Here is a 57,301-nt window from a genome sequence, read left to right on the forward strand (position 1 = left end):
GACACCGTGACGCTGGGCAACGCGGGCACGCCGGTGACGCTGTCGAACGTGGCGGCCGGTGTTGCCGATACGGACGCAGTGAACGTGAGCCAGTTGAGGGGTTCGGGCCTGCTCGATCCGGCGACGGGTCAGCCGATCGCGGCTGTGACGTACGACCGTAACGCGGACGGCACGCCGAACTACGGTTCGGTGACGCTGGGCGACGGCAACGGCCCGGTGAAGGTGACGAACGTGGCTGACGCAACGGGCGACAGCGACGCGGTGAACCTCGGCCAATTGAAGGACACGGGCCTGGTCGGCGACGACGGTCAGGGCGGCCTGACGTCGCTGGCGGTGACGTACGACGACGCGACCAAGGCAGGCATCACGCTGGGCAATGCCGGTACGCCGGTGGCAATCCACAACGTGGCTGCAGGCGATCTGTCGGCGACGAGCACGGACGCGGTGAACGGTTCGCAGTTGTTCGCGACGAACCAGAGCATCGGCGACCTGAGCGACTCGCTGAAGAACGGCGGCGTAATCGATCCGATTACGGGTCAATCGCTGGCGGTGGTATACGACAGCGCGGCGAAGGACACCGTGACGCTGGGTGGCGCGGGCGCAGCGACGCCGGTTCAACTGAAGAACGTGGCGGCCGGTACGGACGACACCGACGCGGTGAACGTGAGCCAGTTGAAGGGCTCGGGCCTGATCGACCCGGCGACGGGTCAGCCGATCGCGGCTGTGACGTACGACCGTAACGCGGACGGCACGCCGAACTACGGTTCGGTGACGCTGGGCGACGGCAACGGCCCGGTGAAGGTGACGAACGTGGCTGACGCAACGGGCGACAGCGACGCGGTGAACCTCGGCCAATTGAAGGACACGGGCCTGGTTGGCGAAGACGGTCAGGGCAACCTGACGTCGCTGGCGGTGACGTACGACGACGCGACGAAGGCCGGCATCACGCTGGGCAACGCCGGTACGCCGGTGGCGATTCACAACGTGGCTGAAGGCGACCTGTCGGCAACGAGCACGGACGCGGTGAACGGTTCGCAGCTGTTCGCGACGAACACGCGTGTCGGTTCGCTGGAAGACTCGCTGAACAACAGCGGCCTGATCGATCCGATCACGGGTCAATCGCTGGCAGTCGTATACGACAGCACGGCGAAGGATCAAGTGACGCTGGGTGGTGTGGGTGCGGCAGCGCCGGTCCAACTGAAGAACGTGGCGGCCGGTACGGACGACACCGACGCGGTGAACCTGGCGCAGTTGAAGGACGCGGGTCTGGTCGCGCCGATCGATCCGACGAACCCGGGCACCGGCCTGGCTTCGCTGGCGGTGACGTACGGCAAGAACGCGGACGATTCGCCGAACTACGATCAGGTCACGCTGAAGGGTGGCGCGAACGGCACGACGCTGTCGAATGTGGCGGCGGGCACGCTGTCGGCGACGAGCACGGACGCGGTGAACGGTTCGCAGTTGTTTGCGACGAACCAGAACCTCGGCGACCTGAGCGACTCGCTGAAGAACGGTGGCGTGATCGACCCGACCACGGGTGAATCGCTGGCGGTGGTGTACGACGACGCGACGAAGGCTGGCGTGACGCTGGGCAACGCCGGTACGCCGGTGGCGATCCACAACGTGGCGGACGGCGTGCTGTCGGCGACGAGCAAGGACGCGGTGAACGGTTCGCAGCTGTTCGCGACGAACCAGAGCATCGGCGACCTGAGCGATTCGCTGAAGAACGGCGGCGTGATCGATCCGACCACGGGCGAATCGCTGGCGGTGGTGTACGACAACGCGGCGAAGGATCGCGTGACGCTGGGTAATACCGGCACGCCGGTGACGCTGTCGAACGTGGCCGCTGGCGTGGGTGACACCGACGCCGTGAACGTGGGCCAGTTGAAGGACACGGGCCTGGTCGGCGACGACGGTCAGGGCAACCTGACGTCGCTGGCGGTGACGTACGACGACGCGACCAAGGCCGGCATCACGCTGGGCAACGCCGGTACGCCGGTGGCGATCCACAACGTGGCTGCAGGCGATCTGTCGGCGACGAGCACGGACGCGGTCAATGGTTCGCAGCTGTTCGCGACGAACACGCGTGTCGGTTCGCTGGAAGACTCGCTGCAGAACGGTGGCGTGATCGATCCGATTACGGGCCAATCGCTGGCGGTGGTGTACGACAGCGCGGCGAAGGACACCGTGACGCTGGGTGGTGTGGGTGCGGCCGCGCCGGTTCAACTGAAGAACGTGGCGGCCGGTACGGACGACACGGACGCGGTGAACGTGGCGCAGTTGAAGGACGCGGGCCTGGTCGCGCCGATCGATCCGACGAACCCGGGTGCAGGCCTGGCTTCGCTGGCAGTGACGTACGACAAGCATGCGGACGATTCGGCGAACTTCGACCAGATCACGCTGAAGGGCGGCGCGAACGGCACGACGCTCACGAACGTGGCGGCGGGCGCGGTGAACGCGACCAGCAAGGACGCGATCAACGGCTCGCAGCTGTACGGCACCGCGCAGAGCGTGGCCGATTCGCTGGGCGGCGGTTCGACCGTCGGCGCGGACGGCAGCGTGACGAACCCGACGTACTCGCTGGCCGATCCGGCGGACGCATCGCAGAAGGCGGACTACCACAACGTGGGCGACGCGCTGGCGAACCTCGATGGCCGGGTCGTGGACAACACGACCAACATCACGGTCATCAAGAACCAGTTGGCCGATTCGGGCCTGGTGGATCCGGTGACGGGTCAGTCGATCGCTGCGGTGACGTACGACCGCAACGCGGACGGCACGCCGAACTACGGCTCGGTGTCGCTGGGTAACGGTAGCGGCCCGGTGCGCGTGTCGAACGTCGCCGACGGTGTGGCGCGTAACGATGCAGTGAACCTCGGCCAGCTTCAGGACGCGGGTCTCGTCGCACCGGTCGATCCGACCAACCCGGGTTCGGGCCTGGCGTCGCTCGCGGTGACGTACGACAAGCACGCGGACGGCTCGGCGAACTTCGACCGCATCACGCTGGCTGGCGCGAACGGCACGACGATCACGAACGTGAAGGCGGGCGCGGTGAGCGCCACCAGCACGGACGCGGTGAATGGCGCGCAGTTGCACGGCGTGGCGCAAAGCGTGGCCGACTCGCTGGGCGGCGGTTCGACCGTCGGCGCGGACGGCAGCGTGACGAGCCCGACGTACGTGGTCAACAACCAGACGTTCAACAACGTCGGCGACGCGATCACGAACATCTCGAACAGCCTGGCGGACGGCTCGATCGGTCTGGTCCAGCAGGACGGGACGACGCGCGACATCACGGTCGCGAAGGACACGGACGGCACGCTCGTGGACTTCGCGGGCACGGCGGGCGACCGCGTGCTGACCGGCGTGGCCGCGGGCGCGGTGAACGCGACGAGCAAGGACGCGGTGAACGGTTCGCAGCTGTACGGCACGGCGCAGAGCGTCGCTGACGTGATCGGCGGCGGCACGACGGTCGACGCGGACGGCAAGCTCGCGGACACGGCGATCGAGGTGAACGGTTACAAGTACAAGACCGTTGCCGAGGCCGTCCAGGCCGCGGCCGCGTACGGCGCGACCGATCCGCTCGCGGTGCGTTACGACCTGAACGCCGACGGCACGCCGAACTACGGTTCGGTGACGCTGGGCGGGACGGCGGCGGCGCCGGTGGTGCTGACCAACGTCGCGGACGGCGTGAACAAGTACGACGCGGTGAACTATGGCCAGTTGAGCGACCTGCGTGACCAGTTCAGCGGTCTCGACGATCGTGTCGGTGCCCTCGAGCAGAATCCGGGCAACGGCGGCGGCGGCGGCGGCGGTGGCGGTTCGGGCGACAACCCGTACTTCGCCGGCACCGGCGATGCGGATTCGACCGCGGCCAACGCCGGCACCGGCACGGGCAACACGGCGGCCGGTTCGGGCGCGAACGTCGGCGGCGGGGCGAACAACGGCACGGTGATCGGGTCGGGTTCGAACGTGTTGAAGGACAACGGCACGGCGATCGGCTCGGGTGCATCGAGCACCGGCGAAGGCGCGACCGCGATCGGTAGCGGTGCGAACGCGTCGGGCAACCAGTCCGTCGCGATCGGCGCCGGCTCGGTGGCGAACGAAGCCAACACGGTCTCGTTCGGCAACGGCACCGACGAAGGCAACCGCCGGATCGTCAACATCGCGGACGGTATCAACGCGAACGACGCGGCGTCGAAGGGTCAGCTCGACCGCGCGGTGGGCGGTCTGCAAGGGCAGATCAACGACGTGTCGAAGAACGCGTACTCGGGCATCGCGGCCGCCACGGCGCTGACGATGATTCCGGGTGTCGATCCGGGCAAGACGTTGTCGTTCGGTGTCGGCGGCGCGACCTACAAGGGCTATCAGGCAGTGGCGTTCGGCGGCGAAGCCCGCATCACGCAGAACCTGAAGATGAAGGCCGGCGTGGGTCTGTCGAGCGGCGGCAATACCGTCGGCGTGGGTGCGTCGTACCAGTGGTAATCGCGCAGGGCGGGGCGGTTCGCGCCGCTCCGCCCGCGTGACGCCGCTTCCCGCATTCCATTCATTCCAATTCAATCGGGCGTCCACCTTCGGGCGGACGTTTCATCATGACCATGAAAACCTTGTTGTTGCGCGCCGCGTCGATCGGCGCGATCGCGATGGCGCTCGGCGCCTGTACGACCCAATCCGGGCTGACCTACGACATTCGTGCGGTGTCGATCCCGGGCCAGCCGGACCGCGCGTTCCGCGTGAGCTGCGACGGGCTGCTCGGCAGCGCCAATTCGTGTGCTCGCGCGGCGGAAGAGTTCTGCCAGGGCAAGGGCTTCACGCCGCTCGAGATGATCGATCGCGTGTATAGCCGCGCGCCGATGAAGGATCCGCGCGAGATCACGTTCATGTGCGGCAAGCCGCAACCGGTCGCGCAGCCGGCGCCGCAGGCACAGCCGCAAGCGCAACCCGCGCCGCAGCCGCAACCGGTGCAGCAGCGCCAGGTGCTGCTGCAGGGCGACGCGAACTTCGCGACCGACAGCGCGGCGCTGACGTCGCGGGCCCGCAACGATCTCGACCGCTTCCTCGCGGTGAACCGCGGCGTGCCGTTCGCGCGTGTCGCCGTCACCGGCTTCACCGATTCGACGGGCGGCGCGGCGCACAATCGTGCGCTGTCGGAGGCACGGGCGCGCACCGTGGTGAACTACCTGCGCGCGAACGGGCTGCAGGCGCGTTCGTTCGTGGCCGAAGGCCTCGGCGCGTCGGACCCGGTCGCATCGAACGCGACGGAAGAAGGTCGCGCGCAGAACCGCCGCGTCGAGATCCGTCTCGACGTGCAGTAACGCATCGCGTGGCGCCGGTTATCCGGCACCCGTCATGCCGGCGCCGGCCATGAACCGGCGCGCGGGCGGCACGCGGCGGGATCGGCGCGTGCCGGCTTCCCTGGCAGGCTTCAGGCCGCCGGCTCCAGAAGAGCCGGCGGCCTGTTTCTTTTTGGGGCGGGGTGGCGGGTGTCGGCGGCCCGCGCCCGATCCGTGGATCACGCCCCGGTTTCATGCGAAGATAGCGCCGAATCCAGATCCGGCCACGCGCGGTCGCGCCGGCGCCGGCAACCGGGCGGCCGTACGCCGCCTCGACAGCGGTGAACCCGGACGACTATGGGAAGCTATCAGATACGCGTGGTACTGGCCGACGACCACCCGGCAATGCTCGTCGGCGTCGAGCACGGCCTGTCGTCGGTGCCGACGATTCATCTCGCGGGCAAGGCCGGCAATTCGACCGAGCTGATCCGCTTGCTCGACGACGGCGCATGCGACGTGCTCGTGTCCGATTACGCGATGCCCGCCAACGAGCACGGCGACGGCATCGCACTCTTTTCCTACCTTCAGCGCCGCTATCCGGACGTCAAGCTGGTCGTGCTGACCATGCTCGACAACGCGGCCGTCATCGGTGCGCTGGTGCGGCTCGGCGTCGGCTGCATCGTCAGCAAGTCCGATACCGTCGATCACCTGATTCCCGCGATTCATGCAGCCGCGACGGGCGGCAGCTACTATTCGCCGTCGGTCGACAAGGTCGTGCGCACGCTGTCCGCGCATTCGAGTGCACGCTTCGTCGATCAGGCGCCCACCCTGAGCACCCGCGAGATCGAGGTCGTGCGGCTGTATGCGTCGGGGCTGACGATCAACGAAATTGCAGAAAGGCTGAGCCGCAGCAAGAAAACGATCAGCACGCAGAAGTCGCGCGCGATGCAGAAGCTCAGTATCGAAAAGGACATCGACCTGCTGCGCTACGCGATCGAGCACGGCATCGTGGCCGCGTCGGGCAGCGAGGGGAAAGGCGGGGAAGAAGCGGGCGGGGAAGGGAACGACGGGAATCCGGGCGCCGGCGCCTGAGCGCCGGCGTTTGCTCGCGGCCGCGGCCGTGCGAGCAAACGCCGATAGTCAGCGGTCGGCGTAGCGGCCGGCGATCGGCGGCGGGCGGCCAGCGGACGCCGCCACGCGGTCAGGAGGTCGTGTCGACCAGCGCGGCCGCGCTGCCCGGATCGGCGACCAGGCCGCACGCAATCGCGTAGCGCACCACGTCGACGTCGCGCTCGAGGCCGAGCTTCTGCATCGCCGAGCTTTTCTGCGTGCTGATCGTTTTCTTGCTGCGGTTCAGTTTGTCCGCGATCTCGTTCACCGAGAGCCCCGACGCGAACAGCCGCACCACTTCGACCTCGCGCACCGACAGCGTGGGCGTCTTGCCGCCGACGGTGCCGAGCTGGCGCAGCGCGCGGTCCATCGACGGCGACAGATACCGGCCGTTCGTATAGGCCGCGTGGATCGCCATCGTCAGGTGATTGGTCATGTCCGACTTGCTGACGAGGCAATGGATCCCCAGATCGATGAGCGCACGCAGCGCGACGGCGTTTTCCAGCATCGTCATCACGACGATCTTCAGGTTCGGGTAGCGCTTCACGACCGCGCTGAACAGCGTGATTCCGTCGCCGTATTCGTTGCCCGGCATCGCGTAGTCCGATACGAGCACGTCGCACGGATGGGCGGCGAGCGCGTCCATCAGCGCCGTCGAATCGTGCGCGGTCGTGACGACCGCCACGGTGCTCGATGTCGATAGTTCGTACTGGGCGCCGACGACGACGGCCGGATGGTCGTCGGCAATGATCACGCGGATGGGGAAGCTTTTCATCATGTTGGTCTCGATTGTCGCGCCGCACCATGCGGGGCGCGTTTCGTCGTTCTGCATAAATGCCTGTCGAGCGCCGGCGCGAGGGTGCGGTCGCGGCCGGCCTCGCGGCCCCGCCATGACACCCTCGCACCGACGGCCGGTGGCGGCTCGCAAGGAACCGCCACCGGCCGTCGGGCGAAAAAGCGGAGGGATCGCTCCCCCCGCTTTCGCTCCGTTGCTCCGCGAATCGGGTCGAATCGCGGAGCCGGCCGGTCAGAACTCGTAGCCGACCTGGGCACGCACGCCTGCATCGCCCGTCGACGTGACGGACAGCGCGCCGTTCATCAGCCACTTGCCGTCGCGCGTCCGGTAGGTCGCGCCGGCCGCCACTGCCGAGCCGCTCTTGTAGTTCGCGGCGCCGACCGCGACGACGGTCTTGCCCGGCTGCGACGGCGTCAGGTTCGGCATCGCCATCGCCGCGGCCACGCCGGCGTACGCGTTCTTCGCGACGTCGTTGATCATGCGGTTGGTTTCGCCGAAGCGCTGGTCCACTGCGTCCATCGCACGGTCGAGCTGGCCCTTCGTCGCCGCGTCGTTCGCGTTGATACCGTCCGCGACGTTGACGAGCCGGCGATTGCCTTCCGCGGTGCCGTCACCGAACGAAACGGTGTTGGCTTCGTCCGCTTTCGAGCCCGCGCCGATCGCGACCGAACCGTTGCCGGTTGCGCTCGAACCCTGGCCGATGGCCGTGCCGTTCTCGCCGGCGACGGAACCCTGGCCGATGGCCGTACCGTTGTCGCCCGACGCAACCGAGCCCTGGCCGATGGCCGTGCCGTTGTCGCCCGTGGCAACCGAGCCCTGGCCGATGGCCGAACTGTTCTCGCCCGACGCGTTCGAGCCGCTGCCGACCACGAGCGACCCGTCGCCGCCGGCGCCCGTGCCGGGACCCATGCCGCCACCCGAACCACCGCCCGAGCCGCCGCCGGTTTCGAGATCGCCGACGCGATTCGACAGGTCGCCCAGCTGGCCGCTCAACTGGCCGTACTGCTGCGCGAAGTCCTGCTGCATCGCGTACAGCTGGCCGCCGTTCACCGCGTCCATGCTGCCCGACGCGATCAGCCCCGGCGCGACGTTGTGCAGCGCCGTGCCGTTCGTGCCGCCGAAGGTCACGCTGTCGAGGTCGATGCCGTCATAGACCACGGCCGCGATTTCCTTGCCCGTGTAGTCGATCAGGCCGGTCGCCTTCAACTGCGCGATCGTCACTGCGTCGTCGTCGTTCACGCCGTTGCCGACGCCGCTCAGCGTGCGCGGGCCGCCCGTGCCGGCAAAGCTCACCGACGTGCCGCCGGTGGCCGCGCCGACCGTGATCGCGCCGGTCGCCGGATCCTGGCGGACGAGGCCGATTTCGCCTGCCGCGAGCTGGTTGCTGATCGTCGTGATCGCGCCTTCGTTGTTCGTCACGCGGCCGTCGAGGTTCGTCACCGCGTCGCCGACGTTATGAACGACGGTCGTGCCGCCGTTGCCGTCGCCGACCGTGAAGCTCGGTGCGGTGATCGACCCGTCCGGGTTGACGGTCGAGCCGCCGCCGATCGCCGACGCGACGCTGTCCGACACGCCGTGCAGCTGCGAGCCGTTGACGGCTTCGTTGCTCGTCGCCGACACGTCGCCCGCCGCGACGCCGGCCAGCTTGCGCTCGCCTGCGGTGCCGGTGAAGTCGACGACCGCGCCGTCCGTGTCCTTCGCGACCGTGATGTTGCGCGTCGTCGCGTCCTGCTGGACGAGGCCGACGGTGCCGCTGCCGATCTGGTCCGCGAGCTTCGCGATATCGCCTTCGTTGCTCGTCACGCGGCCGTCGAGGTTCGTCACGACGTCGCCGACGTTGTGAACGATGGTCGTGCCGCCGTTGCCGTCGCCGACCGTGAAGCTCGGTGCCGTGATCGAGCCGTCCGGGTTGACGGTCGAGCCGGCGCCGATTGCCGATGCGACGCTTTCGGACACGCCGTGCAGTTGCGAGCCGTTGATGGCTTCGTTGCTCGCGGCCGACACGTCGCCTGCCGCCACGCCGGTCAGCTTGCGGTCGCCCGCGGTGCCCGTGAAGTTCACGGCCGCGCCGTCATTGCTCGCGCCGACCGTGATGTCCGCGCCAGCGCTCGCCTGCTGCACGATGCCGATCGTGCCGCTCGTCAGGTCGCCGAGCTGATTGTTGATGTTCGTGATGTCGGTCGCGTTCTTCGTGATGTCGCCCTTGGCGGTCGTCAGTTCGCCGTCGAGCGCGCCGAGCGCGTCGCCGACGGTATGCTGCGTGCCGCCGTTCACGAGCGTGTACGTCGGGCCCGTGACGGCACCCGTCGTCGGGTCGATCGACGCGCCGCCGCCGAGTGCGGTTACAACGGGTTCGAGCTGTGACACGTTCACGGCGTCGGTGGCTTGCGTGCCGGCGGCCATGTTGGTGATCTGGCGTTGCTGTGTGGCGTTGCCGACCGATACGCTGTTGTCGCGATCGGCGAGCGAGTTGACGCCGAGCGCAACCGACTCCGCACCCGATGCGACTGCACCGACGCCGAGGGCGGACGAGTGATAGCCGGTGGCCGATGCGTACGCACCGACTGCGGTGGCCGCACCTGTGGTGGTGCCGGTCCCGCCGATAGCCTCCGCGCCGAAACCGAACGCGGAACTGTTGCGGCTGTTCGCGACCGTGTTGTTGCCGACGGCCGTTGCGGCTACGCCGGTGCCTTGCGCATTCGCACCGACGGCGATCGCGCTGCCAGCCGCTTGTGCTGCGGTGGTGCCGGATGCCGTGTCGACCTTGAAGTAATCGTCGGTGACGGCCGTGGCAAGCTTGTTGTTAATGGTCGTGATGTTGCCGTCGAGTGCGCCGAGCGCGCCGCCGACGGTGGTCTGCGTGCCGCCGTTCGCAAGGGTGTACGTCGGGCCGGTGACGGCACCCGTCGTCGGATCGATCGTCGCGCCGCCGCCGAGTGCGGTCAAGACAGGCGAGAGCTGCGACACGTTCACGGCGTCGGTGTCCTGCGTGCCGGCGGCCATGTTGGTGATCTGGCGTTGCAGTGTCGCGTTGCCAATAGACAAGCTGTTGTCTCGATCGGAGACGGCACCAGCACCAAGTGCGATGCTGCTATCGGCTTGCGCGGTGGAACCGGCGCCGAGCGCGAACGATTGAACGTTGAGTGCTTTGGCTCCGTAACCGATGGCGGTTGCACTGCCCTCCGACGCGCTAGCCAGATAACCAACTGCGGTAGCGCCGTTGAGTTCCGCATGAGCATTACCACCGATCGCAACCGCACGATTCCCGGACTTTGCGCCGCTGCCTACCGCAAGGCTATTGCCGGCGGCTGTTGCATTTGCACCAATTGCCACCGCTTGATAGACCGCTCCGGTTGCATTGGCATTCGCGTTGTTGCCGATTGCGATGGCTCCGGCTGCGGTGGCTGTAGCGCCGGCAGTACCATTTACCTTGATGTACGCATCATCGAGCGCCGCAGTGGTACCGATCGAACGCGGACTCATCGTGTTGCCGATTTTGCACACGCCGGCCGCATCGAGCGCGCCGTCTTCGCCATCCGCCGTCGTACACGCATCGGCTGCGAACGCGCCGCCGATACCCGCGCCGCTCAGCGCGAGCGCAACCACGGCCTTGCGCGCGACGCGCGCCGAACCCTTCGAATGCGATTTCGCCGTTTCGGCGACAGCCGTCCACGTGCCCGTCGCGGCGTTCCAGATATTGCGGTACGTCTTGTTCATATCCCTACTCCTTTCAGTGTGTGAGGTATCTGAAAGCATGGTAAGAATTGAACGCGTTCGAATATGTCGTCCGAGGCTGAATCGCCCGGCCTTCTGCGTAGGGCCAGTCCTACACGCTGGCCAGCGCGGGGCGCGCCGTACATCAGGCGTCCGCTTGCGGGACGAATGCGAGCCGGCGCAGGCATGCGGATCGGCCCGGCACGCGCCATCGCGGCAATCCGGCGCGCATGTCGGGCGGCACCGCAGAGTTGTGGCGCGCGTATCGTGGGTCGGAAGGCGGGAAACGGAAGACATGCGGGTCGAATACGGTGACACCGGGAACCGTTGAGGGGACGGCAAAGCGGCGATTCGACGGGAGGGGACACCCATGCGTCCTGCGGACGCACTGCTGGCGCATACGCGCAGCCGGACCGTGACACGGCACATGCGGCCTGCGTGGCAACGGAAACGACGGACTGAGGGGCGGGCGCTTGGTGCTCGCATCTGGCAGCGTGTATGTATCAACACCATCACCCATCTCTGTCGTGGCCGCGCCCACCGACCACCACCAACGCCCGCGCCTCAGTCGGCTCCCTGCCGGATCGCAACGATCGTCGCCGGCATCATGTCAGGAGAGCTTACCGTCAACGCTCGCGTCATCCAATCGGACCAGGCTGAAAGTGAAGCCATGCGGGTGAGGATCAGCGTTGCGTTGCTTCGGCGCATGAACGGCGGCTTCGCTGCCATCCATTCAAAATGCGGATCGTGGAAACGGCGCGTGGCCGATGCGATATCCACGGGCGACGTGGCCATCGTGCCGGCCGGCGTCGCGTGCGGCGATCGGCCCAGTCCGACTCCGGTCGCGACGACGGGCGAGGGAAGCGGTAGTCCGGCGCGCGCCGGTCAGGTTGTCGGCGCTTGCGCCGTACGCCGCCGCAGCGCTTCGCGTGCGAGGCGTTCGGTGTCGGTGAACAACGTGGCGAGCGATGCTGTGTTGCCGGCGCGCACGGCGTCCTGCATGTCGCCCACGGCGTCCGCCACCGCATGCTCGTGAATCGTCGCGAACGCGCCGCGCAGCGCATGCAGCTCGTCGCGCAGCGCGCGGAGATCGTCATTCGCGAGCGCGGCGCGGATCGCCGCGAGCGAGCGCTCGACGCTGTCGGTCAGCAGGACCTGCACGTCCGGCGGCAACGGGCCCTCGGCCAGGTCGATCAGCGCGGAGGCACGCGGGCGCGCGGTGGCGACGTTCGCGAAGCGCCGCACCGTGCGGTCGATCGTATCCAGCAGCACGGGCTTCACGAGCACGGCGACGATACCGGCTTCGGCACAGCGCGCGCGCTCGTCGGCGCTCGCATGGGCGGTGCTCGCGACCACCGGCAGGTCGGGATACTGCGCGCGCAGCACACGCGCAAGCGTGTAGCCGTCCATGCCCGGCATGTTGAGATCGGTCAGCACGAGGTCATAGCGCGTGTCCGCGCAGCGGCGCAGCGCGGCGGCGCCGTCGTCGGCCGCGTCGGCCGCATAGCCGAGCGCGGCGAGCTGGCTCTGCTGCAGCGTGCGGTTCACCGGATGATCGTCGACCACGAGCACGCGCGCGGCGAGCGCCGGCAGTGCGGCTGTGTCGTCGGCGTCGTCATGCTGCGCGGAGGCGGCATCGGTCGCGGCGTGCAGCGGCAGCGTGACGACGAAGGTGCTGCCGAGGCCCGCTTCGCTTTTGACATCGATCGTGCCGTCCATCATCGTCGCGAGCCGCTTCGTCAGCGCGAGCCCGAGCCCCGTGCCGCCGAAGCGGCGCGAGATCGACGTGTCGGCCTGCGTGAACGGTTTGAACAGCGACGCGCGCTGCGCATCGGTCATCCCGATGCCGGTGTCGCTGACGCCGATCGCGACGGGCGACGCGGGATCGGTATCGTCGCGCAGATACACCTCGAGCGTGACCTCGCCGCGGCTCGTGAACTTGATCGCATTCGCGACGAGGTTCGCGGCGATCTGCCGGATGCGGGTCGGGTCGCCGACGTAGCGCGGCGCGAGCGCATCGTCGACGACGATGTCGTACTGCAGGCCCTTGGCCGCCGCGAGCGGCTCGAACATCGCGCCGGTCTGGCGAATCGTCTCCGCGAGGTCGAACGGGATCGCCTCGATCGTCATCTGGCCGGCCTCGATCTTCGACAGGTCGAGGATGTCGTTGATCAGGTCGAGCAGCGTCGACGACGCGCCTTCCACCGTATGCAGGCGCTCGCTTTGCGTGCCGGTCAGCGGCTCGCGGCCGATCAGCTCGAGGTTGCCGAGGATCGCGTTCAGCGGCGTGCGGATCTCGTGGCTCATCGTCGCGAGGAACGCGGATTTGGCGTCGTTGGCCGCGTCGGCGGCCCGGCGCGCGTCGTCGAGGTGGCGTTCGACGGCCTTCTGCGACGTGATGTCGGACACGTTGCAGAGCAGCACGTCCGCGTCGCGATAGCGGGTGCGCACGAGCGTCGCGAGCAGATCGACGGTATCGCCCTGCGCAGTCGGCAGCGGCACGTGCAGGTCGGGCTGCCACGCGTTCGCGCCGGGCGACCGGTCGAAGCGTGCGAACAGCCGCGCGGCGAGCGATGCGTCGCCGGCCGCGCGGGCGTCGTACGCGCGCATCGTGTCGTTCTGCAGCAGCACCGCGCCGTCGTCGAGCGACAGCAGCACGATGCCGGACGGCGCCGCTTCGACGATGGTCCGGTTCAGGTTCTCGCTCTCGACGATGCGCCGCGTGCGCGCGTCGTCGGGCTTCAGCACCTTGCGGTCGAACAGCACGAGCATCGCCCACGCGAGCCCGAGCGCGATCGTCATCAGCGCCGCGTACCAGCCGACGCGCCGGGCGAGCGCCGCCAGCATCGAGCGTGTCGAGAACGACTGGACGAGTATCCAGTCGGTGCCGGCGATGCGCTGGCTCAACGAGAAGTCGCCCGACTGATGCGCGGGATGCGGGCCGTCGGTGCGCACCGCGCGCGCGGCGGCTACCAGCCGCTCGACGATCGCCGCCGCGTCGTCGCGTGCCGCGGCACCGGCGCGCAGCACCGTGCGGCCGGCCGAGTCGGCGATGATCGCGGCGTCGCCCTCGTCGCGGCCGGCGAGCCGTTCGCGCAGCAGGTCCGTCGGCAGCGTCGACACGAACACGACGCGCGGCCGGCCGCCGTCGTACGCGGTGCCGACGAGCCGGAACACGTCGCGCCGCTGGATCGGGTCGTAGGCGGGCGCGTGCCACACGTAGCGCCCGGCCGGCGCGGGCTCGAGGCCGGGCGCGAGCTTGTCGAGCAATGCGGCGACGTCTGCGGCGCCGGTCGAGGCCAGCGGATCGGCTGGCTCGGGCCGCGGGATGATGAGCGCGAAACGCCGATTCGGGTCGTACGCGTAGCCGGCGATCGCGCGATCGGCTTCCTGCTTCGCCACGTATGCGCCGACCCGATAGCTCATGTCGCTGGCCATCGCGAGATCGCGGCCGTACGACGCGGCGGGCTGCGCGGGCGACAGGTCGGCGATGGCGAGCACCGGTGGAAACCGCGGGCTGCCCTGCAGCACGAGGCGGCCATGCCCGTCGGCGAGTTGCGCCGCCAGCGCCGGATCCGTCGCGCGCGTGTTCCAGACCGCTTCCTCGTGCGTGACCAGCGTGTCCATGCCGGTCGCGCGCAGGTTGAACTCGAACCGGACGAAGAACTGGCGCACCGCGAACTGCGTATACCGTTCCTGCACGTAGTCGCGGCCCATCGCATACAGCAGCGACCCGCTCGCGACCAGCACCGCGAGCGTCACGCCGACGCCGCCGGCATACAGCAGCGTGCGCTGGCGGCGGCCGATGGGCGTGCGAGAGGCGGGACGGCGGCGGTCTGCGGCGGCGCGATGATCCATCGTGGCACGGGGCGGGCGGGGAAGGTTTCGCCATGATAAGCGAGACCGATCGCGGTGCGGTCATCGGGGCCGCCCGTCACGTGGAACCGGCTTTGTTGCCAGTCACGGGGCAAATGCACGCGAAGCGGTGTGCCGCGCGGCAGCACGAGGCTGCGTGCGCCTATTCCGGGCCGTCCGCTTCGGGCCCGGATTCGACGAGCCGGTAGCCGAATCCATAGACGGTGAGCAGCCGCAAGCCGTGCCGGCCATCCAGCTTGAGCCGGTCGCGCAGGTTCGTGATATGCGTGTCGAGGCGGCGGCTCGCCACCGCGACGAGCGAGCCCCAGACGAGCTGGCTCAAATGCGCGCGCGACAGCGGCCGGCCGACGTTCATGAAGAGCGCCGTCGCGATCTGGAAATGTTTCTCGGTCAGTACGTGTTCGCGGCCGTCGACACGGACCGCACGATTGCCGGTATCGAACTCGAAGCCGCCGATGCGCCAGCGCCGGTGGCTGGTCATTCGGTAGTGGGCCCAGCGCAGCCACATCGCCACGCTCGACACGATCGTCTCGGGGCGAGACGTATAGGGCAGGTATTCGTTCGCACCGGCCTCGAACGCGAGTATCTGCGCCGTGGCGCCGTCGGTCTGGCTGGTCACGAGGATCGGCATCGAATCCGAGAAGCGCGCACGCAGCGTGCGGATGGCTTCGCTGGTTCGGTAGCACGGCGTTTCGCATTGCACGACGAGCAGGTCGAAGGGCCGCATGTCGCAGGCCGCCAGCAGCTCGGGCAGGTATTCGAAGCGCACGGGGCGATAGCCGGCTCGCCGCAGGATGTCGTCGATCCGCAGGCGATCGTAGCCGTGACCGGCCCGCCGTAGCCGATCGTCGAATGCATGGCGGGACGGATGGTCGATCGTCAGGAGGCCAATGATGAGCGTCGAGTCGTCGGTCATGCGCGGCGCGTACAGGGCGGATGTCGGCGGGTCATGCGCGGATCGTGTGCGTCGGGCCTGCGGGCCAGCATCCGCCGTCGGCTCGCGCCGGTTGATCCGAAGCCGGGTGCGGCGCTGTCGCGTCGTTGGTCCGGCGAGGAAGTCGCGGTTTCGATGCGCCCGCGCTGCGCGAAGGGATCAGAACTCATGAGCGGACTCGATGCGCGCATGACAGCCGAGTGTCGCGCGAAAAAGATCCCGCCGGGAAGGCGGGATGAATATCGACTATCTCCTGGATGCGCGGCATGCCCGTGTTCCCGGAGGAGAAGGACATGCCGGCGGAATGATTGTGAGGTTGCAGGTGCATCGCGGGAATCGGCCCAGTCTGAAAATGCAGCCCGGATGCGTGCGCGTCGAGCGCGGTTCGCCGGCCGTGCCCGGACACGCGCGTTCTGCCGCAAGCGCCGCGCCGTGCGCGGACCGTGCCGCATGCGCGTGCGCAATCGCGTATATCGGACCGGTCCCACCGATGCCGCGCGCAGTATCGGACCACGGGCAGCGGCATCCTGCGGACAATGCATGCTGCGCTGCGTCAGAACGACCCGCCAAGGATGATCGAGCGGACGTTCGCCCGCCTCGCTTCCTCTTCATCCAATAACACTCAGTACTCGAAAATGAACGTGACACGAACCGCGATGTTCCGGCTTGTCACCGCAACACTCTGTGCGGTGACGGCGACGATGCCGCCCGCACATGCGGCCGAAGCCTTTCCGTCGGCGAGCGCCGCGCCGGCCGACCCGGGCTTCGATTACGACCACCAGCGCGAGTGGCATCTGGAATCCGGCGATGCGCAGTCGCCGGTCGCCATCGACCCGGGCACGGTAACGCAAGCGACCCGATATGCCGACGAGAACAACGCGATCGGCATGCATATCGCCGATACGCGTGCGAAGGCGATCGACAATGGCCATACGATCCAGATCGTGCCGGCTGCCGGGAGCGCGACGATTCGCGGGCGGCATTTCAGGCTTCAGCAGATCCATTTCCATTCGCCGTCGGAGCACACGCTCGACGGTCGCACCTATCCGATCGAGGGGCATTTCGTGCTACGCGCGCAGGACGGGCGCCTGGCCGTCGTCGCGGTGCTCTATCGCAGGGGCGCCGAAAATGCGCAGTTCGCGGCCGTGATGGACGCGCTCAAGACGGGCGACACCGCTAGCCTGCCGTCGTTCCGCGCGGCGGCGCTGATGCCGGTCGATGCGAATACCTACTATCACTATCTCGGCTCGCTGACGACGCCGCCGTTGACCGAAAACGTCGAATGGTACGTACTGGCCGAGCCGGTCGAACTGTCCGCGGACGACATCACCGCGTTCCGGATGCGCTACTCGCACAATGCGCGGGCCGTGCAACCGCTGAACGGGCGACCGTTGCTGCGTTACGATGTGAAGTAGGCGGTGCGCGCGCCGCGGCCATTCGAATAGGCCCAGTCCGATTTACTCGGGGCGGCGCGCACGGCGATACTCGGGACCTTTCATTGACATCACTGGAGAACGGATCGGCGCGGCACACGCGAGACGATTCGTCGTCGACATCATGGGCATGCAGGACATCACCGGACATTTCGCGTTACCGCTCGCGCGTCCCTACACGGACGTGCCGCCGCCGTACGGGCGCTGCCGCCGGCCGTTCGTGAAGAGCAGGCGGCCGCGCCCGGGCGTGTTCGATCTGCGTGCGGTGCGCGGAGCGCCGGAGGCTACTCGCGTTGCGGCGGTTCGCGCGACCGATTTCGGCTCGGAAAACCGCCCGTGGGTGAAGCCGAAAGCGCCACGTCGCCGCTGGCGGCCGACGCTGCTGGCGCTGGTGGCGGGCCTCGCGTTCGGGTCGGTGGGTTTTGCGGCCACGCAGTTGTTCGACACGGGCAAGCGCGCGCCGTCACCGCATACCGTCTACGAGTCGGCGATAGCGGTCCAGCCGGCGGAGGTGCTCGTCACGACACCCGCTGCGGCGATCGTCGCACCGGACGTCCCGCCGCCTGTAGCGGACGACGCAGCGGCAGTCGCGGTGCAATCCGTGAGCGCGGCGCAGCCTGACGGTCGTGCGATCGATGCATTGCCGACGTCGGCTTTCGCGTCGAAGCCGGCCGTTTCGCGACGCAAGAAGGCAACGGTCGCAGTGCCCGATCGAGCGGCGGCGTTTGGCGGCATCCCTGCGCACGCGGCGGCAGCGAAGCCCGCTGCGCAGCGCCAGCAGCAGGTGTCGGCTCCGCCGGCACCGAGCGCCGCCGATGCGGTCGGCATGACGGCCGCCGAGTTCTCGCGCTGGCTCGACGCGACGCGCGAGCCGTCGCGCGCGGTTGCCGCGCCGGCGCCGTCGAATCCCGACGCATTGCGCGTCGACCTGTCGAATCAGACGCGCTTGACGGATCGTTGAGTTGTGCGTGGCGCGGCGTCGGGACCGGCCCGGAGGTGTGTCCGGGCCGCACCCCGTGCGGCGAGACATTCGCGGAGCGATGCGGCTGGCACTTGCATACGTTATGTAGTGCAGCGAACAAACTAGCGAAAGGAAATTCGCATTCCTGATGAATTGAAAGGTCGTCGCCAGAATCTGACCAAGCTGACTATCTCCGGCCGTCTTCACTTTGGCTTGATAGTAGGGCGTGCCGCGAGCCGACCCAGCTACTTTAAGCAGCTCCGATAAATCGTGCTCTTGCCTCGGTTCAAGCGCTAGCTGCGCTTTTCCCGCGCAACGGGAAGGCGGCTTGGATGCGGGCGCTCGATGCTCGCATAAGGCAGCGTTTCTCTAGAGGTACGGAACATAGCGTCGGACTACACGTGGCCGCGCCCACCGGCCACCATCGAGCGCCCGCGTTCAAGCCGTCGCCGGTAAGCGGGGCGCGGCTGGCGGAGCGGTTCGCTCCTCCCGAGCTGCAGCGTCCAGACTGCCATCGACGAACCGTTCCGGCACCGCGCATCGAAAGCATACAAGCCGGCAGGCTGCCGGCCAATCAGACTGGGCTGAAACGGCGCGGCGGCGATGGTGCCGCCGTCCTTCGATTCGTGACCGGCGGATCGAACCGTGATCGCTGGCCGGTCAGAAGCGGCCACGCAGGCCGATGAACACTTCGTTCGACCGGAGCGACGCCTTCAGTTGCTCGTCACGCGCCGACACGCGATTCACGAACGTGTTGTAGCCCGACTCGACGTTACCCATGTCGACGAAGCGATAGCCGACGTCGAGCGTGAAGCGCTTGTTGATCGCATAGCTGACACCCGCGCCCGCCGAGTACGCAAAATTGGTTTGCGTACGCGACGCGAACTGGCGTGAGTTGTTGGTCTGCCACCCGTCCGCCGACACGATCGCGACACCGACGCCGGCCGTGCCATACACGGAGAAGCCGCGACCGAGATCGAAATCGCGATAGCCGTTGAGCATCAGCCGCTGCGACGACACCTGGAACTGGTTCGCGTTGGCGTCGAACGGTGCCCAGTAGCTGACGAAATTGCCGGTCCGTTTGAACGTGTATTCGCCTTCCGCACGCCAGCCGTTGCCGAACTGATAGCCGAGACCCACCGCGCCGGTCACGCGCGACTGGCCGTCCGGGCCGCCGATGCGGCTCGTCACGCGCGGGCTGGTGAGCTCCATGTTGGCGGCGTTGTCGAACGCGCCGACGACGCGGGCCGTCGCGTAGTAGCCGGCGTCGCTGTTGGTCGAGGTGCGCGGCGTCGGGTCCGCGGCGTCGGCCAGGGCGGCACCGGAGAACAGCATCGCGAGCGACGACGGGATGACGAAGAATCGTGACATGAAAGCACTTCCTTGTAGACGATCGATGAAAACCGTCATCGTAGGAATTGCGCCACTCATCATGTACCCGCTCGCGTACGGATGGCGCCTCCGTAGCGTTACGGAGGCGCCGCGCCGAGTAGTGCCGCGTAGTCGCGCACCAGCTCGACGAGCGAGGCCGCGCCCAGCTTGTCGAACGCGATCGCGCGATAGGTTTCGACGGTGCGCGGCGACAACGCGAGCTCGCGCGCGATTTCCTTGTTGCTCAGCCCGCGCACGATGCCTTCGAGCACCTGACGTTCGCGTCCGCTCAACGCGGCGATGCGCTGCGCGCGATGCCGTTCGGCATCGGCGCGCGCGCGCCGGTCCGCATGCCGGCGGATCGTCTGTTGCACGACGTCGATCAGTTCGTCGTCGTCGGTCGGCTTGCGCAGGAAGTCGACGGCGCCGCGCTTGAATGCGCGCCGGCACGCATCGACGTTGCCGTGCCCGGTGAGCACGATGACCGGCAGCTCGCGCTGCTCGCGCAGGCGGTCGAGCGCGTCGAGTCCGCTCATGCCCGGCATGCGGATGTCGAGCAGCACGCAGCCGAGCGCGGCGTCGAGCGCGTCGTCGAGGAATGCGTGTGCGTTCGCGTAGCAGCGGGTCGGTACGCCGACGGTGCGCAGCAGCAGCGCGAGACCGTCTCGCACGGCTTCGTCGTCGTCGACGATCGCGACGACGATGGGCTCGGGTGTCGTCATGGCCGAGCCTCCGCAAGCGGCAGCGCCAAGGTGGCTTCGACGCCGCCCGACGGCCCGTTGTGAATCGCCAGCGCGCCGTTCTGGCGCTGTGCGAGCGTGTCGCAGAGCGGCAGCCCGAGACCGAGCCCCTGGCCGCGCGTGGTGAAGAACGGCTCGAAGAGGCGCGGCAGCGTGTCGGGCGGTATACCGGGGCCGTTGTCGATCACGCTGAAGCGGTATTGCCGTCCGGCCCGCTTGCCGCTCACGCGGATCGTGCCATGCGGCGTACCCGCCAGCGCGTCGCGCGCGTTCTGTATCAGGTTGTGCAGAATCTGCTCGACGGCGACCGGATCGGCAAGCGGCTGCGCGCCGGGTGTCTCGTTGTGCCAGCTGAGCGATATTTGCTCGCGGGCCAGCTCGTCGCGATACAGAAGCTGCAGCGCGGACACGATCCCGTCAGGATCGAGCGCATGGCGCTCGCCGCCGTGCGCCGACGTTGCGGTGACGCGCAACCGGTCGAGAATCGACGCGGCACGCTTGGCTTGCGCGACGCTCGTTTGCAGCGCGCGCCGCACGCTGTCGCGCTCGGCCGGGAGATCGAGCAGCCGCTCGGCGGCGCGCGTGTGCGTGACGATCGCCATCAGAGGCTGATTCAGTTCGTGCGCGATGCCGGCCGCCATTTCGCCGAGCGTATCGAGGCGGCCGAAGCGGTTGAGCCGCGCGCGGGCATGTTCGCGGCGCTGCGCGTCGCGCAGCCGCCATGCGCTGAGCGCGCCGGCAACGAGCAGAATCGCGACGGCGTTCCACAGCGCGATCGGCAGCCACGGCAGATCGTCGACGGTCAGCGTGCGTGTCGCATGCAGCTTCAGCGCCTGCGGCTGGGCCGGCAGGCGCTTGTCGAGCGTCATCGGCCAGCCGAGCGGCGTGGCTGCCAGCGGCCGGTTCAGCACCTCGAACCGGCGCGCCTGCAATTGCAGCGTGACGGATGTCAGCGACGCGGGCCAGTCGCCGGGCTGGAGCATCGTGCGCGGGTCGATGCGCACGGCCCATCCTGTCGCGGCGACGAGCCAGTAATGGCCGTCGGCTTCGAACTCGAGCGCATAGGGCTTTGCCGCCGTGTTCGGCGGTGGCGGGACACCGGGCGCGGCGCCGTTGGCCGAGTGCCATCCGTTGCCGGGTTGCCAGCGCGCGAGCCCGGTGAGTTGCGGCATGCGTTCGCGCAGGCCGTCGAGCATGTGCGGCGGCACGGCGCTCAACGGCGTGGCGCCGAGCGTGGCGAGAATCGCTTCCTGCTGGGCCGCTTTCTGGCCGAGCACACGGATCGCGATGCTGGCGTCTTGGAAAAAGCGGTCGTGCGCGTCGGACACCGAGCGCGACAGGACGAGCGCGGTGCCCGAGAGGCTCAACGCAAGCCAGCCCGCCAGCGCCACGATACGCGTTGAAATTTTCATGATGAGGCCGCGATTACCGGTTCGATGCGCGATGCGTCGCCGTGGCCATCGTATCGGCGGGTTTCGACACGCATGCGCCGCAATGCGGGCAAGTAGCGGCGGCGGTGCCGCCGGACGCCGCCTGTTCCGCCTGTTGCACGCGATTGCGCTCGAGTGCCGTCGCCACGAGTTCGGCGCCCATGATGCCGGTCGGGAACGCGATGATGCCGTAGCCGAGCAGGATCGCGCACGACGTGATCAGCCGGCCGAGCGGCGTGTGCGGCGTCAGGTCGCCGTATCCGGTCGTGCTCATCGTCACGGCGGCCCAGTACACGCCGACCGGAATGCTCGTGATGCCGTTCTCGGGACCCTCGACCAGAAAGATCACCGTGCCGAGGATCACGACGATCACGAACATGCCGCCGATGAACACGAAAATCTTGCGCCGCGCACGCGTGAGCGCGCGAATCAGCATCTGACCTTCTTCCAGGTAGATCGCCAGCCCGAAGATGCGGAACACGCGCAGCAGCCTGAGCAGACGTACGTCGATCAGCGCATGCAGGCGCGGAAAGAAGAATGCGAGATAGGTCGGCAGGATCGACACGAGATCGACGATGCCGAAGAAGCTGCGCGCGTAGGCGGCGGGCTTCGGCGCGGTGAGGAGCCGCACCGCGTATTCGACGGTGAACAGCAGCGTAAACGCCCACTCGGCTGCGTACAGCGCCTTTCCGTAAGGCGCATGCAGCTCCTGGACGCTGTCGGCCATCACGACGAAGACGCTCGCGACGATCAGCGCGAGCACCGCGATGTCGAGTCCGCGGACGAAACGGGGGCGACGGGCGGCGTCGCGGATCGCGGCGCGCACCGTCTGGCGAAGGGGGGCGGTCGAGAGGTTCACGCGACGGAGTCTACGAGCCGTATGACCTCAATCCAATCGGACCAGTCTGATTCGATCCGGCCGCCCGTGCGTAGGCGTCGGCGGTGGCGCTGACCCGTTATCTGACCGTGGGGCCGCCTCGCTTTAGGACTGGTCTGATCGATCCGAAAGCACCGAAAAAATACAGTGATTCCCAACGGATCAACCCATCTCTGGAGTCGCCATGAACAAAGCACACCGCACGCTCTTCAATACAGCCACGGGTACTTACGTCGCCGCGTCCGAGCTTGCAACGGGCCGGAAGAAGTCCGGCGGACAGCGCACGCCGGTGCGCGGTGCGATCGCGCTGGCGGCCGTCGCACTGAGCCTGGGTGCTTCGCACGTCCTTGCCGCTACGACGGGGGCAGACGCCTGTACGACGGCCGACGGCCGGAATGGCGTGCTCGGCGAAGCGGGCGTGTGCGCGGTGTCGAATACCGGATCGACCGGTTCGATCGGCACCATGGGCTCGATCGGCACCACGGCCGCACTGGACGACACCTATATCAAGGTATTGCCGGCAACGACGGGCGGAGCGGCTGCCACCGCATCGGGAACGGCCGCAGTCGCGATCGGGAATGCGGCGTTAGCCAACGGCACGTCGGTTCTGGCGTTCGGATCCGCCGCGACCGCAACCGGCACCGGTTCGATGGCATTCGGCCGTTTGGCAAAAGCGACCGGCGGCACGTCCGCGACCGCCATCGGCAACGATTCGACCGCGAGCGGCACGTCGGTGCTGGCGATCGGTTCCTCCGCGACGGCGGCGGGCACCGGTGCCGTGGCACTGGGCCGCCTTGCTGCCGCAACCAGCGACAACAGCACCGCGTTGGGCAACCAGACGTCGGTACTGGCCGCGGGCGGCGTTGCGCTGGGCACGCTCGCCGGCGTTTCGGCTGGCGCCACCAATTCCGTTGCGATCGGCAATCATGCGACCGTCGAGGCGAACGTCACGAACGCAATGGCGCTCGGTACGAACTCGAGCGCGACGCGCAACGACACCATTTCGGTCGGCTCATCGACGCAGCAGCGACAGATCGTCAACATGGCTGCCGGCACGCAGGACACCGACGCCGTGAACGTGTCTCAACTGGAACCTGTCGTGACCGCACTCGGCGGCGGCGCGGCAATCGATCCGGCAACGGGTGTCGTGACCGGCCCGACGTATGGGCTCGCGAACGGCGGCACGCAACACACCGTCGGTGACGCACTCGGCGCGCTCGATGGGGAACTGACGGTCGCCAAGGGCGATATCGCGAAGAACGCGGCCGACATCACGAACATCAACGGCAAGCTGAATGCAGTCGTGACGGACGACTACGTGAAAATCAACTCGGTCGGCGCGCCGGCGCAGGCCGTGGCGGATTCGATCGCGATTGGCGGTGAAGCCGCCGCGACACATGTCTACGCGGTCGCGGTGGGCCATCGCGCGACCGCAAGCGGCAATCATTCCACTGCGTTGGGCGTGGATGCGACGGCATCGGGCGCGTCCGCCACGGCACTGGGCCAGGGCGCCATGGCAACGGGTCACTTCTCGTCGGCCGTCGGCGTAGGCGCAACCGCGTCGGGCGACCAATCGGTCGCACTTGGCATCCGCTCGGTCGCGGATCGCGACGCGACGGTGTCCGTCGGCTCTGCAACGCTGCAGCGCCAGATCACCAACATGGCCGCCGGCACGGAAGATACCGACGCGGTCAACGTCGGCCAGTTGAAGGGCGTGGCCGATGCGATCGGCGCCGGCACGGCCGTCAACGCGGATGGCGCGATTTCGGCGCCGAGCTTCACGGTGGGCGACGGCAACGGCGGCACGCAGAAGTTCGATAACGTCGGCGACGTGGTGACGAATCTCGACGGCCGCGTGACGACCAATGAGAGCGACATCGCGAAGCTTGCAGACCAGATCGGCAGCGGTACGACGGGGCTCGTCCAGCAGGTCGGAGCCGGTGCGGACATCACGGTCGGCGCGAACACGGACGGCGCGGCGCTGAACTTCGCCGGCACGACGGGCGAACGCAAGCTGACGGGCGTCGCGAATGGCGATATCGCGGCCGGTAGCACCGATGCCGTCACGGGCGACCAGTTGTTTGGCACGAATCGCGACGTCGCAAAGAACACGTCCGATATCGCGGATCTGGGTGGCGACGTGTCGAACCTCGGCGCGCAGGTGACGAACATCGACGGTCGCGTGACGCAGAACGAGACGCATATCGCGAAGAACACGTCCGATATCGCGGATCTGGGTGGCGACGTGTCGAACCTCGGCGCGCAGGTGACGAACATCGATGGTCGTGTCACGCAGAACGCGACGCACATCGCGAAGAACACGTCGGATATCACGTTGATCAACGATCAACTGGCCGAGCTGTCGGGCGGCACGATCGGCCTGGTGCAGCAAGCGGCGGCAGGCACGGATCTGACGGTCGGCGCGAACACGGACGGCGCGGCGGTGAACTTCGCCGGCACGGCGGGCGAGCGCAAGCTGACGGGCCTCGCGAACGGCGACGTCGCGGCAGGCAGCACCGATGCCGTCACGGGCGATCAACTGCATGCGGTCGCTGTCGACGTGACCCATCTCGATCAGCGCGTGACGAACAACGAAACGTCGATCACGCAGATCCGCAGCGAGATGAACAACGGTTCGATCGGTCTGGTCAAGCAAGCAGCGGCGGGCGCGGACCTGACGGTCGGCGAGAACACGGACGGCGCGGCAGTGAACTTTGCGGGTACGGCGGGCGAGCGCAAGCTGACGGGCCTTGCGAACGGCGACGTCGCGGCAGGCAGCCGCGATGCCGTCACGGGCGATCAGCTCCACGCGACCAACGAGGCCATTGCGCAGAACGCCTCGGACATCGCGGACAACCGCACGGAGATCACGAACATCAACAACCAGCTCGCGACCGGCCAAGTCGGCCTCGTCCGGCAGGATCAGGCAACGGGTGCGATTACGGTCGCTGCGAACACGGGCGGCGCATCGGTGAACTTCGCCGGCACGAGCGGTGCGCGCACGCTGTCGGGTGTCGCCAACGGCGTGAACGACGACGAAGCCGTGACACTCGCCCAATTGAAGGCATCGGGTCTGGTCGACAAGGACGGCAAGGAACTCGGCGCGGTGGTGTACGACGATCTGTCGCTTGCCAGCGCGACCCTCGGCGGCACGAACGGCACGGTTTTGCGCAACGTCGCGCCGGGTCTGATCGCGTCGGGCAGCATGGACGCGGTGAACGGTGGCCAGTTGTACGACATGCGGCAGGACTTCGAGAACCGGTTCGCCGGTCTGGGCGACCGCGTGTCGGATCTGGAAGCTGGCGGCGTGCCCGGCGGTCCGGGTAACGGTTCGGGCGACTTCGATCCGTCCGGCAGCGGCGCGGGCAGCGTTCAGCTCGGCGCGGGCGCCGATGCGGCGGGCAGCAACAGCACGGCGATCGGCAACGGCGCGAGTGCAACGGCCGGCGGCAGCACGGCGATCGGGCAAGGCTCGATGGCTTCGGGCGAGAACGGCACGTCGCTGGGGCAGGGCGCGAACGCGTCGGGCAGCGGCAGCACGGCCATCGGCCAGAACGCCAACGCGACGGGCAACAACTCGGTTGCGCTCGGCGCCGGTTCGACCGCGGATCGCGACAACGCGGTATCGGTCGGCAGCGCGGGTGCGGAGCGCCAGATCACCAACGTCGCGGCCGGCACCGCGCCGACCGATGCGGTGAACGTGCAGCAGATGAACAACGCCGCGCACAGCGCGCGTCAGGATGCGATGGGCGGCGTGGCGGCGGCGATGGCCGTCGCCGGCCTGCCGCAGTCGACCCAGCCCGGCCGGACGTTCGTTGCGATGGCCGGCAGCACGTACGGCGGCGAATACGGCTCGGCGCTGGGCGTGTCGTACATGACGCGCGACGGCAAATGGACGATCAAGGCCTCGGCGAACACGAGCAGCCGCGGTACGGTCGGTGCGGTCGTGGGTGGCGGGTTCTACTGGTAAGCGGTGCGCATGTGACGGCCATCGGCGCCGTGCCGCCGGCCGTCGGCCGACTCGCGTTATGAGGCGATGTGTTGCGCCGGTGTCTTTCAGCCGCGCACATACATCACCGCACGGCCGGCAACGATCGACGGAGTGGCTACCACCGCATCCGGAAAAGCCGCGGTCGTGATTGGAAATGCGGCGGCGGCAAACAGTGGCGCAGCGCCCGAGAATCGGATCGGGCCTACATCCCCTGCGCATTGTCGTCATTCAGTCCGATGTCCGCACGAGCATTCAATCTTCAATATCTCTGTTTCGCGACCGGGGCGAGACGAGCTCGCGCCGGCAGGCAGCGGTCGCCCGGCGTGTATCCCGACATTGTTTCCGCGGTGTCCGCAGGATGCCGGAACGAATGCCCTCACCACTACAGAACGAGAACCGACATGATTCTTGAAAAAATTCGGCGTGCAACACTGACCTTCCTGTTGGTACCGCTGATTGCCGCTATTCCTCTTTCGGCACACGGCCACGTCAAGTGGTTCAGCGACTACGATGTCAAAACAAGGCCGCTCGCCTTGAGCGAACTTGCAACCTCCACGTTGTTCCTGGCGTTGTTCGCGGCAAGCCTGGCGGCAGTGCTGATCGTGATCGCAATCGATCGCAGGATCGCGATGCCGTCGAGCATCGCGCGGCTCGAGTCTGCCGGCGAACGGTACGCGAGCCGCTTCATGCGCGCTGCAGCGGCGGTGTTCTTCGTCTCGTTGCAACTGGCTGGTCTCGATGTGCTTCTGACGCCTGAGCTCGCATCCGCTTCTCCGTTCGTTCCCGTGCTGCACTATGCCATCGCCGCGTTGGTGCTGTTCGAAGCGTCGGCTTGGCTCGCCGGCGTGGGGATCGTTGTGCTGTATGCGATGGGCGTGAGCCAGTACGGCATGTTCCATATGCTCGACTACGTGATCTTCATCGGAATCGCCGCTTTCTTGATCCTTGTGTCGCTGTTTCGCGGCAAGCACGTCAATCGGGCGTTGGCGATACTGCGACTCGCGACGGCATTTTCGCTGCTCTGGGGCGCCATCGAGAAATTCGCGTATCCGAGCGGCTTTCATCAACTGTTCAACGAATACCCGTATTTGAGCTTCGGACTCGATCAGACTTTCTTCCTTTGGAGCGCCGGCTTTGTCGAGTTCGTCTGCGCCTATCTGCTCGTCGCGGGGCGGCTATCGGCAAAAGGCAGTTGCGCGGTGCTGCTGTTCTTTTTCGGGATTGCCGTCATTCCGTTCGGCATGGTCGATGCAATTGGCCATTGCATGTTCGCGGCCGCTCTGATCGCATTGCTGTCCAGCCGTAACGAAACTGGCGCGACCCTTCGCACGTTCGGGAGCATTGGTCGTTTTGTGAGCAGCATGGCGGTAATGTTCGGGACGTATTACACGTTGCAGACTGCGTTGGCATAAGCCGGCGACAGCATGTGGCTGGCATACCGGGCAGCGTGGCGGCAGGATTCGTGACTGGGCGATCTGATCGCGGTTCTTTGTGTATTCCGGCACGGTACGGGGAGTACACCGAAGGCTTGCCGACGGCGCGCATAGCCAGTTTTCGGCGGCCGTTCAGGCATGCGTCGCTCGCGGTTTTGGTGCTGGAAAGCCGTTGAATATCGTCCGAGATCGCATGCGGGACAGCCCTGCGCTACACGCACGCAGCGCGCCCGTCTGCGGGTACCCGTCAGGGGCCGAAACGTTGCGTGACGACGTCCTTCAGCCGCGCGGCGGTCAGTTCGCCCATGTGCGATTCGACGAGTTCGCCTTTCGCGTCGAAGAACAACGTGGTCGGCAACCCGCGCGAGCCATACGCATGCATCGCGTGCAGCGAAGGATCGAGCAGCACGTGATCGAAGTGCAGGCCCTGCTGTTCGAGGAACGCGCGCACGGCTTGCGCGTTTTCCCCCTGGTTGAGCATCAGCACCGTGATGCCCGGGTGGTCGCGCTGCGCCTGTTCGAGAATCGGCATCTCGCGGCGGCACGGCGCGCACCACGTCGCCCACAGGTTCACGACGACCGGCTTGCCGACGAAGCCCGCCGGCAACACGGGCGTTGAATCGAGTGCCTGGAGCGGCATCGAGGCAAGCGGCGGCGCGCCGCGCTGCAACGTCGCCAGCGTCCCTTGCGCGATGCCCCACGCTGCGAGGCCCGCGACGATGCCGGCTAGCACGGGCCGACGCAGCGCGGGCAGGCGGCGCAGGTGCCAGCCCGCGAACACCAACGCGGCTGCGATACCGATGCGCGCGTCGAAGCCGCCATCGCCGAGGGCGATGATCGCACGCGGCGACGTCGCATAGTCCGGCCACCATTGCGCGACATAACCGACTCGCGCGGCAATCAACCCGAGCAGCAGCACGTCGAGGATCAGACTCGACGCGGTCTTGTGATGCCCGTCGGGAGGACGGCGCTGGACGAAGCGCGCGACGAGCCACGCCAGCAGCGCGGCGACGGCTACCGCGACGACGCGGATCGAGAACGGACCGATGCTCAGCATGAGATAGGAAGAGTGGACGTGATCGAGCGGGGCTGGAGACGGGATGGTCCGCCGCGGCGACGAAGCCGTCGACGGTCGTGCGGCGTTTCGACCGGTTGCCGGGCCAAGGGGTTCCCTTCGAGAACGTAACGGCGTGTTGCGGCGCGCGATACACGTGCAGCTCGGGGCTGCGCGATGTTCACGCCACCATGCAGCGAATCAGACCGGTCTGATGGTCAGCAGCATATCGTTCGCCAACAATACGCAGGCCGGTCTGGTGTGGTGTCCGCCGGTATCCCGTATAGGGATCTCTCCTTGACGGCCGCTCCGCTCGCGAGCGGCCGCTTTTTCATCGTCATGCGCGCGCGCGTGAATGCCTTGTGGCGGTCGGTGGGCGCGGCCGCGCTCCGATGCATATCGGCTGATTCAACGGAATAGGAACGCTGCCAGATGCGAGCACAGGGCATTCACGCGCGCGACGCGAACGATGCGGCAGACGGCTGCTATTGCTCCGTGCGTTCGCCGTTCGTTTCGTTCGCACGCGGGGTCCTTCGTCACCGGACGTTGCTTGAACCCGCTCCACCGAGCCGATACGCGGTAAAGAATTCGTACCACGGCGACCCCTGCGCGACCGGCACACCGAGTGCCGCCGTCCGCTGTTTCAGCGCACCGAATACATCGTCGATGAGCATATCGAGCGTCCTGTCGCGGAATGGAACCGATTGCGCTCGCCCCGCGGCGAACGCGCCGTACGCGATCGCCAGCAGGCGTGCGTGGTCGTCGATTGCCGCGATCGTCGCGTTGATCGTTTCGACGAAGCGCGGCCGGTCTTCGTCGCGCGCCGCGGACAGGCACAGGAACACGATTGCCGATAGTTCGTGCCGGTCCTGCACCCGCAGCAGCGCAGGCAGCCGTGCAACGATCCGTTCCACCGGTTCCTCGCGCAGCGCATCGCCGAAGTCGAGCACGGCGGTCATCGGGTTCGTGTCTGCTTTCACGCGATCGAGCGCCGGTGGTGGGGCCGACGACGCGCCGTCCCGCACCGCAGCGGGCGCGGGCCGCAACGCGTCGGCCACCTGCTGCGACCACTCGGGAAAGATCATCCGCACGTTGCCGAACTGCTCGCCGCCTTGCGCGGCCGGGTTCCACCGATAGACGATCGTGCCGCCGCGAATGAACGGCGAATACAGGTGCTCGGGCGTTTGCGGCAGCGGGCGCCGGTTGATCGGCAACCACGCGAGCGTGAGCCAGTCGTAGCGGCCGGTAGCAGGCACCGATGGGCTCGAACTCGCGACGACCTGCCAGGTGCCGCGATTCGCATAGCGGCGGCGCGCGTCGGGTACCGCAACGGTCCGGCCTTTCGCGGTGTCGAAATACGTCGTGCCCGTGACGTTCGCGCCGCTGTCCGCGGCTGGCGTGATGGTCGAGATGACCCACGACGCGCCGTCCGCCGAGCGGTAATCGGACAGCTTCAGCGTCGCCACGTCGTGCACCATGCGCGTTTCCGCCGCGACGGGACTTGGCGGGGCATCGGCGGGCGCGGCGAAGATACTCGGCATGGGCTTTCCTCGGAATCGGGTGCGCATCGTCGAGCGTGGGCGATGCGCGGCGGCGCGGGTGGCGTTCTCGTAACTGTAGAACGCCGTGACCTGAAACGGAAACTGGCCAAACGGGGTAATCGGTGCACGCGTGCGCTGCTTAGGCTTACCATGCGCATCCTGAGCCAACGACGCATACCGGGCGGGAGCACGCATGACCGACACGAAAGCCATTACCGAACACTGGACGCGGGTCGCCGACCAATGGATCGGCTGGGCCGGCAAGCCGGGCCACGATGCGTTCTGGAAATATCGCGCGGGGCTCGCGGCCTACATCGGTCGGGGCACCGGCGCCGCGCTGGAGATCGGCTGCGGCGAAGGCCGCGTGAGCCGAGAACTGAAGGCGCTCGGCTACGACGTGACCGCGAGCGACGCGGTGCCCGCGATGCTCGATGCCGCGCGTCACGCGGATTCCGCGTATCGCTATCGGCTGGCCGACGCGGCCGCGCTGCCGTTCGACGCGGCCAGCTTCGATCTCGTGATGGCGTACAACGTGCTGATGGATCTCGACGACATGCAGGGCGCGTTGAACGAGGCGCGCCGCGTGCTGAAGCCCGGCGGCACGCTGTTCATCTCGCTCGTGCATCCGTTCCGCGATCGCGGCGGCTTCGCCGGGCCGCAGCCCGATGCGCCGTTCGTGCTGACGGGCAGCTATTTCGGGCGCGAGCATTTCGACGGCGTGGAAACGCGCGACGGGCTGTCGATGCATTTCGCGGGCTGGTCGCTGCCGCTGCAGGCATATATGGAGGCGCTGGAAGCGGCCGGGTTCGCGATCGTGTCGCTGCGCGAGCCGCCGCCCGATCATGCGGATACGGATCAACTGAAGCAGTGGGCGCGTGTACCGCTGTTTTTGTGGATCAAGGCGCGGCCGGTGGGGTGAGAAAAGCCGGGATTGCTCCTGTTGGCTGATCCTGGGCGGTTATCAGTTTCCCTTGTCGTGATTTGCCAGCAATTCTGATCGGCCAATGACCTTTCTCGCGTTATCGGCCCGATCTGCATCCGAGAAACCAGCGGCCTCGATGATCGGCGTGAGTGCTTTGAGTGCCACCTGTGGTTTGGCGCTACGGAGCGATCCCATCCCTTCGTTCCATGCGTGCAGCATCTGCTTGGCTATCCAATGCCACCGCGTCTCGTTTTTTGCCGCTTCGACGATATCTTTTCCTGTTGATACGGCCGAGTCGCACAGCGCCTCGACCATTTCGCGATATCGCTTCGACGGGATGCCGAGGCGAGTGTTGAAGAAACGTTCCAGCGTCTTCCCGGGCACCCACGTTTTGCGACCCTCGACGCTCAGTCCGGGAGGATTGTTCGCGAAGCGCGGGTAGGCCGCGGTGGTGACAATGTCGTAGGCGGGCGTGTAGACGACGTCGTCGATGTTCGAGTAGAGAAGCGCGATGTTCTTGGCGTGGCAGTCCGCGTTGCGCACGACGTAGTTGGCGATGAGCTGCCAGCCGAGCTGCTCGGCTTCTCGTCGCCAGTTGGCGGCGCCGATGTAGGGCTTTGTCGCGTTGAGAACCTGTTCGGTTGACGGGCGGTACTTTTCATGCGGCGGCAGGCCAAGCAGGCTGCAAGCGTCTTCCAGGCCAAACGCCGGTTTGCCCTGCTCGTCGATGTCGAACCGGTCAACGACGAGCACGCGACCGTCGTCCGACATCGTGGTCTTCGCGACTCGAGCGACGTCGAGTCTTGCCAGCACCTGCATCGAGTAATGTTCGTTGAAACCAAGATAGGGCGTTTGCTCGTCGGACCCCTTGATGATGTGTCGGCTCGTGCGCAGCGTTTGCTTGCCTATCGGTGCTTGAGCCGACGGGAGTTCAGGAGCAAGGAATTTGGGTACGGCGCCTGAAATTGCCGCGCGCGCGTAGTACCGTACAAGTTCCGCAAAGCGCGCGGTGGTGATGTCCTCGTGCAGCAGGCTCTTCAGGTCGAGCGGGTCAAGTTCGCCGCCGGGTGCGCCGCCTTCGGGCGCGACGGTTACCCGGCCGATGCCGACGCCGCCGATGATGGCCAGAAGCGAAAGGTCCGTTCCGTCGAGATAGGGGCCGAACTCTTCGCGAATCACTTGAAAGAGAAACCCTTCCGGCAGGTTCTGCCGGAAGAAAGGATGCAGATCGCGAGGCCAGACCCACGCATCGTTGCGAACGGGCATGGTCAGACTGGCAAAATCGGCGGCACTCGCATCTGCCGTGTAGCGCAACGCATAGTCGTCCGCCTGGCGGTAGAGATGGGCAACGAGTTTGCCTTTGACGTATATATGAAGGCGCATGTCACGCGTCTCCCATCGCGCGTTGTTCGGCCAGCACGTCGTCCAGCGTGCGCCCGTGTCCGCGCTTGACCGCTCTCAGATCATATCCTGCAGCCTCGAGGAGGCGAACGAGCGCAGATACGCTCATGTCGCCTCGGGCAAGCGTTTCCATGCGTGCAAGCGTCGTCCGTGCGACACCGGCATGCTCAGCCAGTTCTCTTTGTGAAAGACCCGCTGCGTGGCGAGCGTCTTTCAGCATCTCTCCGACATCGGCAAGCGTAGTCATTTGTAGCCCTCAAGCATCAGAAATTACCAAGCTCGTTCTTATTGTAGCCCTTCTGCTACAAACTGGTGTGTTGAAATTGTAGCCGGAGGGACACAAAAATTACCGAAAGCGAAAAATTTGTATCTCTGGGGCTACTGAGACGGTCAGGGCGATTCTGTTAGACTTTTTGCCCGCCTGTCGCCAACCGGGCCGCACCGCGCCCGGTTCTTCGCGCCATGAACGAACATCACGTGCCGAATCCGATCACCGAGGTCCTGCAGGCCTACTGGAAAGCCGATCGCTGGATGTTGCTGGCGGTGGCGGTGGTCGTCGTGCTCTCGAGTACGAGCGCCGTTGCCGCGCCCTATCTGTTCTCGCGCCTGATCGATGCGCTGTCGCATCGCGGCGCGCTCGGCGCGCTACTCCCCGGCTTTCTGCTCTATGCCGTCCTGCTGGGCGTCTCGAGCGCGTTGCAACGCGTGGTGCAGTACCTGGCGTTCATGAGCGCGGAAAATCTGGGATTCGTCCTGAGCACGCGCTTCTTCGCGCGCATCCTGAAGAAGACCACGGCCTTCTTCATCGAACACAATCCGGCGGAAATACAGAACGCGAACGCGCGCGGGCGTTCGTCGCTGACGGTGCTCGTGCAGCTCGGCCTCATGGGCCTGATTCCCGGCGTGCTGCAGATCGTGCTGACGCTCGTGACGCTCGGCGCGCTGATCAATCTCGAGGTGGTGGCGATCGCCGCTGCGTACGGCGTGATCGCGGTGGTGATCGCAGTCGTGTCCGCGCGCCGCTCGCGTGCGTTCCTCGATCGTGCGGTCGAGGCCGGACAGGAGAATGCGCGGTTCGTCGGCGGCGCGATCAACGCGATGGAAGCGCTCCGGCATTTTGGCAGCCACCGCTGGATGAACGAGCGTTTCGCGGACAAGGCGCGGATCGTGCGGGACAACTGGCGTGCTTACGTGGCGCGGCACGTCGGCTATCTCGCGCTGCTGGGCCTCGGCCTCGCGATCCAGTTCGCCGTGACGTTCTGGCTGCTTCTGCCGCGTCACGCGGCCGGCATGCTGTCGATCGGCGACATCGTGCTGTTCAACACGCTGCTGCTGCAGCTCAACCAGCCGTTCGACATGATTGCGCGGGCCATCGACGAAATCGCGCGCGCCCGGGCGACGCTCGTGCCGTTCGCGGCGATGTGGGCGGCACCCGAAGAGCGGCAGGTGTCGCATGCGTCGACGTTCGTGCCGCGCGCTGGGCGCGTGGTGTTCGATCACGTCGGCTATGCGTACGGCAACGGCCGCGGCGTGACCGATGTCGCCTTCGTCGCCGAGCGCGGCGCGATCACGTTCGTCGTGGGCGAGACGGGGTCGGGAAAATCCACGGTGTTCAAGCTGGCGCTGAAGTCGATGGAGCCGACCAGTGGGCGCATTCTGGTCGACGGCGTCGATCTCGCGGCGATCGACCGTGCCGACTGGTACGGCGTGGTCGCCGTGGTGCCGCAGGATATCGTGCTGTTGAACGAAAGCCTGGAGGACAACATCCTGCTCGGTCGGCCACGCGACGAGTGGCGCTTGCGCGAGGCGGCCGCGAAAGCGGCGATCCTGCCGTTCATCGACGGCTTGCCGGACGGGTTCCGCACGACGGTCGGCGAACGCGGGCTGAAGCTGTCGGGCGGCGAGCGCCAGCGCATCGCGATCGCGCGTGCGCTGTACGGCAAGCCGACCGTGCTGTTTCTCGATGAGGCGAGCTCCGCGCTCGACGAAGCCACCGAGCGCGACATCATGGAGCACGTGCGGCTGCTGGCCCGCGACGTCACGGTGATCGCGATCACGCACCGGCGTTCGGTCATCGGGCCGACCGACAAGGTCGTGCGGCTCGGCGCCGCCGAGGAGCCTGATGCCGGAGACATCGAGTTCGACCCTCCGCGTGCGGACATCAGGATCAAACGGGTTGATTTCTGACGGACCATCGGATGACGGTCGAATCGCGTTCGGGCGCAATCCCGTACCTGATCCGGTCGGATCGTCTGTCGTCGTGCATGACGTCCGCGGATAAGCGGCCGGAACGATTTCGAATCACGAATCACGCCATCCGCAAGGCTGGCCACCATGTCGACCCCCATTCATCTCCATTCACTCATCTCGAGAGCAATGGGTGACAAATGGGCGAGGTATTGGTTCATGTTCCGAACGGACACCCTCCAGTCCAGATCAGACCGGAAGCGCCCGGATCGACGAATTCAACGGCGCATGGCGCGCGTTGGGCACACTCTCGCTTGACCGACTATCGGCCTCGGGCCGCGTCACCACTTACCCCCGCATCGGCGGATTGAGCCGCGCGAACGCCTCCTGCCGGCGATACGGAAAGTACGGATAAGGCGCTTCCACCGCGCTCGCCGCGTCGAGAGTCGCGATCTGCGCATCGGTCAGCGCCCAGCCGACCGCGCCGAGGTTCTGCCGCAACTGTTCCTCGTTGCGCGCGCCGACGATCACCGACGACACGGTCGGGCGCTGCAGCAGCCAGTTCAGCGCGATCTGCGGCACCGTCTTGCCGGTTTCCTCCGCGATCGCGTCGAGCGCATCGACCACGTCGTACAGTCGTTCGTCATCGACCGGCGGCCCGTAGCTGGCCGTTTCATGCAGACGGCTGCCTTCGGGCAGCGGCGTATTGCGCCGGATCTTGCCGGTGAGCCGGCCCCAGCCGAGCGGGCTCCACACGAGTGCGCCGAGGCCCTGGTCGGCGCCGAGCGGCATCAGGTCCCACTCGTAGTCGCGGCCGACGAGCGAGTAGTAGACCTGGTTCGCCACGTAGCGCGACCAGCCGTGCCGGTCGGCCGCCGCGAGCGACTTCATGATCTGCCAGCCGGCGAAGTTCGACACGCCGATATAGCGCAGCTTGCCTGCGCGCACCAGGTCGTCGAGCGTCGACATCACTTCCTCGACCGGCGTGTCGGCGTCGAACGCGTGCAGTTGCAGCAGGTCGATGTAGTCGGTGTCGAGACGGCGCAGCGCATCGTCGACGGCGCGCACCAGCCGCGCGCGCGACGTGCCCGCGTCGTTCGGGCCGTCGCCGGTCGGCAGGCCGGTCTTGGTCGAGATCAGTACCTGGTCGCGGCGCCCCTTGAGCGCGGCGCCGAGCACGCGCTCGGACGCGCCGTCGGAGTACACGTCCGCCGTGTCGAACAGGTTGACGCCCGCTTCGAGGCAGATGTCGATCAGGCGGCGGGCTTCGTCGACGCCAGTATTGCCCCATGCACTGAACAGCGGGCCGGTGCCGCCGAAGGTACCGGCGCCGAAGCTCAGGATGGGAACCTTGAGGCCGGAGCGGCCGAGCGTACGGTATTCCATGGGCGTTTTCTCTCGTCGTGTGAGCGCGGCACGACCGCGCGTCGATCGTCAGGCGACCAATGTATCGTTTGCGCTTTTTCCAGATAATCCCGAAGATGACGAAAATATCCTTCGGAAGGAGCGAACAATGCTGCTCGACAACCTGGCGCTGTTCCTGCGCATCGTGGAAAAGGGCGGGCTGGCCGCAGCCGGCCGCGAGGTCGGCCTGTCGCCGGCCACGGTGTCCGAGCGGCTGACGGCGCTCGAGCGCCACTACGGCGCGGCGCTGCTCACGCGCACGACGCGCGCGATCAGCCTGACCGACGAAGGGCGCACGCTGGTGGACGGCGCGCGACGTTTGCTGGCCGAGGCCGATGAACTCGAAAGCCGCGTGCGACTGGGCGTGCAGACGCTGTCGGGGCCGGTGCGGCTGAGCGCGCCGGCCGATCTCGGGCGCGAGCGCGTCGTGCCCGTCGTCGACGCATTCCTGGCCGAACATCCGGGCGTGACGGTCGACCTGCATCTCGGCGACGGGTATGTCGACCTCGTCGGGCAGGGGCTCGATTTCGCGATCCGCCGCGGCACGCTGGCGGACAGTTCGCTGCGCAGCCGTTCGCTCGGCCGGGCGCGGCGCGTGGTGTGTGCGTCGCCTGCGTATCTCGCCGCGCATGGCAGGCCGATGCACCCGGACGATCTCGGCCGGCACGACTGCATCGTGATGCGCTTCGGCCAGGAGCTGTATGCCGAATGGCCGTTCAGTATCGATGGCGCGTTGAAGCGCGTGGCGGTGCGCGGGCGGCGCGTCGCCAACGACGGGGCGCTCGTGCGCGCGTGGTGCATCGCCGGGCACGGCGTCGCGCTGAAGTCGCTGGTCGACGTCGAGCGGGACCTGGCGTCGGGTGCGCTCGTCGAGGTGCTCGATGCGTTCTCGCCGGGCGACGTGGATCTGCAGATCGTCTATCCGGGAAGTGTCGCGCAGCCGCGGCGCGTGCGGGCGTTGATCGATAGACTCGCGCAGGCGCTGGCGTAAAGGCATGTGGCCCGCGCGGCCTGCGAGACGTTGCGGCGCCGGTCTCGCTGCGATCGCATCGAATGCGCGAGGAGGCGCAACGGCGCGCGGCATCGCGGGCCGAAACCGTCGTTCAGACCCGTTGCCCGCATTTCGTCATTTAGCTAATATTCAAAACGTAACCGAACCCGCACCTCATGGACGACGTCACCCGCATCAGCGCCTTGGCCAACGAAAGCCGTCTGGCCGTGCTGCGCTGGCTCAAGCAGCCGCGCAAGCATTTCCCGCCGCAACCGCATGGCGATCTCGACGAACTCGGCGTGTGCTGCACGTACATCACCGAGAAGCTCGGCATCGCGCCGGCCACGACCACGCGCCACATGCGCATCCTCGCGGACGCAGGGCTCGTGCAGGCGACCCGCGTCGGCAAGTTCACGTACTACAAGCGGATCGACGGCGCGCTGCAGCAGCTTGGCCGTGATCTCTCGAAACTCTGACCCTGACCGAGGCAACCGACATGGACGAACTTGCACTGCTGGCCGACGCCGATCGGCGCGCGCACGCGTATCTGGCCGCAACGAACGAGCGGCGCGCGTTTCCCGATGCGGCGGCGCTCGCCGGTCTCGCCGCGTTCGACGAACCGCTGCCCGACGCGGGCCGCCCGGCCGACGACGTGCTGCGCCTGCTGGACGAGTGCGGCACGCCCGCGACGGTCGCATCGAACGGCCCGAACTACTTCGGCTTCGTGATCGGCGCGACGCTGCCGGCCGCGGCGGCGGCCGAGCGGCTGATGCTCGCGTGGGACCAATGCGCGTCGTCGTACGCGAATTCGCCGGTGGCGGCGACGCTCGAGCGCCAGGCCGCACGGTGGGTCGTCGATGCGCTCGGGCTGCCCGAAGGCAGCGCGGTCGGCTTCGGCACGAGCGCGACGGCCTGTACGCTCGTCGCGCTGGTGGCCGCGCGGCACGCGCTGCTCGCGCGTAAGGGCTGGGATATCGACGAGGATGGGCTGATCGGCGCGCCGGAAGTGAAAGTCGTGATCTCCGCGCTCGCGCACATCACGGTGAAGAAGGCGCTGCGCGTACTCGGCTTCGGGATGAAGCGCATCGTCGTCGCGCCGGTCGATACGCATGGCCGGATCGACCCGGCGCAGTTGCCGTCGCTCGACGACATGACCATTCTCTGCGTGCAGGCCGGCGAAGTGAACACCGGCGAATTCGATCCGTTCGCTGCATTGATTCCGCCCGCGAAGGCGGCCGGCGCGTGGGTGCACGTGGACGGCGCGTTCGGCCTGTGGGCGCGGGCGTCGTCCAAGCGCACGCTGACGGACGGCATCGACGGCGCCGACAGCTGGACGACCGACGGCCACAAATGGCTCAACACGCCGTACGACGGCGCGATGGTGATCTGCCGCGATGCGGCCGCGCTCGCCACCGCGATGAACAGCGACGCTGTCTATCTGAGCGGCGCGCAGGATGCGCAGAAGAACCTGAACCTCGAATTCTCGCGGCGCGCGCGCGGCATTCCCGTGTGGGCCGCGCTGCGGTCGCTCGGCCGCGCCGGCGTGGCGACGATGGTCGAGCGGCATTGCGCGCAGGCGGCACGCGTCGCGGACGGCCTGCGTGCGGCCGGCTACGACGTGCTGAATCGTGTCGTGCTGAACCAGGTGCTCGTGCGCGCCGGCACCGACGAGGAAACGGCGGCGATCGTCGAAGCCGCGCAGGCGTCGGGCGACGTGTGGTTCGGCACGACCGTATGGCAGGGGCGGCCGGCGTTCCGGATCAGCGTGTCGTCGTGGCGCACCGAGGATGCGCACGTCGATCGTCTCGTCGCGTTGCTGACGAAGCTGCGCGGCGTACACGTGGGTTGAGTGTCGCGCTTCGTCCGCGGTTGAAATGGTTGCGTATGCAACTTTACTGCATGCGATGAGGTGCGACGCGGCCTGCGGGGCTGCGTTATGTCTGCAAGCGCGAAAATGTCGGACAATAGCCGCTGCACCGGGCCGCGCCGGAGCCGCGCGTCCAACCGAAGCATTCACGCTTGCGAGAGATCCCCATGTCGACTCCCTTTCCCCGGGAACTGCTGAAAGCCGCCGATATCGCGAAGATGGAACCGACGCGCGAGGTGCATTCGCTCAATCCCAATGCCGTTCGCCTGAAGCGACAACTCAGCGACTTGACCGGCCTGACGCAATTCGGCGTTCATCTGCTCACGCTGATGCCCGGTCACGAATCGGCCGAATATCACCGCCACCTGTACGAAGAAGAATTCGTGTACGTGCTGTCCGGCACCGGCACGGTGACGCTCGGCGAGCGCGCCAGTGAAATCGGTCCCGGCGATTTTCTGGGATTTCCGCGCGGCGGCGAAGCGCATACGGTGCAGAACACCGGCGATGCGCCGCTTGAATTGCTCGTCGGCGGCCAGCGGCTCGAGCACGACGTGTGCGAATACCCGCGCATCGGCAAGCGGCTTTATATCGCCGGCGAACTCGAAGAGTACGTCGAACTGCCGAAACAGCGGTGACGGCCGATTGCACGTCATCTCCGGAGAAGAGTTGCAGCAGCGGGCCGCCTACCTCGATGAGTCAAATCCCTTTTGTTGCGTTTGCGCTCGCGGCGCTCGTGCCCGGCCTGGTGTGGTCGCGTTTGGCCCACGATCCCGGGTCGCTCAAATATTCTGTTCCAATCGCCTACCTCGGTACCGCAGCGTTCGGGATCCCGCAATATCTGCTGGTCATGAAATACTGGCGCGTGTCCGTGTTTTCATCGTGCCTGTGCGGCAGCGTCACGGGGTTGTTGACGTGGATTGCCATCTATTTCATTTACACCGCCGTCCGGGATGACGATGTTTTCAAAGGCGGCTTGGCGGTCGTTTTCGGGTTTCTTGCGTTCGTGGGCCTGGGGGCCGTGGCGGGCTTCGTGTTCTGGCTCATGTACCGTTGGCAGTGATCCAAAGGACGAATTTGCTTCTCGCGGCCCCGTCGCGCTTATGATGCGGGAACGCCACTGACAGGGTTCACGCCATGGACGCGCCGCTCCCGCCGATGTCTTCCCCGATTGCCGAAACGGCTCCCGACACCGAAGCTGCCGCCGAGCCGCGCGCGTTGCGTGTGCACCAGCCGGTCGCGCTCGTTACCGGCTCGACGTCGGGGATCGGCGCGGCTGTCGCCCGCCGCCTGGCGGCCGACGGCTACGCCGTGATCCTGCATTCGCGCAGTTCGGCCGATACCGGGCGTGCGATGGCGCGCGAACTCGGCGCGGCCTACGTGCAGGCCGATCTGGCGGACGATGCGCAGCGCGTGCGGCTGATCCGCGATGCACTCGCCGTGCACGGGCGGCTCGACGTGCTCGTCAACAATGCGGGCGCCAGCCGCGTGATTCCGCATGACGACCTCGCGGCGGCCACGCCCGACGTGTGGCGCGAGATGCACGAGATCAACGTGATCGCGCCGTTCAGGCTCGTCGCCGAAGTGCAGGCCGCGCTGCGCGAGGCGGCGTCGCACGGGCGGGCCGGGTGCGTCGTGAACGTCAGTTCGCATGCGGGTGTGCGGCCGAAGGGTGCGTCGATTCCGTATGCGGCCGCGAAGGCCGCGCTCAATCACACGACGCGGCTGCTCGCGCGTACGCTCGCGCCGGCGATTCGCGTCAACGCGGTCGCGCCGGGGCTCGTCGATACGCCGCTGACCGCCGACTGGACGCAAGCGCAGCAGCTCTGGCGCGAGCACGCGCCGATGCGTCGCGCGGCGACGCCGGACGATATCGCACAGAAGGTCGCGATGCTCGTCGCATCCGACTACGTGACGGGCGAGATCGTGATGCTCGACGGCGGGTTGAATCTGACGTGATGCAGTGATGCAGTGATGCGGCGATACGGGGATGCGGGGATGCGGGGATGCGGGGATGCGGGGATGCGGCGGCGCGCAGGCAACGCATGTCGCGCAACCGCCAGGCCGTTCGAAGGCGCGCGCGATCAGCCGAGGTTCGACCGCAGCCGCGCGAGCGCGTGCTCGTGCGTGCGCTCGAACTTCAGCGGCGTGACCGCGATATACCCTTCGCCCAGCGCGACCGTTTCGGAATTCGCATCGTCCTCGCGCGGTGCACGCGCGAGCTTCAGCCAGTGATATTCGATGTCGCGCGGATCGCATCCCGACACGATCTCGACGCCCTGCAGCGTGCCGGCGCCCTGGCTCGTCACCTTCAGGCCGCGCACGTCCTCGGCCGGTCGCGCCGGGAAATTCACGTTGAGGCACGCATCGCTGTCCCAGCCGGCGGCGACGAGCCGGCGGATGACGTCCGACGCATGCGCGCGCGCCGTGTTCCACGGCACTGCGTTGCGATCCGCGAACGCCTGACTCAGCGCGATGGCCGGCACGCCGACCAGCATGCTGGTCATGGCCGCGCCGACCGTGCCGGAAAACACCGTTTCGGTGCCGAGGTTCGCGCCGCGATTCACGCCGGACAGCACGACGTCGGGCCGCGCACCGTTCATCAGATGGCTGACCGCGATCGCGACGCAATCGCCCGGCGTGCCGCGCACAGCGAAGCGGTGCTCGCCCTTGCGATGCACGCGCAGCGGTTCGTGCAGGCTCAGCGAGTGCGACGTGCCGCTCTGATCTTCGGCCGGCGCGACGATCCACACTTCGCGCGCGAGTTGCGTGGCGACCTGTTCGAGTATTTCAAGGCCGGGAGCGTCGAATCCGTCGTCGTTGGTGAGCAGGACACGGTCGAACAGCGGGCGGGTTTCTGGCATCGGGACGATCCTCGCGAAGGGCAATGAGAGGGGAGTGCGGCATGGCGCAAGCCACAAGGCTAGCACTCCGGCGCGAGGATCGTCGTGTCGCGCCCGGGGGGCGATCGGCGCGGACGTGAAACGGGCGCATCGCGCGCCCGTTCGTCGTGTCTTGGAACGTGTTGCCGGCGTGGCCGGGCGGACCCGCTCAGCCGAGCAGATGCCGCAGCAGGCCGGCTGACACGACGCCGACGATGACGGTCGGCAGGATCGACAGGCGCGTCGCCGCGACGAGCGTGATCGCGAGCGCGAGCAGGTCGGCCGGGCGCGTCGACACGAAGGCCGGCGCGATCACCGAGATCAGCACGCAGCCCGGCACGTTCTCCATGACCGACGCCATCCGCGGGCTCAGCGTGCGGTTGCGCAGCAGCACGTAGCCGAGGATGCGCGACAGGTAGGTGGTTGACGCCATCAGCACGATCGTCGCGACCGTGCTGAAATCCGGAAGCTCAGGCATCGCGCGGCTCCCACAGCAGCGCGGCGATCAGCCCCGCGCATGCGCCGGCCGCGACATACCACGCGCCGGGCAGCGCGAGATGGGTGGCCGCCGCGACGACGAGGCTCACGAACCACGGGCGGCTCGCGCGCACGCCTTTCCACATGCCGCGCAGCAGCACCAGAAACACGGCCGTGAACGCCATGTCGAAGCCGTACTGTTCGACGTTGCCGATCGTCGGGCCGACCGCCGCGCCGAGCGTGGTCATCGAGATCCACGTCAGGTAGAGCCCCGAGCACACGCCCGCATAGTAGGGGACGCTGATGTGCGCGGCCGAGCGCGAGCGCGCATCGGCGAGCGACATCGCCCAGCTCTCGTCGCACATGAAGAACAGCGCGAAGAACGCACGGCGGCGCGGCAGGCGCCGGATATACGGCTCGAACGCGGCGCCCATCAGGATGTGGCGCGAATTCACGAGAAACGACATCGCGACGATCAGCGCGATGTGCGGCGGCGACGTCCACAGATGGATCGCCGCGAATTCGGAGCCGCCGCCGAAGTTCAGGCCCGTCATCATCGGCACCTCGAACAGGCTCAGCCCTTTTTGCGCCGCCTGTGCGCCCAGCACGAGCGCGAACGGCACGAAACCAAGCATGACAGGCAGCGCCGCGCGCAATCCGCGACCCATCTCGGCAAGATACGCGGGCTTGTCGCGAAGCCCGGACGACGTTGAAACGCTACTGCTCATCACTCCTCCTTCGGGGCAGGGATTGTCTGCTTTTTTGACTCGAATCGGATTGCGTTGTCGCCAGATATTTCGCAGAATTTGGCATCAAACGCTTGATACCTGATTTTTTTAGAATTGGATGCCAAATGAAACTTGACGCCATCGACCGCCGGATCCTGAGCGCGCTGCAGCGCGACGGCCGCATGCAGAACGTGGAGCTGGCGCACGAGGTCGGGTTGTCGCCGTCGCCGTGTTTGCGGCGCGTGCGGCTCCTCGAGGAAGCCGGCGTGATCGAGAAATACGTGGCCGTGTTGAACCCGGCGAAGGTCGGCAAGGGGCTGACGATCTTCACGCGCGTATGGCTGAAGGGACAGGACGCGGAATCGGTGAACCGTTTCGCCGAGGCCGTCCAGCAGATGCCGGAAGTCGTCGAATGCCACCTGATGGCCGGCGACTGCGATTTCCTGCTGCGCGTCGTCGCGGCCGACATCGACGATTACCGGCGCTTCCAGATGGAATACCTGACGCGCATTCCCGGCGTGCTCAGCGTGAAGACCGACATTCCGATGCAGAAGGTCAAGCTCACGTCGGCGCTACCGACCTGAACCGGGGCGGCCGCGCGGCGGCGCGTCGACGCGCGGTCATCGCGCGGTGACAATCGCCGGATAAACTGATGGGGTGAGTCGCGTCGCACGGATTGTTCGTGTGGCCGCGCATTGTTCGATGTGCAAGCAACTAACGGTCAATGCCGACGCGATCGGCCAAACGGCGCGGCGCGCCGGTCATACGTCGGAGCGAATGCGTTTCTTCCTGTCGAGCCTTACATGCAGCCATTCAATACGCCGTGGAATTCGCTGGAAATCGTCAAGCTCGTGCTCGGCGTGCTGACGCCGTTGTCGGTCGCGTGTCTCGGCTGGCTCGTCGCGCGCCGGCTGAAGCGGCTCGAACTCGTACAGTGGACCAACCAGCGGCTGATCGAGAAGCGGCTCGCGCTGTACGACACGGTCGCGCCGCAGCTCAATGCGCTGCTGTGCTTCTATACGTGGATCGGCTACTGGAAGGACATCTCGCCGGACGACGTGATCCGCGCGAAGCGCGACCTCGACCGCACGTTCCACATCTACCGCTACCTGTTCGACGACGATGTATACGACGCGTATCACACGTTCATCCATGCGCTGTTCGAGATGCATACGGGGCCTGGCCGCGACGCGCGGATCCGCTCGCTGATCCACGCGCCCGACGGCGACCGCAGTGTGCACGGTTCGTATGAATGGAAGCCGGCGTGGTCCGAGCGTTTCTCGACCGCGAATGTCGTGCCCAGGGACGACGTGCTGCGCCATTACACGCAACTGATGGAACGGCTGCGCGTGGCGCTGGGCGCGACGCGCTGAAGGCTTCGGTGCCTGCGCGCCCGCGCACGTGAAGCAGAGGCGGCGCACGGTGGCGGCTGATATGCCCGCGTCATCACCTCTCTGCTGCCTGCGTCAGTGGCGCCCGGCCACCGCGAGCCGCGCGGCGAGGCCGACGAACACCGTGCCGAGCAGATATTGCGGCACCTTCGACGGACGGCGGCGCGCGCCGATCCGTCGGCTCAGCCGGCTCGCGGAGAGAATCACCGCGCCGTTCACGACGATCCCGATCAGGTTGAGCACGGTCGCAAGCACGAGAATCTGCACGGCGATCGAGCCGTGTTCGGGCCGCACGAACTGCGGAAACAGCGCGAGGACGAACAGCGCCATCTTCGGGTTCAGCAGATTGGTCGTCAGCCCTTGGCGGAAGATCACCGCGGTCGAACGGCGACGTTGCGACGCGATAGGCGACAGCGTGGTTGCATCCGAACGGAACGTTTTCCACGCGAGATACAGCAGATACGCAGCGCCCGCGAAGCGCACGACGTCATACGCGAGCGGCACCGCGACGAAGAGCTGCGACAGCCCGAGCGCCGCCGCGAGCGCATGGCAGTAGGTGCCGGCCTGAATGCCCGCGAGCGTCGCGAAGCCGGCGCGGCGGCCCTGGCTCACGCTGCGGGACGCGATCAGCAGCATGTCGGGGCCGGGTGTGGCGGTCAGCGCGAGACACGCGCCGGAGAACAGCACGAGCGTGGAGAGATCGATCACGGGAAACCCTTTCGCCGACGAGGCGTGAAAGGGAGATCAGTTTAGGAACGCCGTCGCGGGCAGTCAACCGTGACGCGAGAGACGGCCGGCGCGGTATGGCTTCGCGATCGCGCCGGCCGCGGCTCTCACTCGGCGACGTGCGTCATGCCGGGCGCCGGCACGGCCGGTACGCCGGCCGCGCGCGCATCGGCGGGCATCGCCCACGCGAGCCATTGCGTGCGCAGCAACACGAGCGCGGCGCATGCGCTGCTCGCGAGCACGCCGAACGTCACGAAGCCGAGCTGATAGCTGCCGGTGCTTTCCTTCGCGATGCCCATCACGACGGGCAGGTAGAAGCCGCCGATGCCGCCCGCGGCGCCGACGATCCCGGACAGCAGCCCCGTCTTGCCCTGCCAGCGATGCGGCACGAGCTGGAAGGTTGCGCCGTTGCCGAGCCCGAACGCAACGTACAGACAGATCAGCAACGCAATGCCGCCGGCCAGTGGCGGCATCCATGCGGCGAACGCGAAATCGGCGACGGCGATCGCGGTGAGCAGCACGATCAGCGCGCGCACGCCGCTGACGCGGTCCGCGATGAAGCCGCCGAGCGGCCGCACGATCGCGCCGAGGAACGCGAGCAGCGACATGAACAGGCCGGCGTCGATCTTCGGCATCTGGTACAGCGACGTCAGCAGCAGCGTGACATACGACGACATGCCGACGAAGCCGCCGAACGTGATGCTGTAGATCAGCATGATGACCCACGTGTCGCGCTCGGCGAGCACCGCGCGATAGCGAGCGGGCAGGATCGCGATCGCGAGCAGCGCGCCCATCACCGGCAACAGCAGGACGCCGGTCTTGCCGACGCCGAACAGCCCGCCGTGCACGGCCAGCACGAGCGCGACGAGGCCGACGAGCGTGATCGCGAATGCGCCGAGCGCGCGTGGCACGCTGCCGGACTTCTCGCCGCGGTCGTCGGCCCAGGCGACGATCGCGACGCCCGCGATCGCGAGCAGCGGCAGTGCGGCGGCCGTCGACAGCTTCCAGCCGACTGCCGCCGCGATGTGCGGAAACATGAAGCCGTCGAGGACCGCGCCGATGTTGCCCGCTGCGGCGAGGCCGAGCACGAGCCCCTGCACCTTCGGCGGATAGCTGCTGCCCGCCATCGGCAGCGCCACCGCGAAACTGGCGCCGCCCATGCCGAGGAACACGCCGAGGACGAGCAGCAGCGCATACGACGGCGTGCCGGGCACGCACGGCAACACGACGGACGGCAGCGCCGACAGCACGACGCCCATCAGCGCGATGCTGCGCCCGTTTGCGGACTGGTACAGGTTGCCGAGCGTCACACGCAGGATGGCCGCCGCGAGCACCGGCACCGCGACGAGAAAGCCCTGTTGTGCGGCGGACATCGCGATGTCCTTGCCGATGAACGGCGCGAGCGGGCCGTACAGCACCCAGACCGTGAAGCCGGTATCGAAATACAGGAAGCACGCGAGCAGCGAGCGCCAGTTGCCGCTCTGCAGGGAGGTGCGCAAACGCGTCATGGTGAAGACCTCTGCGAATTGCCGGTCGGACACCGGCGGGATCGGTCGGAACATCGCGAGGCGCCGCGTCGCGGCGTCAGGGTCGTTGTTGGCAATATGTATGCCAGCACGCGCGAAATGCCGCGAATGCGGTGTCCGGCCTGCTTCGGCGCGGCATTGGAGAGGTTCGTCAGCGCTCGACGCGACAAAGGGGGCGGCACTGGCGGCGTGCGTGCGGCGCAGTGCTGGTGCGGCAATGCACAGCGACGACTCCGGATACGGTCGTTTGCGGGGCGGGGTTGTCCGTGTACTCGGTGAGCCAGGCGGGCGGCGTGCTGCCCGGAACGCGGATCCTCTGCGCACGGATTCAGTGCGGCGCGAGATCCCGCCGGCGATCACGTTCGCTCGCCTGGTGGGGCCTGCGTCGAGACTCGGAGACGGGCCGGTTTCGGAAGGGGGATCGCGCGAATTCCCGGCAGCGCCGGGTGACGGCATCGGGATCGTGTGCCGGTTGAACTGCTGACCGGTGAAGGGCCGAAGTCGGACGATTCCGGTGTGATGCGGTCGGGCCTCGGTGTCGCTCGGCCTCGGGCACGGTGGGGCTGCTTTCGTGTGGCACAGCCGGGCGCGCAGCGGTCCGGCGCGCCCCGCAGCAAGAAGCGGCGGCGTGCCGGATCGCTGCGTAGCTCAGCCTTTCGCGACGATGTCGATGCGCAGCGCTTCGCCGCCGCCGACGATCGCCAGCAGCCGATCGACGTTCGGGTGCGCGCCCGGACGATTGCGCGCGTCGGCCGTATGCTCGGCGAACACCGCGAGGCCGTGTTCGGCCGCTTTCGCGTCGAGGGAGCCGAATGCCTGCTTCAGATAGTGGTACACCGCGAGCGAGCCCTGCTTGCCCGGCTGGTTCTCGATGGTCGCGACCACGTCGCCGTTCGCGCCGACGAGATCGATGTGCGCGATGCCGTCGATGGCCGGCAGTTGCGCGAGGTTGTCCTTGAATACTGGGGTCGGTCGAATCACTTGAAGCACTCGGTCGGTTGGGGGTTTGATCATAGGTCGAGGTGACCGACCGTATGTTATCTGATCAGCTACGGTGCACTCTTCGGCGTCACCGAGCTCGCAGCGCATTGCGAATGCCAAGCCCAATCCGCGAAATAATCTCCTGGACGATGGAGCATACTACGTACCCGAGGCACGACCGGAGGACACGATGGGCACCATAAGCATGCAAGCGATCGTGAGCAATACGACGATTCAAGTCGTTTTTACGCCGGGTGACGCGGAAGCTACGATTTACATCGTGAACGGAGAGCATGGCTCGTATCAACCCCGCCATATGGACGTTCGCGAATATGGCGAAGCCGGAATGTCCGCCGAGGACATTGTCCGGCACCTCCTCGAAGTCGTTTCAATTTCCGTCGAGGAGCTTGATCGCATGCGTCCCGGCTGAGCCGGCTCGGCCGCCGCGGTGGCGAGCCGGCGTGTAGAGCGCGTCAACAAAACGCCCTCGACGTTGCAGGCAGCGCCCCCGAGGCGCTCGTTTCGGTCGACGAGCTTGCTCGCGATCGGATGTCGCGCCCAGCCGCACCATCATTCCCCGTTGGGCACATTCGGGTTCTACATCTCGTACCGCAACGTTGCCATGACGCTGCGCGGCGCCCCCGGCATGTTGAGGTTGGGACTCGAGCCGTGTGCCGAAACGATATAGCCCTTGTTGAACAGGTTGTAGAGGTTCAACTGGAGCGAGATCGGCCCGTGCGCGTACCAGGCCATCATGTCGGCCGTCACGTAGCCCGGCAAGGTCACAGTGTTCTGCGGATCGGCCATGCGCGCGCCGACGAAGTTCAGGCCGCCGCCGACGCCGAAGCCGCTGCCGAGATTCTTGGTCAGCCACAGGTTGCCGGAGTGGCGCGGAGTGAGCGTTGCGCGTTTGTCCTGCAACGCCGCGGTCGACTTGGTGACGGTCGCATCCAGGTACGCATAGCCTGCCAAAACGCGCCAGCCGTGGCCGAGTTCCGCGGCCCCGCTGAGTTCCATACCGTCGGTCCGCTGCTCACCGATCGGAATCAGTGCCGTGCTGGTCGCATTGGCGACCTTGATGTTGCTGCGATCCAGCCGGAATACGGATATCGTCGTGGTGGCCTTGCCGCCAAGCCAGTCGTACTTCGCGCCGATCTCGGTGTTGGTCGTGGTTTCCGGAGCGAGTTCCGCATTGTTGGCCGCCAGCGAAAACGTCTCGCCGGAAGGCTGGAAGGAGCGGCTCCACGACACGTAATACGACTGCGTCGTGGTCGGCTGCCAAACCAGGCCCAGGCGTGGGCTCCATGCCGTGTCCGTACGCGACAGCCCCGGCTGCTTGGGACGTCGGTCGATCGTTTCCTGCTCGAAGCGATCGTAGCGGATGCCGAGCAGCGCCTTCCACTGATCGTTGAAGCTGATCAAGTCCTGCGTGTAGAACCCCAGCGTCTTGAAGATGCCGAGGTTGTTGGCGGCCGGCGTGGCCGACGTGTGGAGCGGCAGCGTCGGCAGGGCCGGCGTGAACAGGTCGAAGTTCATCGGCTTTCCGTTCGCGCCGGTGACGGGAGCGGAATAATTGACGAGATCCTTGTTCTGCTGGCCGAATTCCATCCCGTACAGCAACTCGTGCTTCATGCCGAACAGCGTGGCCTTTTGCGTGAGATCGGTCTGGTTGAACCAGCCGTGTTCCTCACGATAGACGTTGCCGTGATTCAGCGTAAAAGTCCGGTTCGCTTCGTTGACGCTGCCGACGAGCGTGTTGTTCCGGTCGAGCGAATAGTGGTAGTAGCGAGTGGCGTTGCGGATCGACCACTGCTCGTTGAACTCGTGCTTGATCGTGGCGGTGCTCGAGTAGACACGCGACCGCGTGTAGTCCACCTCGCCGGCATTCGCCGCACCGTAATAGGCGGATGCCGGCACGTCGACCGGTCGTCCCTTGTAGGCCGGGATGCCGAAGTCCGTCACACGGCGATCTTCGAGGTAGTCGGCTTGCAGCAACACGGTCGTCTTGGGCGCGATGCGAAATTCGAACGACGGTGCGACCGCCGTGCGATTCAGAAACTGCTGCGAGCGATAGCTCTTGGCCTCTTCGTGCGCGCCGGTTATCCGGAAGGCGGCCGCGCCGTTTGCGAGCACCCGTCCGACATCGGCTTCGACTCGGCGATCGGCCCACGAACCGTAGCTGATGCCAAGATTGGTGACGTCGACTCCGGGCTTTTTCGTCACACGATTAATTAGTCCACCTGAAGAACCTCGGCCATAAAGAACGGCGGCGGGGCCCTTGACGACCTCAACCCGATCGACGTTCGAGAGATCGCGGAAATACAGTGCATCGTCGCGAATGCCATCGACGAACTGGTCGGCGATCGCGGAGAAGCCACGAATGGTCACCTGGTCGCGCTGACCGTCGCCGGTCGAGAAGCCAACCCCGGCCACGTTCTTCAGGACGTCCTGCAACGAGTTTGCATGCTGATCGCGCATCACTTCGGCCGTGACCACGTTGACCGTCTGCGGGATATCGCGCAGCGGCGCATCGATCCTGGTCGCGCTGACTGCGCTGAACGGGTTGTAGCCTTCTCCCGGATCGCGAATCGAACTCGCGCTGACGGACACGGCCGGCAGCACGTCGGCGGCCGGGCTTGCCGGCGCCGGCGCGCTTTCCTTTGCGAAGACCCCACCCACCAGGATCGGCTGGCACGCGGCGGCGGCCAGAACGGCGCGTCGTGCCGGTTGCAATACTCGTCTCATCGTCCACCCTGTCGTATGTAATAGTTCGTAATTCCGTAACGCGACGCATTATCATTTGAAAGGAAAGGAAGGTCAACAAGTGTTGCGTAGCTGCAAGGCTATTGATTTGTCTGATGTTTTGTTCGATGACAAGCTTGTTCCACGTATGCGCCCAGCTCACGGCATAGGCGTTAAAAATCCGCTTGGACTCACCTCGTTTATCGACGTCCGTAGTCGAGCCATCATCACGTCAGCGCCGTAGACGCAAAGATGGCCGCCAGCATTGACGTGTATGCCGGCGAGCCGGTGTGTAGAGTCGGCTAGCAAAACTCTGTCGCGGTCGTCGGCACCGTGTCGGGCGAACGCGCAACAGCGCGAGCGGATGCCGGCCGAGCGTGACACCCATCGCGTTGTAGTCCGGACGACGCGCTCGCGGACGGACATGATGCCAACGCGGGTGAACAGCGCCTTGGCCTGCGCTTCGTTGAGTAGCTGACCGGCAAGTCGGCCAGGTCCACCGCGCCCGCCTTCCCGGCAGATTCGGCCGCAGCGGCGCATACCTGCCGGCGCCCGAGCTAGAAGGCGCAGGATGTCAAGGGCGTCGGCCGCGGTGGCCAGCTACAGCTGAACCGATGCCCAGAGCCGGCGTTGCATGCGCTGGCCGGTTTCCGATCCATGATGTGTCGGTGCGCTGCCCGTACGCGTCGAATCGAGTGCTTCAGGTGGGTCATGTCATCCATGCGGAAGCGCTGCGGGAGGGCGGCGCGTAGGGCGGTGCCGCGCCAAGTCGCAGCGCGCCGACGCGGGCGCCGAACGCGTGCCATCGGTTCGATCGCGAGATTACGATCGCTGTGTCGATCTGCGCGATCAGCACGGCGATGCATCGGGTCGGCCGTGTGAAAGGGTGCTGGGCCGGCGCAGCGGTATCGGCCACGTGTGCGGAAGCAGGGCGGCGTGTCGGATTCACCGGAATTCGCGCGCGCGCTTCATTACCGCCCAGTACCGGTCAGCATGCCCGCGTCGCGCGAGCGCTCGATGTCGGGACTGCGATACGCGAGTTCGGGAATCTCGGCGAGCCGCGACGCATGCACCTGTCGCGGCGCCAGCCCATAGAACTTCTGGAAGCTCATGATCAGCGGCGACCACTTGTCCGGATCGATGCGGTCCGGATGACCGTCCATCAGCAGGTCGGGATGCACGTGCACGCGCTGGATGCGCAGCTCGAACACGCGGATGCGGCCGCGCAAGTCGGGCATGTCGTCGCCGATCCCGTGCGTGGCCGCGACGACCGCCTCCAGATGCACAGGACATTCGAGCGCGCGCGGCGGCGCGACGGTTTGCGATGCCGTTTCGGCCAGCCCAGCCGTGCCGAACTTGTCGGGTTCGAATACGTACCCCTTCGCGCGCTTGCCATCGGGCACCGGGTACGTGCCCGTCGTGCGCGCGATACGGTCGACCGCGTCCGCCTGCGCCGACGATGGCAGGTTCAGCACGCATTCGCCGGTGCGTAACAGGTTGCGGGTGGTCTGCGAGCTGGCGGCGATTCCGATCACGCCGCGCCAGCCGAGCCAGAACGCGGACGAGATCGGTGCGAGATTGGCCGTGCCGTTTTCGTTCAGCGTGCTGACCAGCACGACGGGCGTGCCGAAGTAGAGAATGTTTGGTTCGGTGACGCAATGCGGCGCATTCATGGTTGAGTCCTTCGCTGACGGGATCGGTTCACATGCTGATCCCGTCGAGACGGCGCGGCGCTCCGAATCTTGTCGTGTCATTCCGAAAGGTACGCAAAGGCGCGGTGGCGCCCGCCCGGACCGGCCGGCAGTGCGCGGGCTTTTCCGCTACAGTAGGAAATCGAAGGCTGCACGCATCAGGCTGGCGCGTGCAGTCACGTTCCGCCAACGCACACGAGGGCCCGATGGACACCGAGCAACGCTATACCGCCAACGCGCCGACCCGCGCGGAAGTCGACGCACTGAGCGGCGCAACCGTCATCGAATTCGGCGCGAACTGGTGCGGAATCTGCGCAGGCGCGCAGCCCGCGATCACGGCGTCGTTCTCCGAGCATCCTGCCGTGCGGCACCTGAAGATCGAGGACGGCCCCGGCCGTCCGCTCGGCCGCTCGTTCGGCGTGAAGCTGTGGCCGACGCTGGTATTCCTGCGCGACGGGGTCGAAGTCGCGCGGGTCGTGCGCCCCGCCGACGCGAAGCAGATCGAAGCCGAAGGCTTCGCCGCGCTGGGCTGAGGTCATGGCAATGCAACAGGCCATCACGCATGTCGGCGTCGATACGCGCGGCAGCGGCCTCGTCGAAATCACGCCGCAGGTACGAGCATTCGTCGACCAGCAGGCGATCCGCACCGGCCTGCTCACCGTGTTCTGTCGCCACACGTCGGCGTCGCTGCTGATCCAGGAGAACGCGGATCCGTCGGTGCAGCGCGATATCGAACGCTATTTCGCGACGCTCGCGCCCGAGGACGACACGCGATACGAGCACGACACCGAAGGCGCCGACGACATGCCCGCGCATCTGCGCACGGCGCTCACGCAAGTGCAACTGTCGATTCCGGTCGAGCACGGGCGCATGGTGCTCGGCACGTGGCAGGGGATCTATCTGTTCGAACATCGGCGCGCGGCGCACCGGCGCGACGTCGTGCTGCATCTGATCGGCGAGTAGGCGCGTAGCAGGGCAAAGCGGCGAACGCGCGATGCCGCGTTGGCGCGGCTCAGGCGAGCAGCTTCTCGACGAGCGCGCCGAGTTCGCGCAGGTGAACCGGCTTCGGCAGGAACGCGTCGAACACCCGCTGGTTTTCGCGCAGCGCTGCCGATTCATACGCGCTGACGCCGAGGATAGCCGGATGCCGGCCGTCGTCGTCGGGTTCCGCCACCGCGCGAATGCGCCGCGCCACGTCGAATCCGCTCAGGTCCGGCAGTTCGAGATCGAGCACGACGAGGTCGTAGCGGCCCGTTCCGAAGCGCGCGACACCTTCCTGTCCGGTGCCGCACAGATCGGCCTCGATGCCGAGCGCCGACAGCATCGCGCCGAGCGTTTCGCGCGCGTTGTCGTTGTCGTCGACCACCAGCGCGCGCCGCCCGAGGTGCGCCAGCACCGGCGGCAGCGCGGGCATGTCGGCCGCGCTGCCGCCCGCGCCCGTATCGACGCCGGGTACTTCGACGGGCAGCGTCACGACGAACTCGCTGCCTTCGCCGACCACGCTGCGCACGTCCACATGCCCGCGCAGCGTCGTCACGATCTCGCGCACGACCGCGAGCCCCATGCCGATCCCGTCGACGTGCAGTCCGACCGCGTCGTTCGCGCGATAGAACGGCTCGAAGATTTTCGACAGATGCTGCTTCGCGATGCCGGCGCCGGTGTCGCGTACGGCGATCCTCACCTGCTGGCCGGCCGGCGCATCGGCGAGCGTGATCGCCACCGTGATCGAGCCGCCGACCGTGTACTTGACCGAGTTCTCGATCAGGTTCGACAGCACCTGCCGCAGCAGCTTGCGATCGGAGCGGATCGCGAGGCCGGGCGGCTCGACGAGCTGCGTGACCGAGATCCGTTTCGCCACGATCTTCTCACGCAGCGGTTCGAGCACTTCGGCAAGCAGCGGCGCGACGCCGACGGTATCCAGTTCGGCGATGCGCTTCGTCGAGCGCAGCTTGATGTAGTCGGTGAGGTCTTTGACGAGCGCTTCGAGCGACAGCGCCGAATTCTGTAGCCGCCGGATCGTCTTCAGGTTCGCGTCGGACTGCGCTCGCGCGAGCAGGATCTCGATCGATCCGCAGATCGCCTGCAGCGGCGTGCGCAGCTCGTGGCTGACCATTCCGAGGAACGCGTTCTTCGCCTCGATCATCTCGAACGCGCGGTCGGACGCCTTGCGTTCCGCGTCGAGCGCCGCGTGTTGCCGTTCGAGCAGGTCGTCGCGCGTGCGCATCGTATAGAGCAGCAGCAGGAACAACGCGCAGAGAATCACGCCGAGCACGATGCCGAGGATCAGGATCGCGCGCTGCTTGTCCTTCAATTGATGGAACGTGAAATCGCGCTGCGCCATTTCGATCGCGCGGAAGTAGTTCGCGAGGCCGTTGACCTTCGGCCAGTACGCATTGACTTCGTCGATTACCTGCCGCGCCTGCGTCGGCGCGTCGCGCAACGGCGGCACCTCGCGCTTCAGGCGCGTCATGAATTCGCCGAGCGCGTCGATCTCGTTGCGCGCGCGCGGAATGCGCAGCCAGTATTCGGACACTTCGGACGGCCGCTGCAGGAATCCGAACGACACCGACAGGCTGTCGAGCTGCACCTGTACGTGATCGAAGTCTTCGTCCTCGTGCGTCGCGTACAGGATCAATTGCCGGTCGAAGCGCGTGTAGACGTTGCGGTACTGCGCGGCGGTCCAGAACACGCCTTCGCGCGGCCCCTCGAGCACGCCCTCGTTGACCGAGGTGGCGAGGAGATCCCACAGCAGGAACGCCCACGCGGCGAATCCCATGATCCACAGCGAGCCGAGGACCAGGATGATTTTTCTATTTTTCCATCGCCGCCGCGTCATTTCACTTCACGGTCAGACCGATGATCTGCCATGCGAACTTGGCTTCGCCGAGCGGCGTTTTCAGCTCGTCGGGATACTGGTCGCGCGGATACATGATCCACAGCGGGCCGTAGTTGTCGTTGCCGAGCACCTTGCCGTTCATCGTCCGCGCGAGGATCACGCCGTACTTGTCGGCGTCGGAGACGGGAATCGTGAACGTGTATTCGTCGATGCAGCGGAATTCGATCTGCGTGCCTTGCGCGCCGACCGTCTTCAGCACGTCGGACAGGCGCGGTCCGGTGAAGGTCGCCTTCGGCGTCCAGCTCGTCGACGTGACGATCGTATGCTGCGGCAGCGCCATCAGCGCCTGCTCGGAAAAGACGTAGGTCGTCTTCCCCTGCTGGTTGCTCTTGCTGATCTTGCCGTCGACGGTGAACGTGAACGACGAAGCGGCCCATGCCGCGGCGGCCATCCCGAGCAGGCAGGCCGTCAGCAGGCTTTTGGTCCAGATGGTAGAAATGCGCATGTCTTTCCCCTCGGTCTGATGGTTGGTGTAGCCGGTTGTCGTCCCGGCGTCGGTTTCCGGTTCTCAGTTCGTGGCCGCCGCGGCCGGCAGCGTGAGTTTCAGTTCGCGGGCGATTTCCGCGAACAGGATCGGCAGGCGCACCGGCTTTTCTTCGCAGCGCGCGTTGTAGTGCGACACGATGTGCGCGATCTCGTCCTCGCTCGCTTCGCCGGTCGAGATCTTGCCGGTCAGCAGGAAGATCGGCGCGCCGCTGTTCTCGCTCGAGCGGATGCTGCGCACGAGTTCGGCGGCCGTCTGGTCGCCGAGCATCCAATCGAGGATGTATCCGTCGAAATCCTCGACTTCCAGCGCCTTGCGGAAGCTCGCGCCGTCGAAGTACGGAATCGCGTTCACGCCTTTCTCGATGAAATATTCGCAGACCGTTTCGGCGACATCGTGCGAATCGTCGACCACGGCGATCCGCGCCGCATACACGTTCGGCTGCGCCGAGCGCAGCTCGATCACGTCGACCGGATACGTGCGGCCCTCGCGCGCATGCTCGCGTTCGGTGACGATCCATTCGCCCTGCCATTGCAGCGCGACGAAATCCGTTTCGATCTGGCTGGTGGCCTTCGTCGAGATCGCTGCGCGGCAGCGCAAGCGTTTCGATTCGATCACGAACGTCGCGTCGATCATCTCCGCCGCGGCCGGCTGCGTGCCCTTGTCGTCGAGCAGGATCGCGGGTGGCACGCCGAAGTGCGTCGCGATGTCCTGCAACTGCGACAGGTTCCACGGGATCAGGCCTTTCATCTTGCGCGTGACGACCGAGAAGCTCAGACCGAGCACGTTCGCGATCGTCGTGTTGTGACTTCGCGGCGGAATGCCGTTCCGGTTCAGGAGATCGCGCACCTTGTTGGCGGTGATGAGATCGACGTTGGCCTGCTCGGTGGTGGACATCTCGATGGGGTCTCCAGGGGTTTTGGCGAGGAAGAGCATATCAAAGCTGACGCGCTACGCAAACTTCAAACACGCGAATGCCCTTGACATGCCATTTTTCTCCATTATTATTGCTCACCACGTCACTATTGTTTGCTGCGTCATGTTTGGAGATCGATGCCGGCACAGTCGGATCAGCGCAGAGCGGCAGCAATGAAGCAGTGACGGAACGATTCGAAGAGAGAACCTGAGAGAGCCTTGGCAGCGTGTCGGCGTGCGCGGATTGTATCCGCTGCGCCGCGCGCAACCGGGTAAACGCTCGCGGGGATGGGATAGCTCGAAGAATTGCGGCGCCAATAAAACTTGAGGAAAGTACCAATGTATCGCCGTTTACTCGCACCGGGGCTGCTGTTGCTGTTGGCCGCGTGCGCGCAGGATCCGTCGGTTACCGCCGGCACGGTACGGATCTGCGACGACACAGGTTGTTCCGATCGCCCTAAAGATCAGGTCTCCTATCAAAAAAGGGACGACGCGGAAGACCGCGAAGATCCGCGCATCGCCGCGCTCAAGCAAACCGCGAAAACCCAGCCGAAGGCCGCCT

Annotated in this window: 45 protein-coding genes and 2 pseudogenes; 21 read left to right on the plus strand and 26 right to left on the minus strand. The window is 66.7% G+C overall.

All coding sequences use genetic code 11. The features are described 5' to 3' along the window. The 3 genes from WT97_RS00005 to WT97_RS00015 form a co-directional block, all read left to right on the plus strand. Positions 1-4,482: S-layer family protein (locus tag WT97_RS00005; RefSeq protein WP_060352544.1), on the plus strand; the 4,482-nt coding region annotated here is incomplete at its 5' end. A 107-nt stretch (positions 4,483-4,589) separates the two neighbouring features. Beyond that, on the plus strand, positions 4,590-5,312 hold the full coding sequence (locus WT97_RS00010; protein WP_082751299.1) for an OmpA family protein: 723 nt from the start codon (positions 4,590-4,592) through the stop codon (positions 5,310-5,312). Between the two features lie 315 nt (positions 5,313-5,627). Next, entirely contained in the window at positions 5,628-6,362 is a 735-nt protein-coding gene (locus tag WT97_RS00015; protein WP_060352545.1) for a response regulator transcription factor, read from the plus strand. Between the two features lie 109 nt (positions 6,363-6,471). Here WT97_RS00015 and WT97_RS00020 read toward each other — a convergent pair whose 3' ends face one another. The 6 genes and pseudogenes from WT97_RS00020 to WT97_RS00040 all read right to left on the minus strand — a co-directional run bounded on the left by WT97_RS00020 (position 6,472) and on the right by WT97_RS00040 (position 15,682). Beyond that, positions 6,472-7,158, minus strand: coding sequence for a response regulator (locus tag WT97_RS00020; protein WP_060352576.1), 687 nt, complete (start codon positions 7,156-7,158; stop codon positions 6,472-6,474). Positions 7,159-7,407: 249 nt separating this feature from the next. After that, positions 7,408-10,221, minus strand: coding sequence for a YadA-like family protein (locus WT97_RS00025; RefSeq protein ID WP_373558468.1), 2,814 nt, complete (start codon positions 10,219-10,221; stop codon positions 7,408-7,410). Positions 10,222-10,293: 72 nt separating this feature from the next. Then, positions 10,294-11,403: pseudogene (locus tag WT97_RS35155) on the minus strand (ESPR-type extended signal peptide-containing protein); the annotation flags it as partial. A gap of 51 nt (positions 11,404-11,454) precedes the next feature. Next, positions 11,455-11,685 carry a hypothetical protein gene (locus tag WT97_RS00030; protein ID WP_060352547.1) on the minus strand — a complete coding sequence of 77 codons (231 nt, stop codon included), beginning with the start codon at positions 11,683-11,685 and terminating at the stop codon, positions 11,455-11,457. 90 nt (positions 11,686-11,775) lie between these two features. Then, positions 11,776-14,748 carry a response regulator gene (locus WT97_RS00035; protein ID WP_060352548.1) on the minus strand — a complete coding sequence of 991 codons (2,973 nt, stop codon included), beginning with the start codon at positions 14,746-14,748 and terminating at the stop codon, positions 11,776-11,778. A gap of 160 nt (positions 14,749-14,908) precedes the next feature. Next, positions 14,909-15,682, minus strand: a complete 774-nt coding sequence (locus WT97_RS00040; RefSeq protein ID WP_060352549.1) for a response regulator transcription factor — start codon at positions 15,680-15,682, stop codon at positions 14,909-14,911. A 653-nt stretch (positions 15,683-16,335) separates the two neighbouring features. On the opposite strand from WT97_RS00040, the gene WT97_RS00045 reads away from it, so the two are divergent. Beyond that, positions 16,336-17,115 (plus strand): carbonic anhydrase, encoded by a 780-nt coding sequence (locus WT97_RS00045; RefSeq protein WP_060352550.1) that lies wholly within the window; start codon positions 16,336-16,338, stop codon positions 17,113-17,115. Positions 17,116-17,263: 148 nt separating this feature from the next. After that, positions 17,264-18,094, plus strand: coding sequence for a hypothetical protein (locus tag WT97_RS00050; RefSeq protein ID WP_257128432.1), 831 nt, complete (start codon positions 17,264-17,266; stop codon positions 18,092-18,094). Positions 18,095-18,754: 660 nt separating this feature from the next. Here the strand turns inward: WT97_RS00050 and WT97_RS00055 are convergent. The 4 genes from WT97_RS00055 to WT97_RS00070 all read right to left on the minus strand — a co-directional run bounded on the left by WT97_RS00055 (position 18,755) and on the right by WT97_RS00070 (position 22,494). Further along, positions 18,755-19,465 (minus strand): outer membrane protein, encoded by a 711-nt coding sequence (locus tag WT97_RS00055; RefSeq protein ID WP_060352552.1) that lies wholly within the window; start codon positions 19,463-19,465, stop codon positions 18,755-18,757. A 98-nt stretch (positions 19,466-19,563) separates the two neighbouring features. Next, on the minus strand, positions 19,564-20,187 hold the full coding sequence (locus tag WT97_RS00060) for a response regulator transcription factor (protein WP_060352553.1): 624 nt from the start codon (positions 20,185-20,187) through the stop codon (positions 19,564-19,566). Next, positions 20,184-21,617 (minus strand): sensor histidine kinase, encoded by a 1,434-nt coding sequence (locus WT97_RS00065; RefSeq protein WP_060352554.1) that lies wholly within the window; start codon positions 21,615-21,617, stop codon positions 20,184-20,186. Before WT97_RS00065 ends, WT97_RS00060 begins: the two co-directional genes overlap by 4 nt. A 13-nt stretch (positions 21,618-21,630) precedes the next feature. Further along, complete coding sequence (locus WT97_RS00070) at positions 21,631-22,494, minus strand: ion transporter (protein ID WP_060352555.1); 864 nt, start codon at positions 22,492-22,494, stop codon at positions 21,631-21,633. A 202-nt stretch (positions 22,495-22,696) separates the two neighbouring features. Here WT97_RS00070 and WT97_RS00075 point away from each other — a divergent pair, with 202 nt between their 5' ends. Together WT97_RS00075 and WT97_RS00080 are read left to right on the plus strand one after the other, a co-directional pair. Further along, on the plus strand, positions 22,697-26,482 hold the full coding sequence (locus WT97_RS00075; RefSeq protein WP_060352556.1) for a YadA family autotransporter adhesin: 3,786 nt from the start codon (positions 22,697-22,699) through the stop codon (positions 26,480-26,482). A 422-nt stretch (positions 26,483-26,904) separates the two neighbouring features. After that, entirely contained in the window at positions 26,905-27,915 is a 1,011-nt protein-coding gene (locus WT97_RS00080) for a hypothetical protein (RefSeq protein ID WP_156440182.1), read from the plus strand. Between the two features lie 268 nt (positions 27,916-28,183). Here the strand turns inward: WT97_RS00080 and WT97_RS00085 are convergent, their stop codons facing one another. Beyond that, complete coding sequence (locus tag WT97_RS00085; RefSeq protein ID WP_060352558.1) at positions 28,184-28,993, minus strand: TlpA disulfide reductase family protein; 810 nt, start codon at positions 28,991-28,993, stop codon at positions 28,184-28,186. Positions 28,994-29,526: 533 nt separating this feature from the next. Beyond that, the gene (locus WT97_RS00090; protein ID WP_060352559.1) at positions 29,527-30,531 is read right to left on the minus strand and encodes a hypothetical protein; all 1,005 of its coding nucleotides are present in this window, start codon (positions 30,529-30,531) and stop codon (positions 29,527-29,529) included. 193 nt (positions 30,532-30,724) lie between these two features. Between WT97_RS00090 and WT97_RS00095 the strand changes: the two genes are divergently transcribed. After that, a complete protein-coding gene (locus tag WT97_RS00095; protein WP_060352560.1) occupies positions 30,725-31,450 on the plus strand; it encodes a class I SAM-dependent methyltransferase in 726 nt (241 codons plus the stop codon). A gap of 42 nt (positions 31,451-31,492) precedes the next feature. Here the strand turns inward: WT97_RS00095 and WT97_RS00100 are convergent, their stop codons facing one another. Further along, complete coding sequence (locus WT97_RS00100) at positions 31,493-32,836, minus strand: type II toxin-antitoxin system HipA family toxin (protein WP_060352561.1); 1,344 nt, start codon at positions 32,834-32,836, stop codon at positions 31,493-31,495. Position 32,837: 1 nt separating this feature from the next. After that, positions 32,838-33,101, minus strand: a complete 264-nt coding sequence (locus WT97_RS31900; RefSeq protein WP_082742081.1) for a helix-turn-helix transcriptional regulator — start codon at positions 33,099-33,101, stop codon at positions 32,838-32,840. Positions 33,102-33,316: 215 nt separating this feature from the next. Here WT97_RS31900 and WT97_RS00110 point away from each other — a divergent pair, with 215 nt between their 5' ends. Next, entirely contained in the window at positions 33,317-35,041 is a 1,725-nt protein-coding gene (locus WT97_RS00110; protein WP_082751300.1) for an ABC transporter ATP-binding protein, read from the plus strand. 348 nt (positions 35,042-35,389) lie between these two features. Here the strand turns inward: WT97_RS00110 and WT97_RS00115 are convergent, their stop codons facing one another. After that, positions 35,390-36,427, minus strand: a complete 1,038-nt coding sequence (locus WT97_RS00115; RefSeq protein WP_060352562.1) for an aldo/keto reductase — start codon at positions 36,425-36,427, stop codon at positions 35,390-35,392. Positions 36,428-36,554: 127 nt separating this feature from the next. Here WT97_RS00115 and WT97_RS00120 point away from each other — a divergent pair, with 127 nt between their 5' ends. From WT97_RS00120 to WT97_RS00145, 6 genes are all read left to right on the plus strand, one after another. Beyond that, on the plus strand, positions 36,555-37,436 hold the full coding sequence (locus WT97_RS00120) for a LysR family transcriptional regulator (protein ID WP_060352563.1): 882 nt from the start codon (positions 36,555-36,557) through the stop codon (positions 37,434-37,436). A 176-nt stretch (positions 37,437-37,612) separates the two neighbouring features. Then, entirely contained in the window at positions 37,613-37,912 is a 300-nt protein-coding gene (locus WT97_RS00125) for a helix-turn-helix transcriptional regulator (protein ID WP_059500135.1), read from the plus strand. A gap of 20 nt (positions 37,913-37,932) precedes the next feature. Then, a complete protein-coding gene (locus tag WT97_RS00130; RefSeq protein ID WP_060352564.1) occupies positions 37,933-39,285 on the plus strand; it encodes an aminotransferase class V-fold PLP-dependent enzyme in 1,353 nt (450 codons plus the stop codon). A gap of 185 nt (positions 39,286-39,470) precedes the next feature. Continuing rightward, positions 39,471-39,938: a cupin domain-containing protein gene (locus tag WT97_RS00135; protein WP_060352565.1), complete on the plus strand. Its 468-nt coding sequence runs from the start codon at positions 39,471-39,473 to the stop codon at positions 39,936-39,938. A 56-nt stretch (positions 39,939-39,994) separates the two neighbouring features. Beyond that, on the plus strand, positions 39,995-40,363 hold the full coding sequence (locus WT97_RS00140) for a hypothetical protein (protein ID WP_060352566.1): 369 nt from the start codon (positions 39,995-39,997) through the stop codon (positions 40,361-40,363). 74 nt (positions 40,364-40,437) lie between these two features. Then, entirely contained in the window at positions 40,438-41,259 is an 822-nt protein-coding gene (locus WT97_RS00145) for an SDR family NAD(P)-dependent oxidoreductase (RefSeq protein WP_060352567.1), read from the plus strand. A 125-nt stretch (positions 41,260-41,384) separates the two neighbouring features. Here the strand turns inward: WT97_RS00145 and surE are convergent, their stop codons facing one another. The 3 genes from surE to WT97_RS00160 all read right to left on the minus strand — a co-directional run bounded on the left by surE (position 41,385) and on the right by WT97_RS00160 (position 43,387). After that, entirely contained in the window at positions 41,385-42,164 is a 780-nt protein-coding gene (gene surE / locus WT97_RS00150; protein WP_060352568.1) for a 5'/3'-nucleotidase SurE, read from the minus strand. A 187-nt stretch (positions 42,165-42,351) separates the two neighbouring features. Beyond that, a complete protein-coding gene (locus WT97_RS00155) occupies positions 42,352-42,660 on the minus strand; it encodes an AzlD family protein (RefSeq protein WP_059500130.1) in 309 nt (102 codons plus the stop codon). After that, positions 42,653-43,387, minus strand: a complete 735-nt coding sequence (locus WT97_RS00160) for an AzlC family ABC transporter permease (RefSeq protein WP_060352569.1) — start codon at positions 43,385-43,387, stop codon at positions 42,653-42,655. Before WT97_RS00160 ends, WT97_RS00155 begins: the two co-directional genes overlap by 8 nt. A 125-nt stretch (positions 43,388-43,512) precedes the next feature. On the opposite strand from WT97_RS00160, the gene WT97_RS00165 reads away from it, so the two are divergent. Continuing rightward, positions 43,513-43,971 (plus strand): Lrp/AsnC family transcriptional regulator, encoded by a 459-nt coding sequence (locus WT97_RS00165; RefSeq protein ID WP_006486309.1) that lies wholly within the window; start codon positions 43,513-43,515, stop codon positions 43,969-43,971. A gap of 219 nt (positions 43,972-44,190) precedes the next feature. Beyond that, a complete protein-coding gene (locus WT97_RS00170; RefSeq protein WP_034205640.1) occupies positions 44,191-44,760 on the plus strand; it encodes a hypothetical protein in 570 nt (189 codons plus the stop codon). 93 nt (positions 44,761-44,853) lie between these two features. Here the strand turns inward: WT97_RS00170 and WT97_RS00175 are convergent, their stop codons facing one another. From WT97_RS00175 to WT97_RS00185, 3 genes are all read right to left on the minus strand, one after another. Further along, a complete protein-coding gene (locus WT97_RS00175; RefSeq protein ID WP_060352570.1) occupies positions 44,854-45,486 on the minus strand; it encodes a LysE family translocator in 633 nt (210 codons plus the stop codon). A 125-nt stretch (positions 45,487-45,611) separates the two neighbouring features. Continuing rightward, complete coding sequence (locus tag WT97_RS00180) at positions 45,612-47,012, minus strand: MFS transporter (RefSeq protein WP_060352571.1); 1,401 nt, start codon at positions 47,010-47,012, stop codon at positions 45,612-45,614. Positions 47,013-47,678: 666 nt separating this feature from the next. Beyond that, positions 47,679-48,011: a DUF2322 family protein gene (locus WT97_RS00185; RefSeq protein WP_059500126.1), complete on the minus strand. Its 333-nt coding sequence runs from the start codon at positions 48,009-48,011 to the stop codon at positions 47,679-47,681. Between the two features lie 190 nt (positions 48,012-48,201). Here WT97_RS00185 and WT97_RS00190 point away from each other — a divergent pair, with 190 nt between their 5' ends. Continuing rightward, positions 48,202-48,441 (plus strand): hypothetical protein, encoded by a 240-nt coding sequence (locus WT97_RS00190; RefSeq protein WP_059793611.1) that lies wholly within the window; start codon positions 48,202-48,204, stop codon positions 48,439-48,441. A gap of 167 nt (positions 48,442-48,608) precedes the next feature. Here the strand turns inward: WT97_RS00190 and WT97_RS00195 are convergent, their stop codons facing one another. After that, the gene (locus WT97_RS00195) at positions 48,609-50,756 is read right to left on the minus strand and encodes a TonB-dependent siderophore receptor (protein ID WP_060352572.1); all 2,148 of its coding nucleotides are present in this window, start codon (positions 50,754-50,756) and stop codon (positions 48,609-48,611) included. 968 nt (positions 50,757-51,724) lie between these two features. After that, a complete protein-coding gene (locus tag WT97_RS00200; protein WP_060031309.1) occupies positions 51,725-52,426 on the minus strand; it encodes a flavin reductase family protein in 702 nt (233 codons plus the stop codon). Positions 52,427-52,650: 224 nt separating this feature from the next. Here WT97_RS00200 and WT97_RS00205 point away from each other — a divergent pair, with 224 nt between their 5' ends. Next, positions 52,651-52,977 carry a thioredoxin family protein gene (locus WT97_RS00205; protein ID WP_059793617.1) on the plus strand — a complete coding sequence of 109 codons (327 nt, stop codon included), beginning with the start codon at positions 52,651-52,653 and terminating at the stop codon, positions 52,975-52,977. 10 nt (positions 52,978-52,987) lie between these two features. After that, entirely contained in the window at positions 52,988-53,407 is a 420-nt protein-coding gene (locus tag WT97_RS00210) for a secondary thiamine-phosphate synthase enzyme YjbQ (protein ID WP_059793622.1), read from the plus strand. Positions 53,408-53,456: 49 nt separating this feature from the next. On the opposite strand, the gene atsR is transcribed toward WT97_RS00210, so the two are convergent. The 3 genes from atsR to WT97_RS00225 all read right to left on the minus strand — a co-directional run bounded on the left by atsR (position 53,457) and on the right by WT97_RS00225 (position 56,721). Then, on the minus strand, positions 53,457-55,280 hold the full coding sequence (atsR, locus tag WT97_RS00215; protein ID WP_060352573.1) for a hybrid sensor histidine kinase/response regulator AtsR: 1,824 nt from the start codon (positions 55,278-55,280) through the stop codon (positions 53,457-53,459). A gap of 1 nt (position 55,281) precedes the next feature. Next, a complete protein-coding gene (locus WT97_RS00220) occupies positions 55,282-55,785 on the minus strand; it encodes a molybdopterin-dependent oxidoreductase (protein ID WP_060031315.1) in 504 nt (167 codons plus the stop codon). A gap of 63 nt (positions 55,786-55,848) precedes the next feature. Further along, entirely contained in the window at positions 55,849-56,721 is an 873-nt protein-coding gene (locus tag WT97_RS00225; protein ID WP_060352574.1) for a helix-turn-helix domain-containing protein, read from the minus strand. Between the two features lie 357 nt (positions 56,722-57,078). On the opposite strand from WT97_RS00225, the pseudogene WT97_RS31905 reads away from it, so the two are divergent. Further along, a pseudogene (locus WT97_RS31905) lies at positions 57,079-57,301 on the plus strand (sel1 repeat family protein); the annotation flags it as partial.

It is taken from the genome of Burkholderia sp. MSMB1459WGS (assembly GCF_001534535.1).
Taxonomy (GTDB): domain Bacteria; phylum Pseudomonadota; class Gammaproteobacteria; order Burkholderiales; family Burkholderiaceae; genus Burkholderia.

Coding starts and splice junctions, on each gene's coding strand:
- WT97_RS00010 (WP_082751299.1), top strand. CDS start 4,590: ATGACCATGAAAACCTTGTTGTTGCGCGCCGCGTCGATCGGCGCGATC.
- WT97_RS00015 (WP_060352545.1), top strand. CDS start 5,628: ATGGGAAGCTATCAGATACGCGTGGTACTGGCCGACGACCACCCGGCA.
- WT97_RS00020 (WP_060352576.1), bottom strand. CDS start 7,158: ATGATGAAAAGCTTCCCCATCCGCGTGATCATTGCCGACGACCATCCG.
- WT97_RS00030 (WP_060352547.1), bottom strand. CDS start 11,685: ATGGCCACGTCGCCCGTGGATATCGCATCGGCCACGCGCCGTTTCCAC.
- WT97_RS00035 (WP_060352548.1), bottom strand. CDS start 14,748: ATGGATCATCGCGCCGCCGCAGACCGCCGCCGTCCCGCCTCTCGCACG.
- WT97_RS00040 (WP_060352549.1), bottom strand. CDS start 15,682: ATGACCGACGACTCGACGCTCATCATTGGCCTCCTGACGATCGACCAT.
- WT97_RS00045 (WP_060352550.1), top strand. CDS start 16,336: ATGAACGTGACACGAACCGCGATGTTCCGGCTTGTCACCGCAACACTC.
- WT97_RS00050 (WP_257128432.1), top strand. CDS start 17,264: ATGCAGGACATCACCGGACATTTCGCGTTACCGCTCGCGCGTCCCTAC.
- WT97_RS00055 (WP_060352552.1), bottom strand. CDS start 19,465: ATGTCACGATTCTTCGTCATCCCGTCGTCGCTCGCGATGCTGTTCTCC.
- WT97_RS00060 (WP_060352553.1), bottom strand. CDS start 20,187: ATGACGACACCCGAGCCCATCGTCGTCGCGATCGTCGACGACGACGAA.
- WT97_RS00065 (WP_060352554.1), bottom strand. CDS start 21,617: ATGAAAATTTCAACGCGTATCGTGGCGCTGGCGGGCTGGCTTGCGTTG.
- WT97_RS00075 (WP_060352556.1), top strand. CDS start 22,697: ATGAACAAAGCACACCGCACGCTCTTCAATACAGCCACGGGTACTTAC.
- WT97_RS00080 (WP_156440182.1), top strand. CDS start 26,905: ATGATTCTTGAAAAAATTCGGCGTGCAACACTGACCTTCCTGTTGGTA.
- WT97_RS00085 (WP_060352558.1), bottom strand. CDS start 28,993: ATGCTGAGCATCGGTCCGTTCTCGATCCGCGTCGTCGCGGTAGCCGTC.
- WT97_RS00090 (WP_060352559.1), bottom strand. CDS start 30,531: ATGCCGAGTATCTTCGCCGCGCCCGCCGATGCCCCGCCAAGTCCCGTC.
- WT97_RS00095 (WP_060352560.1), top strand. CDS start 30,725: ATGACCGACACGAAAGCCATTACCGAACACTGGACGCGGGTCGCCGAC.
- WT97_RS00100 (WP_060352561.1), bottom strand. CDS start 32,836: ATGCGCCTTCATATATACGTCAAAGGCAAACTCGTTGCCCATCTCTAC.
- WT97_RS31900 (WP_082742081.1), bottom strand. CDS start 33,101: ATGACTACGCTTGCCGATGTCGGAGAGATGCTGAAAGACGCTCGCCAC.
- WT97_RS00110 (WP_082751300.1), top strand. CDS start 33,317: ATGAACGAACATCACGTGCCGAATCCGATCACCGAGGTCCTGCAGGCC.
- WT97_RS00115 (WP_060352562.1), bottom strand. CDS start 36,427: ATGGAATACCGTACGCTCGGCCGCTCCGGCCTCAAGGTTCCCATCCTG.
- WT97_RS00120 (WP_060352563.1), top strand. CDS start 36,555: ATGCTGCTCGACAACCTGGCGCTGTTCCTGCGCATCGTGGAAAAGGGC.
- WT97_RS00125 (WP_059500135.1), top strand. CDS start 37,613: ATGGACGACGTCACCCGCATCAGCGCCTTGGCCAACGAAAGCCGTCTG.
- WT97_RS00130 (WP_060352564.1), top strand. CDS start 37,933: ATGGACGAACTTGCACTGCTGGCCGACGCCGATCGGCGCGCGCACGCG.
- WT97_RS00135 (WP_060352565.1), top strand. CDS start 39,471: ATGTCGACTCCCTTTCCCCGGGAACTGCTGAAAGCCGCCGATATCGCG.
- WT97_RS00140 (WP_060352566.1), top strand. CDS start 39,995: ATGAGTCAAATCCCTTTTGTTGCGTTTGCGCTCGCGGCGCTCGTGCCC.
- WT97_RS00145 (WP_060352567.1), top strand. CDS start 40,438: ATGGACGCGCCGCTCCCGCCGATGTCTTCCCCGATTGCCGAAACGGCT.
- surE (WP_060352568.1), bottom strand. CDS start 42,164: ATGCCAGAAACCCGCCCGCTGTTCGACCGTGTCCTGCTCACCAACGAC.
- WT97_RS00155 (WP_059500130.1), bottom strand. CDS start 42,660: ATGCCTGAGCTTCCGGATTTCAGCACGGTCGCGACGATCGTGCTGATG.
- WT97_RS00160 (WP_060352569.1), bottom strand. CDS start 43,387: ATGAGCAGTAGCGTTTCAACGTCGTCCGGGCTTCGCGACAAGCCCGCG.
- WT97_RS00165 (WP_006486309.1), top strand. CDS start 43,513: ATGAAACTTGACGCCATCGACCGCCGGATCCTGAGCGCGCTGCAGCGC.
- WT97_RS00170 (WP_034205640.1), top strand. CDS start 44,191: ATGCAGCCATTCAATACGCCGTGGAATTCGCTGGAAATCGTCAAGCTC.
- WT97_RS00180 (WP_060352571.1), bottom strand. CDS start 47,012: ATGACGCGTTTGCGCACCTCCCTGCAGAGCGGCAACTGGCGCTCGCTG.
- WT97_RS00190 (WP_059793611.1), top strand. CDS start 48,202: ATGGGCACCATAAGCATGCAAGCGATCGTGAGCAATACGACGATTCAA.
- WT97_RS00195 (WP_060352572.1), bottom strand. CDS start 50,756: ATGAGACGAGTATTGCAACCGGCACGACGCGCCGTTCTGGCCGCCGCC.
- WT97_RS00200 (WP_060031309.1), bottom strand. CDS start 52,426: ATGAATGCGCCGCATTGCGTCACCGAACCAAACATTCTCTACTTCGGC.
- WT97_RS00205 (WP_059793617.1), top strand. CDS start 52,651: ATGGACACCGAGCAACGCTATACCGCCAACGCGCCGACCCGCGCGGAA.
- WT97_RS00210 (WP_059793622.1), top strand. CDS start 52,988: ATGCAACAGGCCATCACGCATGTCGGCGTCGATACGCGCGGCAGCGGC.
- atsR (WP_060352573.1), bottom strand. CDS start 55,280: ATGACGCGGCGGCGATGGAAAAATAGAAAAATCATCCTGGTCCTCGGC.
- WT97_RS00220 (WP_060031315.1), bottom strand. CDS start 55,785: ATGCGCATTTCTACCATCTGGACCAAAAGCCTGCTGACGGCCTGCCTG.
- WT97_RS00225 (WP_060352574.1), bottom strand. CDS start 56,721: ATGTCCACCACCGAGCAGGCCAACGTCGATCTCATCACCGCCAACAAG.